Origin of the sequence: Paenibacillus agilis (assembly GCF_007786455.1) — a bacterium.
GTDB lineage: Bacteria > Bacillota > Bacilli > Paenibacillales > Paenibacillaceae > Paenibacillus_B > Paenibacillus_B agilis.
The window spans coordinates 1,887,804-1,945,474 of the sequence record NZ_VNJK01000001.1 but is presented as its reverse complement, the minus strand read 5'-3'; the positions used below and the strand labels follow the sequence as shown (position 1 = coordinate 1,945,474).

At 42.3% G+C, this 57,671-nt stretch carries 49 protein-coding genes and 1 riboswitch (1 of these 50 only partly in view); of the genes, 15 read left to right on the top strand and 34 right to left on the bottom strand.

Translation table 11 applies throughout. The features are described 5' to 3' along the window. Positions 1-9: 9 nt before the first annotated feature. Both FPZ44_RS08815 and FPZ44_RS08810 read right to left on the bottom strand, forming a co-directional pair. A complete protein-coding gene (locus FPZ44_RS08815; RefSeq protein WP_144989352.1) occupies positions 10-996 on the bottom strand; it encodes a CgeB family protein in 987 nt (328 codons plus the stop codon). A gap of 305 nt (positions 997-1,301) precedes the next feature. Then, positions 1,302-2,663, bottom strand: a complete 1,362-nt coding sequence (locus FPZ44_RS08810) for an MATE family efflux transporter (RefSeq protein ID WP_144989350.1) — start codon at positions 2,661-2,663, stop codon at positions 1,302-1,304. A 247-nt stretch (positions 2,664-2,910) separates the two neighbouring features. Between FPZ44_RS08810 and FPZ44_RS08805 the strand changes: the two genes are divergently transcribed. Both FPZ44_RS08805 and xerS read left to right on the top strand, forming a co-directional pair. Further along, complete coding sequence (locus tag FPZ44_RS08805; RefSeq protein WP_144989348.1) at positions 2,911-4,428, top strand: methyl-accepting chemotaxis protein; 1,518 nt, start codon at positions 2,911-2,913, stop codon at positions 4,426-4,428. Positions 4,429-4,724: 296 nt separating this feature from the next. Then, complete coding sequence (xerS, locus tag FPZ44_RS08800; RefSeq protein ID WP_144989346.1) at positions 4,725-5,795, top strand: tyrosine recombinase XerS; 1,071 nt, start codon at positions 4,725-4,727, stop codon at positions 5,793-5,795. 153 nt (positions 5,796-5,948) lie between these two features. On the opposite strand, the gene lpdD is transcribed toward xerS, so the two are convergent. The 4 genes from lpdD to FPZ44_RS08780 all read right to left on the bottom strand — a co-directional run bounded on the left by lpdD (position 5,949) and on the right by FPZ44_RS08780 (position 8,864). After that, on the bottom strand, positions 5,949-6,461 hold the full coding sequence (gene lpdD / locus FPZ44_RS08795) for a prenylated flavin chaperone LpdD (RefSeq protein ID WP_144989344.1): 513 nt from the start codon (positions 6,459-6,461) through the stop codon (positions 5,949-5,951). Between the two features lie 4 nt (positions 6,462-6,465). After that, positions 6,466-7,398, bottom strand: a complete 933-nt coding sequence (locus tag FPZ44_RS08790; protein WP_144989342.1) for a dihydroorotate dehydrogenase — start codon at positions 7,396-7,398, stop codon at positions 6,466-6,468. Beyond that, on the bottom strand, positions 7,379-8,083 hold the full coding sequence (locus FPZ44_RS08785; RefSeq protein ID WP_144989340.1) for a dihydroorotate dehydrogenase electron transfer subunit: 705 nt from the start codon (positions 8,081-8,083) through the stop codon (positions 7,379-7,381). Before FPZ44_RS08785 ends, FPZ44_RS08790 begins: the two co-directional genes overlap by 20 nt. Before the next feature lie 148 nt (positions 8,084-8,231). After that, positions 8,232-8,864 carry a DUF1796 family putative cysteine peptidase gene (locus FPZ44_RS08780; RefSeq protein ID WP_144989338.1) on the bottom strand — a complete coding sequence of 211 codons (633 nt, stop codon included), beginning with the start codon at positions 8,862-8,864 and terminating at the stop codon, positions 8,232-8,234. Positions 8,865-9,073: 209 nt separating this feature from the next. Between FPZ44_RS08780 and FPZ44_RS08775 the strand changes: the two genes are divergently transcribed. Continuing rightward, positions 9,074-10,099 carry a polysaccharide deacetylase family protein gene (locus FPZ44_RS08775; RefSeq protein ID WP_144989336.1) on the top strand — a complete coding sequence of 342 codons (1,026 nt, stop codon included), beginning with the start codon at positions 9,074-9,076 and terminating at the stop codon, positions 10,097-10,099. Between the two features lie 198 nt (positions 10,100-10,297). Beyond that, entirely contained in the window at positions 10,298-10,729 is a 432-nt protein-coding gene (locus FPZ44_RS08770) for a hypothetical protein (protein WP_144989334.1), read from the top strand. 142 nt (positions 10,730-10,871) lie between these two features. Here the strand turns inward: FPZ44_RS08770 and FPZ44_RS08765 are convergent, their stop codons facing one another. The 3 genes from FPZ44_RS08765 to FPZ44_RS08755 all read right to left on the bottom strand — a co-directional run bounded on the left by FPZ44_RS08765 (position 10,872) and on the right by FPZ44_RS08755 (position 14,808). Then, a complete protein-coding gene (locus FPZ44_RS08765; protein ID WP_261378258.1) occupies positions 10,872-11,618 on the bottom strand; it encodes a 3D domain-containing protein in 747 nt (248 codons plus the stop codon). Positions 11,619-12,002: 384 nt separating this feature from the next. Further along, complete coding sequence (locus FPZ44_RS08760; RefSeq protein WP_144989332.1) at positions 12,003-13,202, bottom strand: MFS transporter; 1,200 nt, start codon at positions 13,200-13,202, stop codon at positions 12,003-12,005. A 70-nt stretch (positions 13,203-13,272) separates the two neighbouring features. Continuing rightward, positions 13,273-14,808, bottom strand: a complete 1,536-nt coding sequence (locus FPZ44_RS08755) for an ABC-F family ATP-binding cassette domain-containing protein (protein ID WP_144989330.1) — start codon at positions 14,806-14,808, stop codon at positions 13,273-13,275. Positions 14,809-15,445: 637 nt separating this feature from the next. Next, positions 15,446-15,557, top strand: a riboswitch (TPP riboswitch). Positions 15,558-15,636: 79 nt separating this feature from the next. Between FPZ44_RS08755 and FPZ44_RS08750 the strand changes: the two genes are divergently transcribed. From FPZ44_RS08750 to FPZ44_RS08740, 3 genes are read left to right on the top strand one after another with little or no spacing between them, the layout of a single operon-like run. Then, positions 15,637-16,224, top strand: coding sequence for an ECF transporter S component (locus tag FPZ44_RS08750; RefSeq protein ID WP_144989328.1), 588 nt, complete (start codon positions 15,637-15,639; stop codon positions 16,222-16,224). A gap of 44 nt (positions 16,225-16,268) precedes the next feature. Beyond that, positions 16,269-17,879 (top strand): ABC transporter ATP-binding protein, encoded by a 1,611-nt coding sequence (locus FPZ44_RS08745; protein ID WP_144989326.1) that lies wholly within the window; start codon positions 16,269-16,271, stop codon positions 17,877-17,879. Then, positions 17,880-18,695 carry an energy-coupling factor transporter transmembrane component T family protein gene (locus FPZ44_RS08740; RefSeq protein ID WP_144989324.1) on the top strand — a complete coding sequence of 272 codons (816 nt, stop codon included), beginning with the start codon at positions 17,880-17,882 and terminating at the stop codon, positions 18,693-18,695. A gap of 183 nt (positions 18,696-18,878) precedes the next feature. Here FPZ44_RS08740 and FPZ44_RS08735 read toward each other — a convergent pair whose 3' ends face one another. From FPZ44_RS08735 to FPZ44_RS08725, 3 genes are all read right to left on the bottom strand, one after another. Then, positions 18,879-19,604, bottom strand: coding sequence for an amino acid ABC transporter ATP-binding protein (locus tag FPZ44_RS08735; protein WP_144989322.1), 726 nt, complete (start codon positions 19,602-19,604; stop codon positions 18,879-18,881). Next, positions 19,591-20,241 (bottom strand): amino acid ABC transporter permease, encoded by a 651-nt coding sequence (locus FPZ44_RS08730; RefSeq protein WP_144989320.1) that lies wholly within the window; start codon positions 20,239-20,241, stop codon positions 19,591-19,593. Before FPZ44_RS08730 ends, FPZ44_RS08735 begins: the two co-directional genes overlap by 14 nt. Before the next feature lie 81 nt (positions 20,242-20,322). Continuing rightward, positions 20,323-21,120, bottom strand: coding sequence for a transporter substrate-binding domain-containing protein (locus tag FPZ44_RS08725; protein ID WP_261378257.1), 798 nt, complete (start codon positions 21,118-21,120; stop codon positions 20,323-20,325). A 185-nt stretch (positions 21,121-21,305) separates the two neighbouring features. Between FPZ44_RS08725 and FPZ44_RS08720 the strand changes: the two genes are divergently transcribed. Beyond that, a complete protein-coding gene (locus tag FPZ44_RS08720) occupies positions 21,306-22,472 on the top strand; it encodes a M20 family metallopeptidase (RefSeq protein WP_144989318.1) in 1,167 nt (388 codons plus the stop codon). A gap of 133 nt (positions 22,473-22,605) precedes the next feature. Here the strand turns inward: FPZ44_RS08720 and FPZ44_RS08715 are convergent, their stop codons facing one another. The 8 genes from FPZ44_RS08715 to FPZ44_RS08680 all read right to left on the bottom strand — a co-directional run bounded on the left by FPZ44_RS08715 (position 22,606) and on the right by FPZ44_RS08680 (position 31,930). Beyond that, on the bottom strand, positions 22,606-24,459 hold the full coding sequence (locus FPZ44_RS08715; RefSeq protein WP_144989316.1) for an ATP-binding protein: 1,854 nt from the start codon (positions 24,457-24,459) through the stop codon (positions 22,606-22,608). A gap of 24 nt (positions 24,460-24,483) precedes the next feature. After that, positions 24,484-25,020 carry a response regulator gene (locus FPZ44_RS08710; protein ID WP_186785969.1) on the bottom strand — a complete coding sequence of 179 codons (537 nt, stop codon included), beginning with the start codon at positions 25,018-25,020 and terminating at the stop codon, positions 24,484-24,486. A 228-nt stretch (positions 25,021-25,248) separates the two neighbouring features. Next, positions 25,249-26,724, bottom strand: a complete 1,476-nt coding sequence (locus FPZ44_RS08705) for a sensor histidine kinase (RefSeq protein WP_144989312.1) — start codon at positions 26,722-26,724, stop codon at positions 25,249-25,251. Next, positions 26,700-27,401: a response regulator transcription factor gene (locus FPZ44_RS08700; RefSeq protein ID WP_028593692.1), complete on the bottom strand. Its 702-nt coding sequence runs from the start codon at positions 27,399-27,401 to the stop codon at positions 26,700-26,702. Before FPZ44_RS08700 ends, FPZ44_RS08705 begins: the two co-directional genes overlap by 25 nt. Positions 27,402-27,439: 38 nt before the next feature. Then, a complete protein-coding gene (locus FPZ44_RS08695) occupies positions 27,440-28,735 on the bottom strand; it encodes a hypothetical protein (RefSeq protein ID WP_261378255.1) in 1,296 nt (431 codons plus the stop codon). Between the two features lie 352 nt (positions 28,736-29,087). Continuing rightward, positions 29,088-29,702 carry a DUF3298 and DUF4163 domain-containing protein gene (locus FPZ44_RS08690; protein WP_144989310.1) on the bottom strand — a complete coding sequence of 205 codons (615 nt, stop codon included), beginning with the start codon at positions 29,700-29,702 and terminating at the stop codon, positions 29,088-29,090. A 149-nt stretch (positions 29,703-29,851) separates the two neighbouring features. Then, positions 29,852-30,583 carry a phosphonate ABC transporter ATP-binding protein gene (locus FPZ44_RS08685; protein ID WP_144989308.1) on the bottom strand — a complete coding sequence of 244 codons (732 nt, stop codon included), beginning with the start codon at positions 30,581-30,583 and terminating at the stop codon, positions 29,852-29,854. A gap of 162 nt (positions 30,584-30,745) precedes the next feature. Next, positions 30,746-31,930 (bottom strand): MFS transporter, encoded by a 1,185-nt coding sequence (locus FPZ44_RS08680; protein WP_144989307.1) that lies wholly within the window; start codon positions 31,928-31,930, stop codon positions 30,746-30,748. Between the two features lie 223 nt (positions 31,931-32,153). On the opposite strand from FPZ44_RS08680, the gene FPZ44_RS08675 reads away from it, so the two are divergent. Continuing rightward, positions 32,154-33,065 (top strand): ArsR/SmtB family transcription factor, encoded by a 912-nt coding sequence (locus FPZ44_RS08675; protein WP_144989305.1) that lies wholly within the window; start codon positions 32,154-32,156, stop codon positions 33,063-33,065. Positions 33,066-33,164: 99 nt separating this feature from the next. Beyond that, a complete protein-coding gene (locus FPZ44_RS08670) occupies positions 33,165-33,935 on the top strand; it encodes an HAD family hydrolase (RefSeq protein ID WP_144989303.1) in 771 nt (256 codons plus the stop codon). A 183-nt stretch (positions 33,936-34,118) separates the two neighbouring features. Here the strand turns inward: FPZ44_RS08670 and FPZ44_RS08665 are convergent, their stop codons facing one another. Together FPZ44_RS08665 and FPZ44_RS08660 are read right to left on the bottom strand one after the other, a co-directional pair. Next, the gene (locus tag FPZ44_RS08665; protein WP_144989301.1) at positions 34,119-36,314 is read right to left on the bottom strand and encodes a DNA topoisomerase III; all 2,196 of its coding nucleotides are present in this window, start codon (positions 36,312-36,314) and stop codon (positions 34,119-34,121) included. 137 nt (positions 36,315-36,451) lie between these two features. Further along, positions 36,452-39,850, bottom strand: coding sequence for a BclA C-terminal domain-containing protein (locus tag FPZ44_RS08660; RefSeq protein ID WP_335926107.1), 3,399 nt, complete (start codon positions 39,848-39,850; stop codon positions 36,452-36,454). Between the two features lie 261 nt (positions 39,851-40,111). Between FPZ44_RS08660 and FPZ44_RS08655 the strand changes: the two genes are divergently transcribed. The 3 genes from FPZ44_RS08655 to FPZ44_RS08645 are packed head-to-tail and all read left to right on the top strand — an operon-like array spanning position 40,112 to position 43,368. After that, entirely contained in the window at positions 40,112-41,710 is a 1,599-nt protein-coding gene (locus FPZ44_RS08655; RefSeq protein ID WP_144989299.1) for a glycosyltransferase family 2 protein, read from the top strand. 20 nt (positions 41,711-41,730) lie between these two features. Continuing rightward, the gene (locus FPZ44_RS08650; RefSeq protein ID WP_144989298.1) at positions 41,731-42,603 is read left to right on the top strand and encodes a glycosyltransferase family protein; all 873 of its coding nucleotides are present in this window, start codon (positions 41,731-41,733) and stop codon (positions 42,601-42,603) included. 30 nt (positions 42,604-42,633) lie between these two features. Further along, complete coding sequence (locus FPZ44_RS08645) at positions 42,634-43,368, top strand: class I SAM-dependent methyltransferase (protein WP_144989295.1); 735 nt, start codon at positions 42,634-42,636, stop codon at positions 43,366-43,368. 126 nt (positions 43,369-43,494) lie between these two features. On the opposite strand, the gene FPZ44_RS08640 is transcribed toward FPZ44_RS08645, so the two are convergent. The 7 genes from FPZ44_RS08640 to pdhA all read right to left on the bottom strand — a co-directional run bounded on the left by FPZ44_RS08640 (position 43,495) and on the right by pdhA (position 51,680). After that, positions 43,495-44,982, bottom strand: a complete 1,488-nt coding sequence (locus tag FPZ44_RS08640) for a glutamate synthase subunit beta (RefSeq protein WP_144989293.1) — start codon at positions 44,980-44,982, stop codon at positions 43,495-43,497. Between the two features lie 215 nt (positions 44,983-45,197). Beyond that, positions 45,198-45,683, bottom strand: a complete 486-nt coding sequence (locus tag FPZ44_RS08635; protein WP_144989291.1) for a dihydrofolate reductase — start codon at positions 45,681-45,683, stop codon at positions 45,198-45,200. 41 nt (positions 45,684-45,724) lie between these two features. Continuing rightward, a complete protein-coding gene (gene thyA / locus FPZ44_RS08630) occupies positions 45,725-46,519 on the bottom strand; it encodes a thymidylate synthase (RefSeq protein WP_144989289.1) in 795 nt (264 codons plus the stop codon). Between the two features lie 288 nt (positions 46,520-46,807). Next, the gene (gene lpdA / locus FPZ44_RS08625; protein WP_144989286.1) at positions 46,808-48,217 is read right to left on the bottom strand and encodes a dihydrolipoyl dehydrogenase; all 1,410 of its coding nucleotides are present in this window, start codon (positions 48,215-48,217) and stop codon (positions 46,808-46,810) included. A gap of 3 nt (positions 48,218-48,220) precedes the next feature. Continuing rightward, positions 48,221-49,507: a dihydrolipoamide acetyltransferase family protein gene (locus FPZ44_RS08620; protein ID WP_144989284.1), complete on the bottom strand. Its 1,287-nt coding sequence runs from the start codon at positions 49,505-49,507 to the stop codon at positions 48,221-48,223. Between the two features lie 39 nt (positions 49,508-49,546). Then, positions 49,547-50,524, bottom strand: a complete 978-nt coding sequence (locus tag FPZ44_RS08615; protein WP_144989282.1) for an alpha-ketoacid dehydrogenase subunit beta — start codon at positions 50,522-50,524, stop codon at positions 49,547-49,549. 88 nt (positions 50,525-50,612) lie between these two features. Continuing rightward, positions 50,613-51,680: a pyruvate dehydrogenase (acetyl-transferring) E1 component subunit alpha gene (gene pdhA / locus FPZ44_RS08610; protein ID WP_144991751.1), complete on the bottom strand. Its 1,068-nt coding sequence runs from the start codon at positions 51,678-51,680 to the stop codon at positions 50,613-50,615. A gap of 325 nt (positions 51,681-52,005) precedes the next feature. Between pdhA and FPZ44_RS08605 the strand changes: the two genes are divergently transcribed. Then, positions 52,006-52,740 (top strand): alpha/beta hydrolase, encoded by a 735-nt coding sequence (locus tag FPZ44_RS08605; RefSeq protein ID WP_144989280.1) that lies wholly within the window; start codon positions 52,006-52,008, stop codon positions 52,738-52,740. Between the two features lie 231 nt (positions 52,741-52,971). Here FPZ44_RS08605 and FPZ44_RS08600 read toward each other — a convergent pair whose 3' ends face one another. Further along, positions 52,972-53,445, bottom strand: coding sequence for a low molecular weight protein-tyrosine-phosphatase (locus FPZ44_RS08600; RefSeq protein WP_144989278.1), 474 nt, complete (start codon positions 53,443-53,445; stop codon positions 52,972-52,974). Between the two features lie 163 nt (positions 53,446-53,608). On the opposite strand from FPZ44_RS08600, the gene FPZ44_RS08595 reads away from it, so the two are divergent. Further along, positions 53,609-54,295: a thiamine diphosphokinase gene (locus FPZ44_RS08595; protein WP_144989276.1), complete on the top strand. Its 687-nt coding sequence runs from the start codon at positions 53,609-53,611 to the stop codon at positions 54,293-54,295. A 238-nt stretch (positions 54,296-54,533) separates the two neighbouring features. On the opposite strand, the gene FPZ44_RS08590 is transcribed toward FPZ44_RS08595, so the two are convergent. The 4 genes from FPZ44_RS08590 to FPZ44_RS08575 form a co-directional block, all read right to left on the bottom strand. Next, a complete protein-coding gene (locus FPZ44_RS08590) occupies positions 54,534-55,241 on the bottom strand; it encodes a polysaccharide deacetylase family protein (protein WP_144989274.1) in 708 nt (235 codons plus the stop codon). Between the two features lie 539 nt (positions 55,242-55,780). Further along, positions 55,781-56,440, bottom strand: a complete 660-nt coding sequence (gene thiE, locus FPZ44_RS08585; protein WP_261378254.1) for a thiamine phosphate synthase — start codon at positions 56,438-56,440, stop codon at positions 55,781-55,783. Beyond that, positions 56,419-57,399 carry a bifunctional hydroxymethylpyrimidine kinase/phosphomethylpyrimidine kinase gene (gene thiD, locus FPZ44_RS08580; protein ID WP_418789133.1) on the bottom strand — a complete coding sequence of 327 codons (981 nt, stop codon included), beginning with the start codon at positions 57,397-57,399 and terminating at the stop codon, positions 56,419-56,421. The genes thiE and thiD overlap by 22 nt, the downstream gene beginning before the upstream one ends. Beyond that, positions 57,396-57,671, bottom strand: partial view of a thiazole synthase gene (locus tag FPZ44_RS08575; protein ID WP_144989272.1) — the 3' portion only. Its footprint extends 498 nt past the window's final position; the window shows 276 of its 774 coding nt (coding positions 499-774); the start codon falls outside the window, past its right edge — the gene reads right to left on this strand; it ends in the stop codon at positions 57,396-57,398. The genes thiD and FPZ44_RS08575 overlap by 4 nt, the downstream gene beginning before the upstream one ends.

The following is a 57,671-nucleotide window of genomic DNA, read 5'->3' as shown; positions in this document are numbered from 1 at the left end:
TACAATAAGCTAGGTGATTGAACGAATAATACGATGCTTTTTTAGTATTTGAAGGATATAAGCAGCCCGATGCTTATAGGAGTGCTTCGCTACTGCTCGCAATGCATGTTGCTGCATTTCTTTTCGTTTCTTCGGATTTTTCAAATAATACTTCAACCATTTGAGCGTTTCTTGTTCGGATGATGTAACAATACAGTCCCTGCCAGGCTTGAATCTGCGTCTTATTTCAGGCGTATCAGCTGTAATCAAGCACGCACCCGAACCCATAATCTCATAAGTACGTTGTGTTAGACGATCTGGGGAGTTCTGTGGACATAGTACAATGTCAGCTGAACTATATACTTTATTTGCTTCTGTGTAGGACAAATAAGGATGGAGCCACTTGCGTGGAATTGGCCGCTTAAACATATCCCTTAATTGCCGCCAATCATTTCCGTATATATTCAGTACAAACCCATCTGATAAAGCAGGATTGATCATATGTTTAAGAGTATGGAACCTGAAGTCGTTCGGTTTGCTCGCATAATAAGGTGCATATCCATTGGCTACAAGCGCTAATTGTGTTTTATATTTGGGTTGAACAGCAGTTGGACGATGAACACTTCGGTGATAACCGAAATCTAAATGCGCGACTGGAATCTTTCTTCGTTTATATTTAGAAATAGACGCTCGATGAATGGTAAATACAAAGTGAGGCTTTACTCTTTGAATATAAGGTAGAGAGAAATGCCTCATAAATCCAGGATCTTCAGTCGCCCAATAAATATGAGGGACATTAGCAGCATTCAAATGTTTGGACAAAAACAGCTGTTTCTCTACCGTATCATTAGTCGGCGTCCAACCCATCGTTATGATGAGTTGCGGGCGGAATGAAGCGATCATTCGAGGTAGATTGTCATCGGACGTGCAAGTTGCTACTTGGTGTCCCAGATCACGAAATCCATTTGGTAGCCCATATTTCCACATCGGATGGTCTTCTACAAATAATATTCGCATGCAACTCCCCCTTCTTGCCTACATGTACATCATGATCACGTTGCTATGAGTATATGCCAGCGACTATCACTAGGTTATGGACATTTGCCATACTATAATCAGATCAATAATTCCACTCACCCGATCTATCAAATATTTGTTTGAAAATGAACGACCGTTTCTTGCCTGTTACGAGGTTCAGCCCACTCTAATTCATACTGCGGTAAAGGCCTTAACACAAAAAAGAAGACTCCTTCATGTTAAAGAACTAACACGAAAGAGCCTATCTATAATTTGTTTGTTTTGTAATAAGAAGAACTTGCAGTCTATATTGCCAATTCACCTTGTTTTGCTTTTCGTTCAATATGAGCCATTCGCAAGAACAATGCCACAGCCCCTATAGCCAAGCCCGCAATAAGGCCAACCCAATATCCATAAGCCTCAAGTGAGGTAGTCTGAGCGAGTACATATCCTACAGGCAGCCCCACTATCCAATATGAGCAGAACGCAATAATAAATACGGACTTAACATCCTTGTAACCGCGCAATATACCTTGCACAGGTGCTGCAACAGCATCAGATAACTGGAAGAAAATCGCATATACCATAAATACTTGTGTAAGTGCGATAACTTGCGGATCATTCGAGTATAGACGAGCCGTGTTTTCATTGAACAAGAATAAAAATATGGCACAAAATACAGATAGCGAAACCGCAGATAAAATGCCAATGCGAGCATACTGCTTAGCGTCCTGGATTCGTTTCGCCCCTACCTCGAATCCAATAACAATCGTCATAGACATTGCAATACTCAACGGCAACATATATAACAAGGAGGCAAAGCTCAATGCAGACTGATGAGAGGCAATCGTAACAGTGTCGTACTTACTCATCAATAGTGTGACTGCAGAGAAGACGCTAACTTCGAAGAAGATCGATAAGCCTATTGGCACTCCTATCGCCAGCACTTCTTTCCAATGGGCGAACGAAACAGCCTCGAATCGTCCAAGCATGCCTAGTGAACGCATCATTTCATTTCTCTTCATTAAAATAACAGCAATAATGAAAATAACAATATACGTGATAGCCGTCGCTAAACCAGCACCAACTCCGCCTAGTCTCGGCATTCCAAACTTACCGAAAATGAAGCAGTAGTTGAGAAATACGTTGATGGGAAATGACAATAACGTAATGAACATCGTAATCCGCGTCTGTCCCAAACCATCAATGCTTGCACGAAGCACTGTATATAAAAACAATGGAATAACACCAATACCGAGAGCGGACAAATATTCTCTGGCTACGCGTGCAACCTCTGGTTCAAGAGTCATCCAATTAAATATTGGGTCGAGTACAAATGCCCCGATTACAATAACAGCTACACCAACGATAATAGATAAGTAAGCGGCTTGAATAAGGCTTGATGCAATTTTATCTCGTCTGCCTGCCCCTACATGCTGTGCGATAATCGGAGTTACAGCTAAGAAAATGCCGCTCAGCCCCGTATACACGGGTACCCATATGCTCACGGCCATAGCAACTCCAGCCAAATGTTCTGTACTAAACTGGCCAGACATGATTGTGTCAAAGAAGCCCATTAACTGCATCGTAACTTGTGTAACTAATATTGGTAGTAATATGGCAAGCAATTGTTTAATCTTCTGCTTGCGCGAGTATGTCTGAATCATATGCTGCACCTTTCTCATTGTAATAAATCGATTTAAATACTGATTTAAATGCTCTACATAGTGTATATGTTTACACATGAAAAAGAAAGAAAATCATGAAAAAGCCTCTTATTTTAGATAGATGGACCTATTTATTTATACAGCTTTGTTACAAAAGCATTGCATTCTCTTGGAATTTGTAATATTATGTCCTACGGTTCGAATTCCAGCATTTTACTAAGATAATTACTGAGGGGCGGTACTTTACATGCTTTCACAAAAAAATCGACTCATGTTTCCGTTGAGTCTAATTGTTATACTATTAAGCATAACAATCCATCTGCTGCATCGTGTTTTTAATATTTTCCAACATCATGGTGTTTCTGATCATATGAATTACGATCTTACGATTGCTGATCGATATGCAATGCCTATGAATCTATTATTGATTATTCCGATTGTTGTTTTTGTGGTTGCTTATCTGCTATATCGTAAACAATCCTCCCATCCGTACATACCCATGCTGCATACGCTCGTGCTCTGTTTTTCCAGCATATCGATGGTGGCTGGCGGCGGTGGCGCAGTAGAATACCATTTTTCTATTTTTATGGTGTTAGCGATTGTGTCTTATTATGAAGAGGTTAAGCTCATGCTTACGATGACTCTCCTTTTTGCTACTCAGCATTTGCTTGGTTTCTTTTTCATACCTGAACTCGTGTTCGGAACATCTTCCTACTCCTTTATGATGCTGGTAATTCATGCGTTCTTTTTAATTGCCACCTCTGCAGCAACATCCATCCAGATCTTGTCCAAGAAGAAAATGACTTCTGAACTAGCGCAAGAAAATGCAAGACAGCAAGCAGAACTGGTTAAATTGTTAGACATCGTTAAACATATGGCGCATGAGCTTGACACAACCTCCACTACTGTCACAAACAAGTCTGAGTATCATATTCAATCGAACGCGGATATTTTGACTTCCTGTGACGAGGTAAGTACAGGGCTGCAAGCCCAGAGTGATTCCGTATCTACCGTTCACGATAATTTGATGCAGATCAATCATATGATTCAACATACAGCTTCCCTTTCTCATACGATGACTGAACATGCAGGAGCAACTGACCAATTAATAGGGAGTAATATGCAGCATATTCAATCACTGTATGACCAAGTGGTCTCCTCCTCCAAGACAATACAAGAAGCAGCAATGGCGATGACGACACTCAACAACTCGACACAACAAGTACAATCTATTATTTCGACGATTCAGGATATTGCCAATCGGACCAACTTGTTAGCACTCAATGCTTCGATCGAGGCTGCTCATGCAAAAGAATATGGAAAAGGTTTTTCGGTTGTCGCTTCTGAAATTCGTCAATTGGCAGAGCAAAGCGGTGAAGCTACATCACAAATTCAGAAAATTCTCATGAACATTCGTACGCAAAGTATACAATCTACTTCCCAGATGGAAGCTGGCCACTTAGCATCCACTCAGTCCGTGCAGCAAGCAGAGCAATCGATTTCGAGTTATGAACAGATGACACAATCTGTTCATCATTTAATTTCGCACCTGCATGAATTAAATCAATCTTTAACTCACATTGAACTTCGTTCCGGAGATATCTCAGCTGAAATGACAAGCATAGACGCAGTAACATCCAAGAGTGTGCAATCCATGGAACATTTACAGCAGCTATCCCATTCGCAATTAGCGGTTACTCATGAAGTAAAGAAGGAACTTATACGATTAAAAGAGCAATCTCGCTCCTTGCAAGCACAGTTTTAATCATTTAAAGGAATCAATACTCATGAATATATACTGAACAGCTTTATTATCCCTTTTACACCGTTTATTTCATCCATCTATGATCCTAAGGCTATCCACAAGTAAAGCACTACTTGCTGGGCAGCCTTTTCTTTTATCCCACACCAAAACAACGCATATAAGTATAAATGTATCGAGTAAGTCTACTTTATCGATGCTTTAGCTTTTGACGAAATGCACATATAATAATAGATACAAGCATATGGATAGGGATACTTGTTAACGATACAACCTTATTCAACTGAAGGAGCAACAGCATGTCTATTCAAAAAGGAAAAGACCGCGCACGATTGGATGAAAAACTCCCTACTATGCCGTGGTTCGTGCAACAATATATCGAGTTTAAGCTACCTGATCTATCTCCCTCTACTCTATTGGAGTACGTAAGGGACTATGAAATCTTTTTCAACTGGCTGATTGTTGAAGGGATAAGCCAAGCAGCCACCATGCACGAAGTTACCCTATTAGAACTCGAATCGCTTCGCATGGAGCATGTCACATCGTTCCGTATTTATCTCACTACGTATAAGGAACAGACGAACAGCAGAATTACAGTATCTAGAAAGCTTTCTTCACTCCGCTCCGTGTTCCATTATTTGAGCCAAATTGCGGAGGACGAGAATTTCTACCCGCTGCTGAAGCGCAACATTATGGCGAAAATTGAGATTAAGCGTGTAAACAAACCGAAGGATACAGCTGCCAAGCTGAAAGGAAAATTGCTCGAAGAAGAAGAGCTCGGAGAATTTATCGACTACGTACGTGAAGACTATGCAGCTGATGTGGCAGAAAATAAGCAGGCCTTATACTCACATGAGCTCAATGCTGTACGTGATGCTGCTATCGTAAGTTTAATCTTAAATTCTGGCCTCCGTGTTAGCGAAGTAGTGAATTTAAATGTTGAGGATATTGATTTAAACAATAGGCTTTTGTATGTATTCCGCAAAGGTAACAATGATGAAACGTTCAAGACGCCTGTCTACTTTCGCGAGCGAGCAAAAATGGATCTTGAGCAATACTTCACGCTGCGTTCTACTCGATATAATGCCCCTAAGCAAGAAAAGGGTTATTTCTTAGCAATCAAAAATGGGGAAAAAGCCGGTAAGCGAATGACTAAACGAGCGATGCAGCAAATGATACTGAAATATGCAAAGCTTTTTGGCAAACCAGCCTTAACGATTCATAAGCTGCGTCACTCCTTTGCTACCGATTATTATTTGCAAAATGATATTTACAAGACGAAGGAGCAGCTCGGCCACGCCTCTACCGAAACGACAGAAATCTATGCTCATCTAACAGACAAAACCATGTCTGAAGCCATTGATAAGTAAAGATAGGAATACAGCAAACTCCCCGACTTTCACTTTACATGTGAATGTCTGGGGAGTTTTCATTTCACTCTATATCTGACTTGAATCTTGAATCCACAGATTGAATTATCAATTCTTCACATAGCGAACTATACTATGTACTTGTACTCTCACTTATAGAGCTTGCGTCAGAGCTTTGCGGAAGATACACCATGCAGCATCAACAACCTGATCGATCTCATGTATTTGCAGCTGCTCATAATGAATGCCTGCAATTACTGTGACCGTAGTCCGCAACCTATTTGCTGCTTCCATCGCCATTGGCTCAGATAATATCGCTTCCTTATGGCCCGGCACAACATGCGTCATCGTACAAATGTGCGGGTATAAATGGGTAAGGTTAGCCCCTTTAACACCTTGACAACCAACTGTATCATTATCGTCACTCGCAATAGATATCGATATCTCATCTTGCGCAAGAAAAGTATTAGTTACGCTGCGATTATGAGCTTCCAAATCGGATACAAACATTGGCTCAGCATAATAAGCTGTAGACACAGCTCCAATATGATGGTGATGCATATGAGCCCCGCCTGACAACCGAATGATATAATCCCGACCGAGTGGTATAACCTCACATAAGATCGTATCTTCCCAACTCTGGTTTACCCTATCTTTATCATTCATACTCTTAAATAATCCCTCTAATTTCATCAAGTGATTGAATATTTTCAAGCTCCATATAGCTGTTGATTCCTGCCAATAATTCTTCTCCCGCACGGAGGTTCATAAAGTTGTACGTTCCAATTTGCACAACTGACGCCCCTGCCATAATGAATTCGATGACATCGGATGCAGATGCAATCCCTCCCATCCCCATGACGGGTACTTCTACTTGTTTTGCCACCTCATGCACCATTCGAAGTGCAATCGGCTTAATAGCAGGGCCAGATAGACCAGCATACATATTTTTAAATACACTTGTACGTTGATATATATCTATCTTCATCCCTGTGAATGTATTCACTAAAGAGATCGCTTCAGCCCCTTCTTCTTCGCACATCACCGCCATATGAACGATATTTTCTGCATTCGGTGATAATTTGACAGCCAGTGGCAACGATGTCATCTGACGTACTTCTCGAACCACTTCCCTTGCAACTTCCGTCTTAATGCCGAATGCGACTCCCCCTTCCTTTACGTTTGGGCATGAAATGTTCAATTCGATCATATCTACCGCTCGACGATTTTGCTTCCGCCTCTCTTCAGCATCTTGCGTTATTTTCATCGCGCCAAGCACGTATTCCTCTATATTGCTCCCACCAAGATTAGCAATCTTCACAGGCTCGATCGTCTCCCAAAATTTCATTTCCTCTCGCAGAAATGCGTCAATACCTGGATTCTCCAATCCTATACTATTTAGCATTCCTCCCGATGTCTCCATAAGCCGGGCGCCACCATTACCCTTGCGTGGATGCAGCGTCAAGCCTTTGCAAGAAATACCGCCTAATTTATTGATATCATACATCTTGGCATACTCCTTGCCAAAACCAAACGTGCCAGATGCCATAACAATTGGATTTTGGAAGCGTATCCCAGCAACTTCACAAGCTAAATTCTTCATGCCAGTTGACCTCCTCTGCTAAAAATACAGGACCATCTGTACATACTTTCTTATTCCCATGTTTACTTGGTGTGGAACATCCATAGCAGGCTCCTATACCACAGGCCATCCTTTTCTCGAAGGAGACATATACCTTTACATCAAGTCCTTTGGTCAAATCGGCAACTGCCTTCATCATTGCATAAGGGCCGCATGTATAGACATAATCGTAGCGGGTCCATTCAATATGATCGAGAACGTTACCGTTCACACAAATATGCAGTTCATTTGCAAAAGGCTTATAGGCCTCCGTCAAATAAGCCTGATCACGAAAGCCTAGAAAGATATCGGGTTTATTACGAAACTGCTTGGCTGTATATAGTAGCGGTGCAATTCCAATGCCTCCGCCAACTAATGCAACTCGCCCAGATTCATGCACGAAACCATTCCCAAAAGGGCCTTCAAGTTGAATGGAATCCCCTTCCCTCAATCTTGCGAACAGTCGCGTACCTTCGCCAACTACCTTGTACATAAATTCAATGTGCTCGTGTTCAACATTGCACACACTGATTGGCCGCGACAGTATCGGATGGTTCTCCCACGCTCGAAGCATAAAGAATTGTCCCATTTTTACTTGAAAATGTCCTTTCACTTTCATTACATATATTCCTTTGGCAATACATTCATTAGATAAGATTGTGTGCACGGCTATACTCCTTTGTAAGCATTCAACATCTTAACTATGTCATGCTTATAAAGGATCAACTGTGAAATGAATCACAGTTTGAATCACGGAACATCGAATGTTGACAAAGTGTTCAGAATATTAGCAACAACTGCTACATCACTCAGCCCTATTCATTCACGTAAACCGAGTTTAGAATTCTATCCCAAGTATCTTCCATATACCACACCGGATCACGGGGAACGAGTACAACACACAAGGATGGATGTTTATGATGACAATCCATAACATCAAAAACATCAGCTTGTCTTATATATAGAAATACATATGAACCTGCGACTTGTTTATCCAATATATCCAGTGTTTCTTTAATTGGATAATTCCCGCTTTCCTCGGTCCGGATAAATAATATTCGTTTGCCGGAAGACATATCTTGCAGCATTCGCTGAATACGTCGATTTAACTTGGTCATCACCTCAGGATACTGCTTTAAATCGGTAAGCGTATTTTGATAGATATCGAAATCATGGACAGAAGAAATCTGATATAACGTATCTTTTACGATATAATGCGCTTTTTGATAGCTTAGATCACCCGTAACTTTAATATGTTTAAGTGACATGAAGTCATTAAATTTCGCTTCCAGCAGGCGATTGACATCGGGTAAGGATCTCGAGGTCATCCAATCTATTGGCCCACTAGATGGGCGAAGATTACGCGACTGAAGTTTGAGAGCAGGCAAACATGATGATCCTAAACTATATATCGCATCATATCCGCCTTGTACTTGTGCGAGATTCATGACAACACTCTCCCCTATCGTTTTATATAGAATATGAAACTGAAAGAGTGTGAGTGTTGGCGTTTGCCGCTTACGTGCCGCCTTTCATAGACTGTCTCGAAACAATTGACAACAACTGGAGTTGTGAACGATAACCAACAAATGCATATCCCCATTTCTTACAGGACATAACAAGAGAACAGCACTGTTAAGGAAGGAGGATACATAATATGCACCGATTGCTATTCATCATTTTGCTCGGATTAACGTTATCCAGCTGTTCTAACTCACAAGAAACTCGTCATGATGTTGTATCAACTGCTCATGATTTAAAAACACGGGACATAGCTGTGCAGCAGTACAAGCCCGAACATCACAATTATTATGTTCCAACTCTTCCGCGTACAGAATCAAAACTTTCAAATAGTAAGGAAAGAAATGAGCCGGCACCCAAAACCAATACGGGAACAAAGAGCATTAAACAACCTGAAAAACAAGTTGCTTTAAATCAAACGGCACAACAAAAAAATCGTTCTACGCAACAGCGAGCACGACAACAAATTCAAATGAAACAACGTGCAAGCAAAAGATTAACAATCGCTCAACTGCACAATAAATATCCACAACTGTTTAAGCTAAGAGGGAGTTCCAAAGCTGGCAAAAAGGTTGCTCTCACTTTTGATGATGTGCCTGACCAGACCATTACTCCTGTGATACTGGATATTTTAAAACAAGAAAATATTAAAGCGACATTTTTCCTTGTCGGATACCGTGCCGAACGCAATCCTAATATCGTAAAGCGCATGGTGGATGAAGGTCATATTATCGGTAACCATACGTACAATCACCCGCTGCTAACTCGTCAAGATTTGCCCAAGTTTATTCGCCAACTAAGACAAACGGAAAACATTATCGATGACATAATCGGCTATAAGCCAAGGTATTTTCGTCCCCCTTTTGGAGAAATCACAGAAGAGCAACTCCAATGGGCAGGCAAACACGGTTACATGGTCGTAAATTGGGATGTAGATTCCAATGACTGGCGAGGAATACCCGCTGCAGTTATGGAGAACAATATTATGAACGAAGTGTCTCCAGGATCGATTGTACTTCAACATGCAGGCGGAGCAGGCAAAAAAGGCTATTTAGAAAATACGGTTAAAGCATTGCCTTCTATTATTAAGCGCCTTAAGGCGCAGCAGTACGATTTTGTAACCATTCCTGATTTACTAAATGGTGCGAAAAATAAAGACTAATTTATTAAAGGATCAATCATCTGTAAGAGGTTGGTCCTTTTTCCATTAAAATAAAGAATCAATTATCGTGTTAACATAATAAAAGTTATGTGATCTATATCTCTTATACTGCTATACTATCATCCATTTCTTATATCTCTTTCAGACGTCCATACCATTTTAGATAAGCCTCATATATTGATATTGGGGGTGATTTGAATGGCAAAATTTCTGGATAGTCAAATATCACAAAATGCAAGTTATGCGGGCTCCATTTCTATACCAGCAACAACAGCACCCGCGTTGTTTGGTACACTTGGATTAAATCTAACAGGTGCAGGTCCAAATGTTCGAGTTAATTTTAAAGCTACTGTATCCTTATCTAATCTTCTTGGTGTGCTTACTACAGCAACGATTGTGGTAGTTCGTATAAGCGGCGGTATTCCAGTAGTTGTATACACTGCAACAGCTTCAATTCCAGCAATCTTACTAACAACCTATAACTTCACCATATCAGGCATCGATAACAATGTTCCTGTTCCAGCTGCTCCTGGCTTTGTCACTTATCAAGCTTTTATTAGTGTTGCTGGCTTAAACATAATTGCTCGTACAGGTCCTGAAAGCTTCAGCGCACTTGCTTCTTCTGACTAATCGCTGCATAATTACATCCTAGTCATGGGCGAATTGTATAATTCGCCTTTTTCTACTTATACTATGTAAACGAAAAAAAGAAGCCGCAGTGTACACGACTTCTTTTTCAAACGAAATATGGTCATTGACTCTTAGCTTACAATTACTTCAACACGTATACTTGAACGTCTTGAACACCAAATTTACGAGCTTCCTTTTGACTTAGCGGCAAAAAGATATCTACTTTGTTCCCTTTAATTTTACCACCTGTATCTGTAGCTGTTGCTACTAGACCACCTTCTGGCAAATGCTTAAACTGGTAACCTGTAATAAATAGCTTCGTACCAAGTGGAATAACATCAGGGTCTACTGCTACAGTGCCCAGCTTAAGTGGATTGCCTAATGCATCGATTGGGCCCCAGCCATTTTCACTCGGATGATCCGTATATGATGTAGCTTTCATGTTATAAGAGCGTTTAAAAGTCATAGGTTTACCGTTAACACTAATAACGTTTTTCGGCGACTTGCTAACCTTTTCGTCTGAGCTTTTACGTTCTGCAGTAGAAACTTTTACAGGCTCTGCTGGTTTACGGTTAGTCTCTTTGTCATCAGACTTATTCTCATCTTTCTTCTCGTCTAACTTCGGTGCAGAAGCTTGCATTGGCTTGGCTGCAACTTTCAAACTTACTGCCATCAAGGCTGGAATACCTTGGTCCATATTACCCCATAGCTCTTGTTCATTTATCATAGGGTTCGCGGCTTCTTCAGCATTAATACTCACTGGAACGCTCTGAGCCTGCTCTTCTAGTTCGGTTGCGGTAGTAGACTCCGCATAAACAGGTAGTATTTGAATAATCAAGATAGCTACCAGTAGTACACCTGCAATTTGTAACGTCATTTTTTTATTCATAATATCCTCCTTGAAGCATGCGTCCATCACAATTTCCATGGACTAACATCAACGCGGTGATCATAACATAGATTTCTAGCATATGATCAGGTAGTTTTTGTAAAAATGCGCAAGTTCACGTGTGCCAACGACTTCAATCACTTGATCTATTGTTTGGAAAATGACATTTCTGACTTTTATTTTACATATATACCCTTTCTTTCGGCACCCTTTTTCTATTACCCATCTTCAAAAAAATGAAACAAAACAAGCCATAATAAGCGAATAATTGAGAGACTCTTCTCCTATCGACAAGCCATGCAACCATAAAAAATAGGTTAATGAAACGTCATTTTTACGTTCCACTAACCTATTTTTCTTTATATGCTTTGCAAGCAGTGTCTCTTATCCTACCAATCGCTTACTGAAAAACGTATAAATCCCACATAATAATACGCATATACCTGTACCTATCAACAAGCTTTCTACCTTAACGATATCAGCCAGCGGTCCGAATATGATCATGCCTAATGGCAGCGCACATGAACTAGCAATCTGTACGAAGCTAAATACACGGCCATGCATAGAAGGCTCGACTTTTTCCTGCAATAAGACCGTAATCGGTGTGTTAAAGCAAGGCATCGTTATTCCGATTAGTAGATTACATATTAAATATACGTAAAATAATGGAGCAACTCCAAGCCCGATCATCATCAATCCATAGAGAGCACACGCAACTGCCGTTGTATGCATTCGATTTCGAAAACCTCCCCATGTTGCAATCAACGTCCCACCTATAACTGCACCTATACCGAACGTCATTTCACTCGCCGTCAGTCTCCACATTTCAGCCCCAAAAGAGCGACTTACCATTAATGGTGTTAAAAATGCCGCCGGACTGGCGAGTATCATGATAACGATCAATAAAATAAGCAGTTGTTTAATAAACGCATGATTCTTCAAGTATACGAATCCTTCCACGATTCCTTGTAGATTCGATTTATTCTGGTTCTCCGTTTGCAAATACGCTGGGATTGATATCGTAAATAAAATGCTAATCCCGATAACAGCGGTTATCACATCGATCAACAATGTTGTTTCAAGCGTTGCCACAGATAAAATGGCTCCACTTGCTGCTGGAGACAGAACCATCATTAACGACGAAATCGTGCTGTGAATTCCGTTTACTTTCATTAGATGTTCTTTCGGAACAATCTGAGGAATTAACGCATTGATGGCCGGTGTTTGTATACCCGTCCCTGCTGAACGAATCAACAATACGATAAATAGCAGCCACACACTTTTATAACCTGTAAAAAATAAAATAGCCAATATTAATGTTGCAGCAGCAATAATTCCATCAGATAACATAATCATTTTTTTGCGGTTATAACGGTCCACCCAGACGCCTGCGAATAAAGATATGATGATCTGTGGAAGAAACCCGCAGACTGTCGCAATTGTCATCATGACCCCAGATGAGGTCGTAAGCGTGATATACCAAATAATCGCATACTGTACTAAAGAAGAACCAAACAATGAAATCGTTTGTGCAGTTAAAAATAATGAGATTTGAGACTTCCAGTTATGATTGGAGCTATGCATGTTATCATTTACACCTCTTATTTAATTTCATTTATCTATATCGTTTGAATGATTAGCATTTACGAGTTTACTACTTGCCTTGTTTTATATTGAAAATACGATCTGCCCATTCCGAGTAGAAGCTTACTTCGTGCGAAACAAGTATGATGCTTCCCTGGAACTGTATGAAAGCCGACTGCAACGCTTTTTTAGCTTCTGAGTCCAAATGATTGGTCGGTTCATCTAAAATCAAAAAATTACATGGTGACAGCATAAGTCGGCACAATTTCACTTTAGACTGTTCACCACCGCTTAACGTACGAATTTGTTGTGTAACATGTGCCTCTTTCATCCCTATTTGTGCTAAGTATTTACGGATTTCTTTCATATTCAGTTGAGGAAACCGCTCTGAAATAATTTGAATAGGTGTCATTGTTCCATCTTCCCATTTCAAATCTTGCTCATAATAACCAAGTTTAATCGGCTCGGAGAATCGAAAGTGGCCAGCGACGGCAGGAATTTCTTCGACCAATGTTTTAAGCAAGGTTGATTTGCCGATTCCATTAAACCCTGTAATAACAAGCTTTTGCCCACCCAACATAGAAAAATTGATCTTTGGCAACAACGAAGAATCATAGCCTACTTCAAGATTGCTAGTCGTGAGAACCTTCTGTGATGGTATCGGTAGTTCACGAAATTGAATGATGGGCTTATGCGTAAAAACAGGTGCAGCCATGCGATCCATTCTTTCAAGCTGCTTTCTGCGTCCTTGCGCGATTCTAGTGTTTACACCAGCAATATTTCTACGGATAAACTCTTCTGTCTTTTCGATTTTCTGTTGCTGTGCATGGTAGCGGCGAACATAATCCTGACGCAAATGCTCCTTCTGACGTAGAAAGTCAGAATATTTCCCGTAGTATTTTTTGATCGTACCAAACTCAATATCACATATACAGGTAGAGATTTTTTCTAAGAAATCATAGTCATGGGAAACCACACAGTACGCACCTTTAAATGATTTCAAATAATTTGCAAGCCATTCCACATGCTCTTTATCCAGAAAATTAGTAGGCTCATCTAACAAAAGCACGTCTGGCTGTTCCAGCAGCAGCTTCGCCAAAATTACCTTCGCCCGCTGCCCTCCACTTAGTTCCAACAGCACTCTATCTATTCCAATAGCATCAATACCTAGCCCAGAAGCAATTTTGCTAATATGACTATCTATCGCGTAAAAGTCACCTGCTTCAAGCTGTTCTTGATAATATGCTGCTTGAAGTAGTTGCTCTGCAGCACCCGTCAAGGCGCTCATTTGATATAAATCGTTCATCTTCTTTTCTATTTCAAATAAATGAGAAAATGCCGTTTTTAGATACGATTCAACTGTGTTCCTTCCATTCACTTCAGCATATTGATCCAAATGTCCAATCCGGATATTAGATTGCCATTTGATACTCCCTTCATCCGGAATCATTTCTCCCAGTAGTATTTTGATTAACGTGCTTTTTCCCGCTCCATTTTGCCCAACAATCCCTACATGTTCACCTTTGTATAAATCAAAAGAAGCATTGGCGTATAACGATTTATCCCCGAAATGATGAGATACGTTTTCCACTTTCAGCAAGCTCATATTGACTCCTCTTTTCCTAAATAAAATAAAAAAAGCAGAGAGCTGCGTCATTAGACGCTAACTCTCTGCTTCGTGATCAAGTTGTACCCAATGGGATACAACTGCTTCGAACCAATAAAGGTATTCACCTCATTGATATCGCCACAAACACAAAGAGCCATAGACAAAGCATTGTCCATGGCTCCTTAATCTAAGTAGACATCGGTAAATAGTCATAACTAAATAAGCATAGAAAACTACACTTTTTCAGCAAGACGATTCAACCGATGAATATAGGAAACTTCAAGCTCCCTGATTAAGCTCCGTACAACGCTTCATCGTATACGTTTGTGCGGAGCGAAGCTTCATCACGAGTTTAACATGTTTAATATAAAGCATTGTATACACCTTCCTTGTTTCATTAAAGCAAATTTTAGCATATGTTTCTAATTAGGGTCAAGTTACACTACACCCTTTTAGCGCGTTGATTGAATGTGCAAGCTATAACATGATTGCGTAGTTGCTCAATCAGAGTAAAGAAATTTATTTTTGTTTACATAATAATTTTTATGACTACTTACTTAACTGCAACTCAACTATAATACGAAAAACTATTGCCAACATAGCCCAATATAGGTTAAGTTATAGTCAATTGCATAAGAACCAATCCGGGAGCTTGAGTGAGTCAGGCTGAGATTGTAGCCGTAACTGCTACTGACCGTATATCTGAACTGGATAATGCCAGCGTAGAGAATTGACATCGAGAACTTTGTGTATTCAACCGTCTATACGTCTGCGTATTCAGGCGGTTTTTTTGTGCAAATTTATAGAAAAAGAGGGGTAAACATCATGCAGCAAACATCTAAAGGGTTAAAGTTCTCTGACGTGCTCATTACTGTCGTCATTGCACTCGTATTCGGAGTCCTTTTCAAAGTATGGGATACGGTCTACAGCGCCTCCAAGCTGCTTTTTCCTCAATCCGGTCAATTGACGTATGGATTATGGTTTATGGCAGGCCCATTCGCCTACTTGCTGCTTCGCAAGCCTGGTGTAGCATTCGTCGCAAGTTCAGCAGCCGCTATCATCTCGATGCTGCTTGGCTCCACATGGGCATTTGAAACGGTCGTTTATGGTGTCGTGCAAGGTTTAGCAGCAGAACTCGTATTTTTACTTGTTCGTTATCGCAAACACAGTCTTGTTGTAGCAGGTGTCGCAGGTATGATGTCTGCGGTCGGTTCCTTCTGTGTTGACCTGTACTTCGGTTATGCTGGCTATGAAACATGGGTACTCGTTTTGAAATATGGGTTGCGTTTCTTCAGTGCCTTTGTATTCTGTGGAGTATTCGCTTACTTGCTCATCCGCGCCCTTGAAGCAACAGGTGTAACGAAGTCCATTCGTCCACTATCGCAATCTGACTATGCGGCACTTAATAAGTAAACATTTCAACAAAGTATAGTTCAGTATTGATTGAGGTGTAATCCATGAACGTATCACAACTTAGTTCAGACCTATCTATTACCAATCTAAGATTGAAATTTGCAGGAGAGTCGTCCTTTATATTTAAGGACCTCTCCTTCGTTGTTCCTCAAGGACAGAAAATACTACTATTAGGGCCGAGCGGCTGCGGCAAATCTACGCTGCTGCAAGTATTGAGCGGGATTATACCCACTTCTATTGAGGTCCCTATGAAAGCTGACTCCATTCAGAAGCCTGACAGCTGGGGATTCGTTTTCCAAGATCCAGACACTCAATTTTGTATGCCCATGGTAGACGAAGAATTAGCGTTCGTGCTAGAGAATCTATCTGTTCCCCGTGAGCAGATGAAAGCGCGCATGACCAGCGTATTAGAGATGGTTGGTTTGCACCTCGACCTTGACGAGCTGCATGTTCCGATCCAAAGCTTCTCTCAAGGTATGAAACAGCGCTTGGCACTTGCGACGGTACTGCTGCTCAATCCTGAGGTGTTATTTCTCGATGAGCCTTCTGCCCTGCTCGATCCGGATGGAACCATGCAAATATGGGAGGCAATCAAATACGTCGCCAGCGAGAAGACCGTCATTATCGTCGAACATAAAATAGAGCACATCATCTCCTATGTAGACCGGGTTGTTCTGTTCAATGATAAAGGTGAAATCATTGCCGATGATACTCCAGATTTCGTGTTCTCAAATAATAAAGATGAGTTGCAACAATTCGGTATCTGGTATCCTGATGTGTGGCAAGACTATACACAATCAAATACATACCAGACAATTATGCATGAGAAACATTTGTACAACCAATCACCTTCTATTCCCGCAGTATCACGAAAACGACCACCATTGTTATGGCTGCATCAATTTGCCGGTTATCGTGAAAAACAGCGCAAGATTTATGTTCGAGAAGCTGCCGTACATACAGGTGAATGGATCGCAATCACTGGGGAAAATGGTGCTGGTAAAAGTACATTTCTCCTTTCCCTTATGCAGCTTCTGCGAACGGAAGGGACATACGTTATTGAAGGACAACCTATTGTGCAAGCGCAAAGCCGCCGTAAGAAACATACGCCGCCAAGTCAGTTGGCGTTTGTATTCCAAAATCCTGAAATGCAATTTGTAACGGATTCCGTCTATGACGAAATTGCATTTGCACTTCAATTAGAGAAGCGTCCTCAAGTCGAAATTGACCGGATTGTCAAAGGACTGCTGTCATCGTTTCATTTGCATGTAAGCGAAGACCGACATCCGTATCAGTTATCAATGGGTCAGAAGCGCCGCTTGAGCGTAGCGTCAGCTATCGTTCAGAATCAGCCTATTTTACTGCTGGATGAACCTACATTCGGCTTAGATGCAAAAAGCACATTTGCTATGCTGGAAAGACTAGAACAACTTCGGGTTAGCGGAGTATCTATATTAATGATTACTCATGATCCGCATATCGTTGAATATTTTTGCGACCATGTATGGGAGATTCGTGAGGGAGAACTATCGAGTATATCTAAAGTAAAGCGCCCGACTGCAGCGACCACATCTTTGTATGACGCTAATAAGGATGTCGATATGGCCGAAAGCCATATCATTCACAGCGAAGCCGCAACGAAGAGGAGCAAATAGATGGAACTGTTCACTCCTCAAAAAGAAACGTGGTTCTATCACGTCAATCCTGCATTCAAATTCTTTATTATATTTGCAGCGCTCTTGATCACCTTGTTCAATCGCCATTTTGCGTTTGCACTTCACTTGCTGCTCATCTACATCCTGTTACTAGTACTATGGAGTGGATACTCGTGGCGGAAATTATTGCTGTTGTTAGCACCTTTCGTTCTTATATTTATTTCTACTGCATCAACAATGATTTTGTTTGGTAAGGGCGAAGTGATTTGGTGGACATGGGGAATTATCAAAATTTCAGAAGAAAGCTTTTTTCGTGGACTTCTACTATCGATGAAAACGGTCAGCTTCGGCGTTATGGGCTTATTGTTTGTTTTAACAACAAAGCCGCTACTGTTCTTCTACGCCCTTATGCAGCAATTTCATCTGCCGGCAAAGTACGGATATAGCTTTATCGCCGCCATTCGTTTACTACCAACAGTATGGGAAGAATTCCATACTCGCACCAATGCCTTAACAATACGCGGTGTTCGATATAAAGCAGGCATTCAAGGCATTTACGAACGTATACGTCTGTATGCCGTACCGTTGCTTGCTCAAAGCATCCGCCGTGCGCAGCGTATTGCAGTTGCCATGGAAGCAAAGCAGTTTCATATCAGCTCGTCACGCACCTATTATTATGCGACATCCTATTCTCGTCGAGATGCCGTACTGTTAATTACTTTGGTCGTACTACTGATATTTGCATATGTAAGCGCACAATATATCCCTTTATTTGAATGGGAACCACCAGTACATCAGGCGGTAATTTTGCAATAAAATGAGCTAGCTTGCTTACATGCTTCTACTACTTGTTTCATTCCAATTAAACAGTATCAACTTAAAACACAATAAGGCCGTCCCCAGCAGTTTGACCTTCCCTAGTAAGGGACAGTTCACACGCTATAGGGACGGCCTATTTTTGTACGAATGATCATTTGTATCTATCATACACACTTCAACTTAGTTGATTACTTTCTTCAAAAATTCCTGCGTACGTGGATGCTTAGGAGCATGGAACACTTCATCAGGTGCCCCTTCCTCTACAATGTTGCCTCCATCCATAAATAAGATGCGATCTCCCACTTCTTTAGCGAAGCCCATTTCATGCGTTACGATAATCATTGTCATCCCTTCTCTAGCCAATGATTTCATGACTTCAAGCACTTCGCCAACCATCTCAGGATCAAGCGCAGAAGTCGGTTCGTCGAACAGCATCACATGTGGCTTCATTGCTAGAGCACGTGCGATTGCAATCCGCTGCTTCTGTCCACCTGACAGTTTGTTAGGGTGCACATGAGCTTTGTCTGACAATCCAACTTTTTGAAGCAAATCCATCGCAATTTGCTCCGCTTCACTTTTCGATTGCCCCTTCACCTTAATCGGTGCCAGCGTAATATTATCTAACACGCTCATATGAGGGAAAAGGTTGAACGATTGAAACACCATCCCCATCTTTTCACGTGTTTTATTCACGTCATGAGCCTTATCATTAATACATTGACCTTCGAAATAAATCTTGCCTTCGCTTGGTTCTTCGATCAAATTCATACAGCGTAGCAGCGTACTTTTCCCCGATCCGCTCGGTCCGATCACGACCACAACTTCACCTTGTTTGATTTCAGTATTAACACCTTGCAAAATATGCAGCTTTCCGAAGCGTTTATGCAGCTGTTCAATTTTTATCATTTGTGTTCAACTTCCTTTCCAACCTGCCAATTAACTTGGACATAGAGAATGTCATGATGAAGTAAACAATTGCTGCCCCTACTAAGGATGGGAATGGTTGATACGTTTTTGTACGAATAAGATCTGCATTATACATTAAGTCTGCAAGTCCGATAACCATGACAATCGATGTTTCTTTAATGATAACGATAAATTCATTACCGATAGCTGGTAATACCGAGCGTAGAGCTTGTGGAATAACAATATAACGCATCGTTTGTTTCTGAGTCATACCAAGTGAACGAGCCGCCTCAACCTGCCCTTTATCTACCCCTTGAATTCCAGCACGGAAGATTTCGGCCAAATAAGCAGCACTATTTAATCCAACTGCAATTACACCTGCCGTAAATTTATCCACTTGAATGGGTAGTGCAAAATAAATAATAAGCAATTGAACGAGCAGCGGCGTTCCCCGGAATATTTCAATATAAGCAGTTGCAAGCCATCTTACTGGCTTCACCTCTGATAAGCGCATAAATACGAGACCGAAGCCTAGAATAACACCAAATAGAATCGAACATATCGTAAGTAATAAGGTGACTCCAGCACCTTGTAAATACATCTCTTTATACTCCCACAACGTTTCAAAAACAGACATGATCCTCAGACGCCCCTTTCCTTTTCAACATAACAAAGGACGGCCTATCAGCCGCCCTCTCTATACCAACATTCAACTCGTTTACTGGGATTCGGACAATGCGTTCGCTTCCGTAATAAACTGATCGAGCTTGCCTTCGTCTTTTAAGCGCTTGATCGTCTTGTTGATGGCATCCTTCAGCTTATCACTGCCTTTCGGAATCGCTACCGAGTAGCCGTCACCGATTGGTTTAAGGGCAATAGAACTAACTGTAACCTTGTTGTTATTGCTCGCGTACGCTGCTGCAACAGGCTTCTCGACAAGCACAGCGTCTACACGATTAGTTTCCAAGGATAGAACAAGGTCATTTACTTTGGGCAGGCGGTCAGCCTGTGCATCAGGAATCTGCTTCAGCACCTCTTCAAACGTACTTCCGCTTTGCACGCCCACCTTCTTGCCTTTTAAGTCTTCAATTGCTTTATATTTGTCAGCATCCTCAGCACGTACGAGTACACCAACTTCCGCTTGATAGATAATATCTGAGAATAACATCGCCTTCTCACGTTCAGGAGAACGATCAATACCTGCAAGTGCCATATCGACGTTGCCTTTATTAATAGACTCTAGCACGACGTCAAATTTCATATCTTGAATTTCCAACTCTACTCCCAAATCCTTCGCAATCTCTTGCGCAACCATAATATCGTAGCCAACAATTTGGTCTTTACCATCGATATCTTTATGGAACTCAAATGGCGGGTAATCCGCACTCGTTGCCATTACAATCTTCTTATTTTCAAGAACCGTATCATATTTATCTTTCTTGGAGCCACAGCCCGCTAGCACCGTCATTACGAGCGTACATACCATTAATAGAAGCAATAGTTTTCTCTGTTTCATCTGTAATCCCCACTTTTGTCTGTAGTTGTGATGTCTATGTTTGTTATTATACACACGAATGCATACTTATACAATATCTTTTTTAAAATCTCTTTTTATACTAGATCGGAATAACATTCTCAATTCACTTTATTTATAATACAATGGTTAATATACTAATATTTATATTAGCAAAGGAGCTGCTTATGAACACAAAGTTACGAATTGCAGAAGCAATTGAACAGAACCAAGCAGAATTTATTGAAATATCAAGCTTTATCGCGGCTAATCCTGAGCTAGGACATGCGGAATTTTTAGCATCTGAACGACTTATTCAATGCTTGCAAAACCATGGTTTTACAATTCAATCACCTGTCTTAGAGCTGCCAACTGCTTTCATCGGTACATATGACACAGGTAAACCTGGACCGATTGTTGCATTTTTATGTGAATATGATGCATTACCACAATTAGGACATGCATGCGGACACCATTTAATATGCATGATGAGCATTGGTGCCGCAGTGGGACTCAAAGCTGTTATGAATGAAATCGGCGGCATTATTCGCGTATACGGGACACCTGCTGAAGAAACTGCGGGAGCCAAAGTGCCTATGACAAGAGCAGGTCTATTTGATGATTGTGACATTGCTATGATGGTACATCCATTCTACCAATACGAACAATCCGGTACTTCTCTTGCTATGGATGCGATTAAAGTTGAGTACTTTGGTGAAGCAGCACACGCAGCAGCCTCGCCTTATAAAGGTATAAATGCGCTTGATGCTGTTATCCAATTATTTAACGGTGTAAATGCAATGCGTCAGCAAGTTCGCAGTGACGCACGGATACACGGAGTCATTACAAATGGTGGACAGGCGCCTAACATCATTCCAGATTACGCAGCAGCTGAATTCTATGTTCGCTCTGCAGATCGTCCATATACAGATGAACTAAAACGCCGCTTCCAAGCAATTGCTGAAGGAGCTGCGCTGCAGACAGGATGTACAGTCAAGGTCCATGAAGATCCTTGTGCATATGATGAGCTTCGTACCAATGAAGTGCTGTCACAATTGTTTAACAACAACCTTATTCAATCAGGTATTCAACCAGACGAAATTAAGATAGGTAAAGACCATGGCTCACTGGATCTCGGCAATGTATCCACGCGAGTACCTACGATTCACCCGTATATACCTATTACAAACGAGGCCTATGATCTGCATACGATCCCGTTCCGTGATGCAGCACAACAGCCTTATGCGTATGAGCAAATGATTTTCGCTTCCAAAATGATGGCTTATACTGCATATGATGCTGTATCGGATACTGAACAATTAGCACGGATCAAAGCAACCTTTACAATAAAATAGTAGAAATGAATAAAAGGAGCTTATGCCACAGCCATTTAAAAATAGTGTGGATAAGCTCCCTTTTATATTTAATCGTCACATCTTATATTTTCTTAATCTTTTCATCTCTACTACTAATCGTATCGTCTTGTTCCTATTCCGAATGAAGCGCCATCTCAATCGGTAGGCTAATAGACACAATTGTACATCCAGGCTGCGAGTGAAATGTCATGATGCCCCCATGTCTTTGTACGATGCTATAACAAATGGCAAGCCCAAGTCCGGTCCCTGTTTCTTTTGTAGTAATGAATGGTGTACCCGCTTGCTGCAATACAGACGGGTCAAAACCGGCCCCTTCGTCTTCCACTTCCAAAATAACGCGGCTGCCATCATGCCTAGTACGAATACGCAGGATCTTATTTGCCTCCATCGCTTCCAGCCCATTTCGGATAATATTGTGCAGAAGCTGCCTTATTTCCTTTTCGTCCAACATTATATAGGGAACTGACTTCAAATTAAGTTCGATATGCTGACAATTCACGGTTGCTGTAGCCTGAACAAGAGGATAAATATGCTCAATAATATCATTAATAGACTTAGGTTGAAATTCCACAATTTTATGCTGTGCTAAGGTCAAATATTCCGTAATGATTGTATTTGCTCTAATAATTTCATCCATCATCGTATCAAAATATACATGCTCGTGCTCATGTTCTGGTTTATTGCGCAGCAATTGCAGAAATCCTCTCACTGTTGTTAACGGATTCCGTATTTCATGACTAATCGCAGCCGCCATCTCTCCTACAATTTTAAGAGCACTCATGCGCTTAATTTCTTGTTCAAGCGCAGCCTGCTGGCGCATCGTAACCAGCATGTCATTCATATTCTGTGTCAATTCTCCCCATTCATTATCCCCGCGAACACTAATCTGCCCACTTAAATCCCCAGCAGCTATTCGCTGTGACGCCTCCACTAAGGATCGAAGTGGACTTGTCACGAAACGCTTTATCCACCAATGAACAAATGCATAAATACTAATTAGCAAAGCAACCCAGATACAAAAAATAATAAAAAACACCCTCATCAGTGTCTGGTCTACTACTTTAGTTGGAAGAAGGACAATTGCTTGCCACTCAGCCTCTTTAATAGGAGTCGAAATCATATATTTCTGTTCGCCCTTATCATCTACAGTCGCTATATGAGAGGTTATTTGTTTTTCATTAATTGTAAGGAGAAATTCATGTTGAGATTGTGCTTCTGCTGCTTGTGCTTGTGTGTCATCCCAAATAAAGTCCGAGGCGTCCGTATCAAGCAACAATTGTCCTGTTTTGTTCAACAGGACTACCTTACTTTTTGGATGGATGCTGAGATGACTGGAAATATGGCTGAGGTCTTGGAAGCGCAGGTCGACACCTGCAACGCCAATGAGTTGATTGTCGTGATCATAAACAGGTGTACTAATCGAAATAACGGGAAAATGGGTAAAATGATCAAGGTAGGGTGACGTGATGTATGTACTGCCTTTTTTGACAGGACCATGATAATAGTCATATCGAGGGTCGTCGCGTAGCTTAGCTGATGACTCATCTATGAATTCTGGGATAGTTATACCTTGCAGTTTACCATCTAAGTTGTAACCATACCAAGACGTATACTTTCCTTGCTTCTCATAATTGGATTGATAGGAATACCAGTAACCTGCAACATATGGATTCGTTTGATTAGCAAACTTTTCTATTGTTTTGTTGCGCTCTTCCTTCGAGTCTTGCCTTGCATAAGAATGTTGAATCATTCGGGCATATGTTTCTAAAAACACTTTCTGCTGGCGAATGATCCCATCGACTTCAGAAGCTGCGATCATCGCTTTTTCCTTATAGTCTTGATGAACATAACTTTGGATCGTCGTACGTATCGCCTCTGAGGACAATATGAAGATGAAAGTAATCGCTATTGTAACCGTCAGAACGAGCCGCACGACCATTTGATCATGTATCGTCCGTCGTCTCATAACTATCCCCCGACATACTATTATTCACTCTCTCACAGATGAAATTCTAGATGTGACAAACTTGCTAACTTCCTCTAAATCAAATGGCTTCGTGAAGTAAGCAACAGCTCCAGCTTCCTTGGCTCTGCGTACGAGTTCCTTTTCTCGGTAGGCTGAAATGATGATAACCTCCGTCTTAGGTCGCAGAGCACGCAACTGATGCAACCAGTCTATTACATTCATATCAGGTATACGGACATCCATAATAACAATGGAACATCGATGCAGCTTAATGATGTCCATTGCACGACATCCCGTGCTCGCTTCATGCACTTCAACACTTTCCGATTGAAGCGCTTCCCTCAATAGCAATCTAATTGCAGGCTGATCGTCAATAATCAATATGGAGGCTGGCTTATCCGGCATAAGCTCTTCCTCCGACTCCATAAACATGGACGGCTCTGCTTGTTCTCGCAACAATTCAAGCTCTTGGCACTGAAGTCGCTTACGATAACCTTTACATATTGCATATACAAGGAAAGGAATAGTCGCCATAGTTGTAGCGAACCATAAAGTCTGCATTACTTGTTTCTCCTTCCCGATTATGTGGGTCAACATACTTATCTTTCGCCTTCATCTTCGACAATGATCGACGAACTACTTGCGGGCTTCCAACATAAACCGACACTCCTTTATTATAGTATGAAAGTTCAATTTCGCCTATTATTATTTAGGATCGAACAAAGCCGCTGGCAATCGCCAGCGGCTTACATTCAGCTAATTTATTAGTCGAGGAGCTCATATTTTCATCTAATCTTCTTCATCCGCAACTCGTGCAGGTGGCACGTAATCCAGCGGTAAATCTACGATAACTGTCGTACCTCTACCCTGTTCACTGATGATGCTCATTTCCCCACCGTGCACTTTTACAATCTCATCTGTAATCGCAAGACCTAGCCCTGTCCCACCATGCTCTGGATTAACTTGGTAAAATTTATCCATAACTTTAGTAAGATGTTCCTTACTTATTCCGATACCAGAGTCAATTATCCTCACTTCATAATGCGTATGTGTTCGTCTTAATCGAACTTCAATCCTAGAATTCTCCGGCGAAAACTTAATCGCATTATCTACCAGATTCAGGAACACCTGCTTAAGACGGTTAGCATCTCCATTTAGCTGCTCATCAGAATCACTATTTGTCACATCATCGTTTAAGGTTAAACTTATTTGCTTCTGCTCTGCTTTCATCCGAACCTGAAATAGCGTTTCTTGCAGAAGCTTATAAAGAGACAACGGCTGCCAGTTCAGTTGCAGACGGTTCTGCTGCAGCTTCGAGAAATCAAGCAATTCCTCTACGAGACCTATTAAACGATCCGTTTCTTTGGAAATAATGTTGAGCCCTAATTTCGTCTCTTCATCGACTTGATGCATATTACCTAGCAGCAGGGTCTCACTCCAACCCTTTATACCTGTAAGCGGCGTTCTGAGTTCATGAGAGATGGAAGATATGAAATCATTTTTAAGCTGATTGCTTTTAACGATCTCTTTCGCCATATAATTGAGTGTCCGGGCAAGATCACCCAACTCATACTTATACCCTTCCTTGGCCCTGACTTGGAATTTTCCTTTTGCCATCTGAGCAGAGACAATAGTGATCTCATTAATCGGCTTCACAATGGAATCTGCGAGACCAACACTAATAAGGAAAATAATAAGAAGCACTGCTATAGAAATGAGAATCGACAGCATGATGATGCTCATAATTTTACTATTGGCCGCTTCTAATGAAGTTGTCATTCGCAGGACATAAGAAACGTTTCCATTCGCTATCAATGGTGCAGAGACTGACATAACCGTCTCTCCCGTTTCAGGTACTTTGCCAATCCAGCGTTCAATCTTAGCATTAGCATTGTTAGCTGCTGCTAGAAAGTCTGATGTTTGCACTTTCTCTATAACAGGAAAGTTTGACGAAGTAATGAGTACTTTCCCTTCCTTGTCCAGAATTTGCACTTCTGCATTTTCAACATTGAAATAGCTGTGCAATTCCGGCAGCCAACGTTCACTATTGTCATCTGCTAAAATACTCGTATAGTTCTTATAGTACTTCATGCTATTCGTCGCATGACTCTCTAAATAATTAGAGATCGTATCGTAATAATAACTCCGTACAAACACGGAAAAAATAATTTGCAATATTAACATCGTTAAAAATACAACGATAAAATAGTGCAGTACGACCGAACGTCGTATACCTGGCTTTATGATAAAACGATTGCCTTCCATTTATATCCATGTCCCCAGACGGTTTCTATATATTTTGGTGAAGATGGCTCATCCTCAATCTTTTGACGCAAACGACGAATGTTAACGTCAACGATTTTTGGATCGCCCATATAATCTTTGCCCCACACATGATCCAACAAAATGTCTCGGCTAAGCGTCACATCTTCTTTCTCCATAAAATACTGGATTAAGGAGAATTCTGTAGGTGTCAAGTCAATAGCCACTTGATCCTTCGTGAAGCGCTTCGCGATGAGATCCAATGTGAAAGGCCCTGATTGATAGACCACTTTTTGCAACGACTGCTGATAAGAATGAACACGGCGCAGCAAAGACTGAATACGAGCTACGAGTTCAGTTGGGCTAAACGGCTTGCTCACATGATCATCCGCGCCAACAGATAACGCATATACTTTATCTTGCTCTTGTACTTTAGCTGTTAAGAAAATAATGCCGATTCGCTCATTATGTTCACGTACACGACGACATACTTCGAAACCATCCATACCAGGCACCATTACGTCTAACAGTGCAACGTCAATTCTCGGATCTGCCATTAGTTTTTCCAGTGCTTCAGGTCCATTCGAAGCTTCAACCACTTCGAAGCCATTTCGTTTTAGATTAATAACGATGAAACTGCGGATAGATTCTTCGTCTTCAAGAATAAGTATTTTTGTCAACCGATCCAGCTCCTCTTCCCATTTCTTAACACTACATCCTATTTATTCGCTTTTGCGTCTTTGTTCTCTTCTAATGGAAGCTTTGGCTTCAAGTCCAATACCTCTTTACTGTTAATGCCGATAACTTGATCGCCATATGCAGCAAGATACAACCACTTATCCTTATAACGTTCCCAAGATCTGACGCTAAAGAATCTAATTTCTGCCAACGTTTCATTCGTAAACTGGTCGATAAAAATAATATGATCGTCCACTTGCGACTTTGTGTCGATGGTTACTCGCCCATACCAGGATCTCGGAAGGGTGAATTGGAACCGTTCCTGGTGATCACGATATTGCTTCTCAACAAGTTGGAATCCATCAGTACCATCCCATTGAGAGTAATTTGTGAAATAAGGAATTTCGTATTTCTCGTATAATTCCCAACCACTAGGTTCTTCAAGTGAAGCAATCTCAATGATATTATCAGCATTAATATCTACACTGCGAATCACATTAGATTTGTAGGTTAGGTCTTCACTTAAAATATTTTTCAACTCACCGTTCTCGGTCAGTGTGACAACCTGGGTTAGACCTGTATTCGACTCCGTTGATGCATCCAGAACAATACCTCGTTTATACTTCGAAATAAAGCCTGACGTAACATAATTGAAGTTATTCGCTTGGCTGTCTAGCTGCAGTTCTCCTCGCTTAACGAACGTGTTATCTTTATAGCCAAACATACTTAACTCATATGGTGAGTCTTTTCTTTTGTTAACGATAAAGAGTTCATCTTTCTTGTCTCTGTTCAGATCATCGATAACAAATTGGGAGTATGGCTGCTCGAACAACGTCTTAAGCTTTGAATCGTCATAAGTATATACAACTAGCCCTTTCGTTAATTCAACATCGCCCGGACCGTATCCGACTACAATGTCAGTGCGATTGTCTTCATTAAAGTCGACTAACTCTACCCGATCCAAATTAGGTCCCGCACCAGGGAAATTAGTTAGCTTTTTCCATACAGAGCCGTCATATTTGAGAATCATGCCATGTATGCCTTCCGCTCCTTCTGGTTTATAGAACGCAATTGCCTCATGGATTCCGTCTCCATCAATATCTCCCGATCGTATGGCACTATTATCTTTTGAATTCATCGGACGTATGAGAACACCATTCTCCTTCTTGATTTCCTGATCAACAACGGAATTCAAATCCTCTTGCACTTCAGGGAGCTTAGGTTCCCTTAGCAGAGATATAGGATCAGCAACTACTTGACATCCAGATAACAATAGCGTGAACGCAACGAGCATAGTCGTGCTGCGACGGCGTGTACGCCTCTTATTCACTTTCATCCCTCAATTCTTTCCTACCATACATAAGTTGTGCTCATTATTCCAATATTCATGCCTTATCATGCTTATCCAGCTTTTCGTCTGGAGAAGGAACTATATTGCTTGAATGGATACGGCTCCATTGCTTCTATACCGATAATTAAATCATACCCTTTTTCATGCAAATAGGGAATCAATACAGACAATTGCCATACAGTGGCCTAAATCTATCATTCTCCATCTTCTCATTATAAAAAAAAAGAGTCACCCTTAGGTGACAAACCCATTACAATTTGTCTAAAGATGCCGTAATCTTACATTTTGTGGATGAAGCAACCAGCACCTCTATGATCCTCTGCATCCTCTTTTTGAACTAGTAATACAATCTATTAAGAGGGCTCTGTTCATCCGTTATCGGCTGCAAAGAATAAATCGATATCGGAAAATACACAAATCCATATACATATGCGGCTAATTGATATAAATCATAAAAAAGTACAATCGATTTATCTGTTAAATAGAATGGCTGATCTGGCGAAATTGCTGTAAAAGGTTCTAAGGTCGGTATCTCTCGCTCCTGAATCTGCCTAGCGACATCTTTACTTAGAAATGCCACATAGGGCGCATCTGGACGAAATAATTCCGCCAACGTATAAAGATGGCCGCTGTTCACATCAAAGGTCAATCCACGTTGATAAGTCATTCCATGTGCTGCACCTTTGGTATAACCATAAACCGTGAGTGTAAGACTGAGCAGTTCACGCTCATTTAGTTTTATTTCATATGAACCTTGAACCTCGGTCGTTTCATTTTCCTCATACCCAGTCAAACGAATCAAGTCTAGAACATTGCGGTAGATTACTTGATTTATTTGTGCTGCTGCAGCATGCCCATATTTTTTGTCGTCAACTTGTGGAAAAATGACTTTCAAACGAGGTTTATGAATATGATACGAACGTATTTCAACTGGTAAAGGATATAAGGTCATCGCTATTCCCCTTAACACATTGATGAATGATTGTGATCATTTCACTCATCCTATGACAAGGGGAGTACAGACGTGACATTAGCCTATTCAAAAACATCGCTCTTCATGAACAAAACTATTGATGAAATGAAGGATCTGAATCAAGTACATTATATGGATAGGCGCTGCTTTTCCGTTTGAAGTAATCTGCGTCCCTTCACATCTGCTTCTATCCGACCATTTGCAAGCCCTATAACGCGAGTCGCATATTTTTCGGCAAGTTCTACCTGGTGCAGGACAGCGATCACCGTCACTTGTTCTTTCAACGCCAATTCTCGAAGTGTATTCATCACCGTTTCTGCAGATTTCGGATCTAGTCCAAGTACTGGCTCATCGACTAGCAGCACCTGAGCACCGTGGACTAATGCGCGGGCGATTGCAACACGTTGGCGCTCTCCACCACTTAATTCGGATGTCAGCATATGAGCTTTTTCCAACAGCCCTAGACGTTCCAGTGTATCCATAGCACCCATATAGTCGTCATTGCGCACCATTCCTGTCACCATACGCCATAAAGGTGTTTGCTGAGTTCGGCCAATCAATACATTTTTCAGTGCTTTTCGATGTACATTCAACACAGGCGTTTGTTCTAAGTACGCACATTCACGTCGTACTTTTCGTTTTCCCGACCATCCTTGTGCGGTAATGTTATGGTCACCCATTCGGTATGTACCACTCGTCCACGTTTGCTGCATCGCAAGACATTTTAATAGCGTTGATTTACCGCTACCACTCGATCCTACAACACCAACAAATTCTCCCTTTTCTATTTCTATATCGATTTGTTGCAGAGCTGTTTCAGAAGGCGGGTATACTTTGCTTAAATTTTCTATTTTTAGCATGTGATATGCTCTCCTCTCCACTAACCGAACTATATGTATAGTCTAAAAAAGGTTGTCCCATTCGCGCAAGCAAATCTTTCACCTGCATTGAATAAAGACAACCTTAAAAAGTGTTACTGCACCGCATTTACACATTTATATGATATTACATATGCATGAAAATTACGAATCTGTCGCTGTACGTATCGTTCCTCGGAACTTAAAGCCCATTACAGAGAAAACAATAAAGAAGCAAGCAAGTATATAGAAAATACTTCCTATCGAAATATACTTGATGCCCATTCCCGCTAGGTACGGACCAAGTAAGCTACCAATACTAAAATGTAAGGATGCGAGCATATTGGCTGAAGGCAAATATGCTTTTGGAAGTATATCTGCAGCGTATGCGAGACCCAAGGAAAAGAAGGATCCTACGAATCCACCAGCAAGCATAAACAGGATGAGCAGCATCCATGTATTGTCGCCTGCCATTGGAATAAATATGAATACAAGACCGCCTATAATTCCACAAATCATTAGAACAGCTTTACGGTTCCAACGATCACTGAGGATGCCAAGCGGCAATTGCAAAATAAGGCCACCTAAACCGAAGAATGGAAGCAAGTAAGATATCGATGCCTCACCCATCCCTAGACGCATTGCATAAACAGGGAAACCGCTGTTCATAGAAGCTTCCATATAGCCAAACAACATCGCAGGCATTAGAGCAAACCAAGCCCATTGATAAGAACGGCGATAGCGCTGCGGCGGCTGTTCCATACCTGTAGATGCATCTGCTTTGCGATCAGGCAGCATCCACCAAGCAATAGCCATTACAATGACAAACAACACCGCTGTTACAATAAAAGGTGCAGCATCGTTTATTTTCAACAGATTGATTCCTAATGGTCCTAAACTGAACCCGACCCCATACGCCATACCGTATAAAGAAATGTTTCGTCCACGACGATCTGCTGGGCTAATTGACACTGCCCATAATTGAGTGGCATAGTGCAAAGCACTGTCACCCATTCCTACAATTAAACGAAGTACGATCCAAAAGCCCATGCTTGGAATAAGTGGAAATAGCAGCATTGCTATCGTTACCGCTATCATTCCACCTAGCAGCATACGCTTGAAGCCCACTTTAATCAGAATTCGCTCAACGAAGAACATCATACCAAATACGCCAACATAGAGCGCTGTAGCATTAAGTCCGTTTATATCAGACGGCACACCCATGCGCTCCAAGAAAATGGTAAGCAACGGTAATAACAAGCCCTGGCTAAGACCCGTTATCATAACAACCGCAATTAAAATGGCAAATTGCCATGCAGGAGACGTTGTTGTACGTCGTGCTGTAAGCATATTCTCCCTCCACAATATGTAGTTATTTATATATGTTTTGCACACAAAAAAACATGAACTCGTTTTACGAATTCACGTTGCTGGTGTCAACATTTCAATATTATAGTGGACAACTGCTGTAAACACAATTCATAATGAATAAGGAATAATGCCCAATGCAATTCTATAAGAGAATGTTCAACCGTATCTTCGTTGGACACTCACCATTAAGGAGGACCGTGTAATGGCCCTTCACATTCGAGTCGAATGTTCAGCCGTTTACGAGTTTATCGGAAGTTTCATGCTCTTCGTGCAACGCAAATGGATACATAATGTAGATGATGGCTTAGAATGGGTTCGAGATGTTGAGCAGCAGGTTCCTGATTCATTCCTTTTTAAAATCTCTGAACTACAGAATTATTCCATCCATGAGTTCGACATGTTATTTGCCGCTTCACTTGAGTTAGACCATGCACACCATGTATCTTTGTTTTTAGAACAATTGCAAACGGTGAGTGAGGAAGAATGGTTGAGCCTATTTGTTCACACTGGACTGCCATTTGATAAGGAACATGTGGTTAAATTAAAACAAGACTATATCCCACTTCTGCAAGAATGGTACGAGCACTATTTCCGCTGGTCCGTTCCTGAGTGGGAACCGATTCTCATTCAAGATGCGACTGAAAAAACACGCTTGTTTAATAAGATGTCTCCTGTAGATCTAATTGAGCTGGCGACTAATGGAGTCGTCTTCGAAAATAGCGATAACGTTCGTGAAGTTGTATTAGCTCCAATGTGGCACTACCGCCCTATTATCAATACATGTACGTTTACGAATACGACGCTGGTGTTGTATGCCACGGAATCCGAAGAAGAGGATGATGTTCCACCCAAGTCACTGAAGCGTATGATACATGCATTATCAAGTGATATTCGATTGAAAATGCTGCGTTATCTATCACATGAGTCTGTGACATTTTCAGAGCTTGTATCTTATATACAACTTGAAGAGAGTACGGTGCAGCAACATCTTGTCATTTTGCGTGCTGCTGGATATATTCGAACCTACTGGAATGGTAAGGTTGAAAGAATTTCTTTGCGTCAGGAAGGCATTGCTGATTTATCAGCATTTTTAGAAAATTATGTACAGTCTTGATCGATCGTCGTATTAGAAATAATGTTCGAATGTAATAGTAAGTCAACATTGAGCGATTAATTTCCAGATGACCGTCAAGCTCCATGGAGGTGAATCGCGATGAGCCAATCTATACAGCCAGACAAGCAAACGTTGTTGTTCGATCTGGATGATACGCTTATCCACTGTAATAAATATTTTGATATCGTTATTCATGAATATTTGAAATTAATGAGTCGTTGGTTTGATGATTATCGTGTGGAACAACAAGATATTTTAGCGATCCAATCGCGTTTTGACTTAGAAGGTGTCAGTGTAAACGGATTTGTTAGCACACATTTCCCGCAGTCTTTAGTAAAGTGCTATACTTTTTTGTGTGAGCAAACAGGACGTGTTTATTCACAAGCTGATTATGAAATATTGTGGAAGCTTGGGCTTAGCGTGTACGAAATGGAAGTAGAACCGTACCCAGGTATGCTGGATACATTAAATCGCTTGCGAGATGAAGGTTACAATATGTACCTGTATACAGGTGGCGAGACGTTGATTCAGCAGCGTAAAATCGATCAGATGAAGCTGTCCGTCTATTTCGATGATCGTATTTTTATACGCCAGCATAAAACAACGGATGCACTCTCCTCTATTCTCGATCAATTGAAGACGAATCCGCTGCAAACCTGGATGATTGGCAACTCCTTGCGTACGGATGTGATTCCCGCTCTTACTAACGGCATCAATGCTGTCTATTTGAAGCAAAACAATGAGTGGGCTTACAATCTTGTTGATGTAGACGTCGAGCCAAAAGGTGCATTTTACACGATTGATCGACTTACTGCTGTTCCAGATGTGATCCAGCAGTGGAATACAAAGCGCAATGATGATGTTATTTAATAGCATTAAATTTTTCGCGAAATGTGAATAACAATAAAAGTGCAAGTGCTATCAAAAATACCCCGAAACGGTAATGGAACTTTATCCTTTTACTGATTCAGGGTATTTTTCGTACGAAAACACTCCGAACCCAAGTACATTCAGAGTGTTTTCCGCTTATTTATAGGGTGTAATTCATTGAAGTCACTTAGTTGACGCTGGCTTCGCTGCCGTTTTGAATTGAAAGGCAATTTTTGAATCTGTCGCATTCCAAACTAATGCGGCTTCAAACACTTTATCGCCTTTTTTAAACCCTTTTAGCATCGCAGTCTCGCCCTTAGTTAGCAATCGTTTCACCGTTGCAGTCGAAATGGACTTACCTAAAATCTTTTTAGATATAGTAAATCGACAACTCGGGTAGCCTGTACACCCGTAGATAACTTTTTTATCTACCACAGGCTTCGTACATATTGGACAGGGTCCTAATTCATCCGATTGGGTATTTTCCTTTGATTGGGTTTGAGAAGCCTTTCCTTCCGGCTCTTCCTGTTCAAGTGGTTGTATGGTGAAAGACCAGCTCTTCTCATTTTCAATCGCATCTTGAATTAATTTATGAGTTAGCTTTTTGGCCTGCTCCATGAAAGACTGTGGTGAGGCTTGTCCTTTGCCGATTTCATGCAGCCGCTGCTCCCACTTCGCTGTCATCTCAGCTGAAGCCAGTACACTTTCGCCCAGTGCATCAATTAGCATGATTCCTTTTGGCTTAGCGTAGACCATGTTCTTCTTCACTTCAATATACTTTCTATCCTTCAACACAGATATAATACCTGCCCTTGTAGCTTCTGTACCCAGTCCCTCTGTCCGTTCTAATACTTTTTCCAGCTCAGAATTGTCCAGATGCTTACCTGCTGTTTTCATTAACGTGATTAATTGACCTTCTGTATAGCGCTTAGGAGGCTGCGTCTTCCCCTCTTTAACCAGAAGGCTTGCCACATGACCGATAGCTCCTTCCACAAGTTGTGGTGGAATCATTGCTTCTACATCATCGTCTTCCTGCCGGTACAGTACTTTACGCCAGCCTTCCTGCATAATTTGCTTTCCTTTTGTAACAAACGTCTCTTCTTGATCGACAGTTGTCGTAAGCTTGGTATAATTAATGATTGCTTTTTCATAATGAGCTGCAATTAAGCGCTTAGCTATCAATTCATATAGACACCGCTGTTCTTCTTTCAAACGCATAAGATTAGGTACTTGTTCAGTCGGAACAATGGCATAGTGATCACTTACTTTTGATGCATTGACAAACCGTTTATTTCCCAAAATTGATTCTTTCGGTAGCGGAAAATAAGATGACAACGATTCAAACCGCGACAACTTTTGTAAAATATCTGGAAACTGCTTAGCTTCTTCTTCGGTCACATAAGCAGAATCCGAACGAGGATATGATATGTAGCCTTCAAGATAAAGCTGCTGCAAAATATTTAGTGTTTGCTGCGGCGAATATTTGTAAATTTGGTTAGCTGCTGCCTGCAGAGCAGACAGATTAAATAATTGCGGCGGCTGAAACTCCTTACGTTCAGTATGAATACTTGTAATCCCTGCAGGTTTATTTTCACAGCGCAAGCGAGCCTGTTCTGCTTCTTCAGCGGAACCAAATCGTGTCTGCTCCCCTTTGAACCATATGCCTTCATAATCCAAGCCATCCATGTCGAATTGAGCTTTTAACTCCCAAAAAGGTTCAGATTTGAAATTTTGAATTTCCTTCTCTCTTGCCACAATTAAAGCCAAAGTCGGACTTTGAACACGCCCCGTCGAAAACACTTCCCGTACTCCACGGCGCTGGAACAACAAAGAATAGACCCTAGAACCGTTCATTCCTACGAGCCAATCTGCACATGAACGACTTACCGCTTCGTAATATAGATTTCTTGTTTTATCTTCTTCCAATAAGTTCGAGAAACCTTGAACAACGGATTTTGGTGTAAGGGAAGAAATCCATAGACGTTTCATAGGTTTCTTTACCCCGCTCAACTGAATAATGATTCGAACAATGTACTCCCCTTCGCGCCCAGCATCACTTGCGATAATAATTTCTTTTACATTAGGACGCCGTAACAAGTCTTTTAGCAATTGAAATTGCTTAGCTTTAGATGGAGTAACTTTGTGTTGAAATTTTGAAGGTAAAATCGGCAGTGTGTTTAAATTCCAGCGTTTAAAAGCAGGGTCATATGCTTCTGGAGGAACCAATTCACAAATATGACCTACTGCCCACCCAACATAAGCACCCTCCGGAAATTGCGAGCAAGGTGCAATTTCAATATATCCTTGCTGTTTCTTATGCTTAAATGGGGCCGCTAGCTTTGCCCCTTGATCTGGCTTTTCCGCAATAATTAGCTGCAAACGATGCAACTCCTTCTCAAAAAATAAAAAGGTCGAGATGCCTACTCGACCTAACTTATCATATAGAAATTATTTTATCACATGTCAAAATTGTACTCAATCCAACTTGAACCCTATCTACTTCTAAAGTAAAGTATTCAGCTAACTCTAATTATCGTTACGGATGCGCCTGGAGCTGTTGTTGCTAAAGTAGCTGTAGCTAGCACACCAAATAATTGCAAAGATAAGGTTGCTCCTGCAGGGACAGACGTAATAACATTGGCCGTAAATGCTCCAACCGCTACTGTCGGAGCATTTATCGTTGCGGGGACAGGCGTTCCATTAATGACGATTCTCGCGCTAGTGAGCAGGGACACCGATAAATTTATCGTATATGCAATATAGTAATTACCAGCCGGAGTTATTGTAAATACAGAGTTCGTTCCATCTATCGTTATGCCTGTGCCAATATCCTGTGCGTTTGGAAGTGGTACATTCGTACCTCCTAAAATAACGGCAACCAAAGAGCCAGATGTATTGGCAGCAAATGCAAAGTTATTTGTAACGCCAATGCCTGTTGCTCCGGTTGCTCCGGTAGCTCCTGTTCCTCCGGTTACTCCCCTTTCTCCAGTTGCCCCGGTTACTCCCGTTGCTCCTGTGGATCCAGTTGCCCCTGTTGCTCCTGTTCTTCCGGTCGCTCCTGTTGCTCCGGTTGCCCCCGTTCCTCCTGTTGCTCCGGTTGCTCCCGTTCCTCCTGTTGCTCCAGTCCCTCCTGTTGCTCCGGTTGCTCCGGTTACTCCCGTTCCTCCTGTTGCTCCAGTCCCTCCTGTTGCTCCGGTTGCTCCCGTTCCTCCTGTTGCTCCGGTTGCTCCCGTTCCTCCTGTTGCCCCTGTTGCTCCTGTTGCTCCGGTTGCTCCTGTTGCTCCGGTTGCTCCCGTTCCTCCTGTTGCTCCGGTTGCTCCCGTTCCTCCTGTTGCTCCGGTTGCTCCGGTTGCTCCGGTTGCTCCGGTTGCTCCCGTTCCTCCTGTTGCTCCGGTTGCTCCCGTTCCTCCTGTTGCCCCTGTTGCTCCTGTTGCTCCGGTTGCTCCGGTTGCTCCTGTTGCTCCGGTTGCTCCTGTTGCTCCTGTTGCTCCGGTTACTCCTGTTGCCCCCGTTCCTCCGGTTGCTCCAGTCCCTCCGGTTACTCCTGTTGCTCCTGTTGCTCCGGTTGCTCCGGTTGCTCCGGTTACTCCTGTTGCCCCTGTTCCTCCGGTTACTCCTGTTGCTCCGGTTACTCCTGTTGCCCCCGTTACTCCTGTTGCTCCAGTCCCTCCGGTTGCTCCGGTTGCTCCCGTTCCTCCTGTTGCTCCAGTCCCTCCGGTTGCTCCCGTTCCTCCTGTTGCTCCAGTCCCTCCTGTTGCTCCCGTTCCTCCTGTTACCCCTGTTGCTCCGGTTACTCCAGTCCCTCCGGTTACTCCTGTTACTCCCGTTCCTCCGGTTGCTCCTGTTGCTCCTGTTGCACCCGTTACTCCGGTTGCCCCGGTTACTCCTGTTGCTCCCGTTCCTCCTGTTGCTCCAGTCCCTCCGGTTGCTCCTGTTGCTCCTGTTGCTCCGGTTGCCCCGGTTACTCCTGTTTCTCCTGTTGCCCCGGTTGCTCCTGTTGCTCCGGTTACTCCTGTTGCTCCGGTTGCTCCCGTTACTCCGGTTGCCCCCGTTCCTCCTGTTGCTCCGGTTGCTCCGGTTGCTCCAGTCCCTCCGGTTGCTCCCGTTCCTCCTGTTGCTCCGGTTGCTCCGGTTGCTCCGGTTGCTCCGGTTGCTCCGGTTGCTCCGGTTGCTCCGGTTGCTCCGGTTGCTCCCGTTACTCCGGTTGCTCCAGTCCCTCCGGTTGCTCCCGTTCCTCCCGTTGCTCCGGTTGCTCCGGTTGCTCCCGTTCCTCCTGTTGCCCCTGTTCCTCCGGTTACTCCTGTTGCTCCGGTTACTCCTGTTGCCCCCGTTCCTCCTGTTGCTCCAGTCCCTCCGGTTGCTCCCGTTACTCCGGTTGCTCCAGTCCCTCCGGTTGATCCTGTTTCTCCGGTTACTCCTGTTACCCCTGTTGCTCCGGTTACTCCAGTCCCTCCGGTTACTCCTGTTACTCCCGTTACTCCTGTTGCTCCGGTTGCTCCGGTTGCTCCGGTTGCACCCGTTACTCCGGTTACTCCGGTTGCTCCAGTCCCTCCGGTTGCTCCCGTTCCTCCTGTTGCTCCGGTTGCTCCGGTTGCTCCTGTTTCTCCTGTTGCCCCTGTTGCTCCTGTTGCTCCGGTTACTCCTGTTGCTCCTGTTGCTCCTGTTGCTCCCGTTACTCCGGTTGCCCCGGTTACTCCGGTTGCTCCAGTCCCTCCAGTCCCTCCGGTTGCTCCCGTTCCTCCTGTTTCTCCGGTTGCTCCGGTTACTCCTGTTACTCCCGTTGCTCCTGTTTCTCCCGTAGCTCCGGTTGCCCCTGTTGCTCCCGTCGCCCCGGTTGATCCTGTTTCTCCGGTTGCTCCCGTTACTCCCGTGATCCCCAGCCCTGTTGCTCCAGTCGAACCAGTTGCTCCGGTTACTCCTGTTACTCCTGCACCTGCTCCCGTTGGACCAGTTATTCCCGTAACCCCTGTCGGTCCAGTCGCACCTGTTACTCCCGTGATCCCCAGCCCTGTTGCTCCGGTCGAACCAGTAACCCCAGTGACTCCAGTAGCACCTGTTGCTCCTGCACCTGTTCCAGTCGGACCGGTTATTCCCGTAGCTCCAGTCGCTCCTGTCGGACCAGTCGGGCCAGTTGCTCCGGTTACTCCTGTTACTCCTGCACCTGCTCCCGTTGGACCAGTTATTCCCGTAACCCCTGTCGGTCCAGTCGCACCTGTTACTCCCGTGATCCCCAGCCCTGTTGCTCCGGTCGAACCAGTAACCCCAGTGACTCCAGTAGCACCTGTTGCTCCTGCACCTGTTCCCGTCGGGCCGGTTATTCCCGTAGCTCCAGTCGCTCCTGTCGGACCAGTCGGGCCAGTTGGACCAGTTATGCTGCGATGCTTACATTTATGTTCAATCTTTATCAGTAAATGTCTCAAAGCATGAATAGCTGATTTTAACGCATGATAAAGCGCCTTATGGCATCCCTTCAGGTATATCGTTAACGCAATTAATATTTTAAAAAGTATCAATAAATGTTCAATTAATGCCTTACCTGAACAGTCGCCTTTAGTCATTAACAACTGTATATTCCTAACCGCTTTTCGTATATCTTCTTTAAAGACAGCGGGCACACTTAAATCCTCAACTAAACTTAACAGCCTATTCAGTAGGTGATTCAATTGCTCCAACAAGTGGTTATCGGGATTTAAAATATACTGCTGACTTAAACCAGTCAAATTCTGAAGCTGTTTAATAATAACAGCAGATTGTTGCGGTGTAAGTACGCCATGAAACGATCCTTTTTGTTTCTTTTTCCTTTTTCCTTTATCACTTTTCCTAAGTTTACTTAACAACTTCCTTTTAGCATACTCAAATTTTGTTGAGACTTTTGGAGATTTCCTTTTCGTCTTACTCCCTTTCTCATTAGCCATGTGAATCACCTCCTGATCAATACCATATGTAGACGTACCCAATATGGATTATAAGATTCAAGAGATACACAAATGCCTAATGTAAAAACTGAAACCCTTTAGATGCAAGCTACAAACATACTTAATCCATTAGCCAGTAGCTTTTACAGTATTAACTTCATAAGATGCTGCATAGGCAATATGTTTATAAATAAATCCTACTAGCGCACCCATCAGTCATAGTCGGTACTTTTATAATTCCAAATATGAAGTTAGGTGAACATGATGAATGAACAGCATAAACGGATTTTGATCGGAAGCCCCATACATCAAAAGCCTCGTATTTTGAAAGAGTTTCTCCACTCATTGCTTCAATTACATCATCCGCATATTGAAATTCATTACTTTTTTGTCGACGACAATATAGAACATGAATCTCGAGAAATTCTTCAGCAGTTCCAGTTAAAAACAAAACATACTCTTATCACACCTTCTAATGAACAATCGCATTATGAATGCAATAATACAACCCACTATTGGCATTCAGACTTGGTATGGAAAGTAGCTGCATTCAAAAACAGCATTTTAAAGCATGCAATTGAGCAAAAATTTGATTACGTGTTCCTTGTTGATTCTGATCTAGTTCTTCATCCCAATACAGTAGAACAACTTGTTGCTGTCGATAAGCCCATCGTTTCCGAAATATTTTGGACAAAATGGATACCCGAAACAGTAGAACAACCACAAGTATGGCTTTATGACGAATATACACAATGGGAACGACAACAAGATGAGTTTGATGTATCTGAAGAAGAGCAATTGCAGAGAATTGCACAATTTTTCAATAAAATGAAAATACCTGGTTTATATGAAGTAGGAGGACTGGGTGCCTGTACATTAATTCGTCGCGACGCGCTGCTGACTGGTGTATCTTTCACACGTATCCCGAATATTTCATATTGGGGTGAAGATCGTCATTTTTGCATCCGTGCTGCAGCATTAGGAATTCCTCTATATGTAGATACACATTATCCTGCCTTTCACCTATATAGAGAATCCGATCTTGAACAGTTCCTTACAAGCAAACCTCTAGAAAATGCAGCCGATATAAAATACGAAGACATTTCCCCAACGAAAAATAACAATCTTCCCACCTCATCCATTACTATCCGTGAACGTCCAAAACTTACATTGACTATGGTTATCCGAAATGAGGCATCTCGTTATCTCCAGCAAACACTAGTTGAACACCGAAAATACATTGATGAAGCTGTCATTATCGACGATGGGAGTACCGATAACTCTTCAGAAATTTGCAAGGAACTGTTAGCAAACATCCCACTTCGCCTCATTCGAAACGAACAATCCAAATTCAGTAATGAAATTCAACTGCGGCAGCAGCAATGGGCAGAAACGATCCAGACAAAGCCTGATTGGATTTTGAATTTGGATGCCGATGAGCAGTTTGAATCAAATTTCGGCGACCATATTAACGATATGCTCAAAGCCAATTCTATCGATTGCTATTGCTTCCGTTTATTCGATCTATGGAATGAGACACATTACCGTGAAGATCAATATTGGCACGCACATCTCTATTACCGTCCATTTTTAATTCGCTATCGTGAAGATTTTCAACCTGTATGGAAAGAAACACCGCAGCATTGCGGTAGATTCCCGATCAATGTGCTGGAACTTAAGCATCAGCTTTCCCCACTTCGTTTGAAACATTTTGGCTGGGCAAAACATGAACATCGAATAGAGAAGTACAACCGCTACATGGAATTGGATCCTGGTGCACGATATGGTTGGAAAGAACAATACGACTCTATCTTAGATCAGAACCCCCTACTCATCCCTTGGGACCAATCTCAATTTTAGAGAAATGGAGATTTACTACTATGTCAACAATCATTCATACACTTCCACTACTTATTCGTAGTTCACCATATGATCAACTTGACCGCAGCATGTTAAAGCAGTGTTTGCAAAGCTTAAGCTTCAGTGAACAGCCAGTTGTCGTCATATACAACCAAGGTAGTATGAGCAATGATGAATTGGCCCAGCTTTGTCAATCGATTGGGCTGCCTTTTCATCTGCTCGGCTCGGAAAATAATATTGGTATTGCACAAGCTCGTCAAAAGTGCTTTGAATTTATATGGGAGAACTACCCTCACACCGATTTCATATCAGAAATTCACGTTGACATGATTTTTCCACCTAATTGGTATCAACCTCTCATCGATTATTTAAAAGAATCCGAAGAACCTCTAATTTCTCCAGGAATACTGACTGCAGAAGGAGCCCTCCAACCACTTGGTACTCACACAGAAGTTCCTACTTCCTATGATCAAGTGTGTTCGCTGCTCAGTAGCTGCTCACAAACAGGCGTTATGAATGCCTTCGTTCATCCTGTTATCCATCGTGCAAGCATTCTTCGTGTAATTGGAGGATATGACACTCGTTTTCTTCGCGGTAAACAAGGCTATGAGGACGATAGTCTACTACTAGGGTATTTGTATTACATGGGTCTCCGGAGCAATTGGCGTCCAAAATGCTGCCTTGCTTCATGGGTGTATCATGCAACTTTAGCTCAGCGAATGAGTTTACCTAATAAACATTTGCATTTTGCACAGAATGAACAAGGCTTGATCGAACAATACGGAGCAAATGGTTTGCAACATCTCCAACGTATATATCCTGACTCGACCATATTTCAGCAACTGCTAGATACTTGGTTTACAGCGAGAGATAATACTCCCTCTACACGATGATCATTATAGACAGAAATAGGAGTTGTGACGATGAAACAAGAGCAAAAAGAAATATGGGATCGATTATGGTCACACGAAGTGTCCTATCAGTGGGATCCATTAAGCCAAAGCATTTTAGAATCCCTAACGAATTCAATGGGAACCGTATCTGGACGCTCCATGTTCGAGGCGGGATCAGGAACAGGAAAAATATCTCTCCGACTTTGCCAACTTGGAGCAGATGTGACTTTAGCAGATTATTCCCAAATTGCATTAGACAACAGTCGAGCTGCATTTGATCAGCATCTATGCAAAGCTGACTTCCTTTTAACCGACATTAGGAGTATACCAACTGAAAATAATCGCTATGACGTTGTTTGGAATGCAGGAGTACTTGAGCACTTCACTTACGAGGAAAAAGTACAAATACTAAAGGAAATGCGAAGGATTACGAAGCCTGATGGTATGGTCATTATATTCACACCAAATGCACAATGTCTTCCATATCGCGTAGGGAAATATTACGCAGAACAATCTGGAACATGGATGTATGGTGTAGAAGAACCTGTTTTGTCTCTACAAGATGAATTTCAAGACAGTAATATTACGTTGCTAAATGAGCATTCCATTGGTTTTATAAACAGTTTGGACTTCCTTGATTTTGTACCAAATGCAGGTGTCCTTAAGACGCAATTAAGAATATGGTACGAGCAATTGGATAACGTGGAACAAAGCTGGTTTCCAGGTTATCTACTTGCCAGTATTGGAAGGGTAACGAAAAAATAAACGATGTCATCTAACTTGACTTAAAAAAGCTGCGACTAGTTAAACTAGTACGCAGCTTTTTATATTTTACATTTATCAATTTATCCAGAAAATCTTATTGTCATAATGAAATAAGTGCAAACTCCATTAAGGCAGCATGGATGAACCCATCAAATATTTATCTACCTCACGCGCAGCCTCACGGCCTTCATTAATTGCCCATACAACCAAGCTTTGGCCACGACGCATATCACCAGCAGTAAATACTTTGTCTATATTTGTCTTGTAAACGCCATATTTTGCTTTTACATTCGACCAGCGATCTGTTTCCAAGCTTAGTTGATCAGGGATTGTCTGCTCTGCTCCATCGAATCCGATAGCAATTAATACGAGATCCGCCTTGAATTCACGTTCCGTTCCCGGTATTGGTTGATAAATTTTACGTCCTGTTTCATCAACAATACGCTCAATTTGAACCGTCTCAAGCGCAGTTACATGACCGTTCTCTTCCCCAATGAATTTTGTTGTCATGATGGAGAACTCACGCGGGTCACGTCCATATAGTGCCTTCGCTTCTTCTTGTGCATAATCGAGCGTGTATACGTTCGGGAATTGCGGCCAAGGATTATTTACTTCATCGCGCTCAAGTGGTGCTTTGGCATGTGTACCAAACTGAGTGACACTTGCGCAGCCGTGACGGAGTGCCGTTGCTACACAGTCTGTACCCGTATCGCCACCACCGATTACGATTACATGCTTATCCTTAGCATCAATGTATTGGCCGTCTTCTAAGTTGCTATCCAAGTAGCTCTTAATCGTTGTGTTCAGGTAATCCATTGCATAGTGAATACCTTTTAGCTCACTTCCATCAATCTTAAACTGACGTGGTCTTGTAGCTCCACCGCAAAGTACAACCGCATCATAATCATTTACAAGCTGTTCAGAAGAAATATCTTTGCCGATTTCCGTATTTGTAATGAACTGCACACCCTCAGCAGCCAGCAAGTCAACTCGACGCTGAACGACACCCTTATTCAGTTTCATTGTTGGAATACCATACGTGAGCAGTCCACCAATTCGATCTGCTCGCTCATAAACCGTTACGAGATGACCAGCTTTGTTCAACTGTGCCGCAGCTGCTAGACCAGCAGGCCCTGAGCCAACTACCGCTACCTTTTTACCTGTACGCTTCTCTGGTGGTTGTGGAGTAACCCAACCTTCGCTGAAACCTTTGTCGATAATCGATTGTTCAATCGTCTTAATCGTTACTGGCTTACCAATCAGCCCTACCGTACAGGATCCTTCACATGGCGCAGGACACACACTTCCCGTAAACTCAGGGAAATTATTTGTCTTATGCAAACGGTCAAGTGCTTCTCTCCATAGTCCACGGTAAATTAAATTGTTCCATTCAGGAATCAAGTTATTAACCGGGCAACCAGAAGTTCCTCCCGTGAGCTCTATTCCCGTATGACAGTAAGGTGTACCGCAATCCATACAACGAGCACCTTGTGTACGGAGCTCCTCTTCGGACATATGCTTATGGAATTCTTCCCAGTCTTTAATTCTCTCTAGTGGATCACGATCAGCAGGAATCTGTCGTGTATACTCCATAAATCCTGTAGGTGTTGACATGCTAGCTCCTCCATCCGTTCGTCTGCGTATCTATTTATTGAAATTTTATACATCAATATAATACGTAATCCCTAACACATGCAAGAAGGAAATACATTGTCCGACAAATAATTATGTAAAAGTTTAGCGTAAAAATGCAAAAAACCATATAGATAAAATATCGTATAGTTTGCACTGCTTTACACTAATAAAGGGGCATATGAAATAAGCCCCTTCTATTTGTTGCGCTCGTACACAGTGAAACGGTGAGGAACAGGATTTTTCTCGTCCATTGTTCCTTCTGTTTCCTCAACAAGCACCCACTCAGACTGATCATAGTTTGGGAAATAATCTGTACCTTCAAATTCAGCATCAATGAAGGTAATTAATAATCGATCCGCGTGCGGCATAAAGAGGTGGTAGATCTCTGCACCGCCCATGATCATTACGTCTTCCTTCTCAGCAAGTTTCAACACCGTTTCCAAGTCGGTAATTGTCTCAACACCTTCTGCCGTCCATTCTAGATTGCGTGTCAATACAAGATTGCGCCGCTTGGGAAGTGGGCGTCCTATAGAGTCATACGTTTTTCGCCCCATGACAACCGTTTTCCCGCTCGTTACACGACGAAAATACTGCATATCATTTGGCAAATGCCACGGTAAAGCATTATTTCGGCCAATTAGTTGGTTACGATCCATTGCCCAAATCATGTTAATACTCATTCCGGTGTAGTCCCCCTACTACTAGAAATTCATCACAAGTATTAAATTGCGACTGGAGCTTTAATTCCAGGATGATACTCATATCCTTCAAATTCGAAATCCTCATAGCAATAGTCAAAGATGGATTCTGGCTTACGCTTAATCACTAACTTTGGCAATACAAGCGGTTCTCGAGTCAATTGAGTCTGTACTTGCTCCATATGATTGGAATAAATATGCACATCGCCGCCAGACCAAATAAACTCACCTACTTCTAAGTCACACTGCTGCGCAATCATATGTGTTAACAAAGAATAACAAGCTATATTAAATGGAAGCCCTAAAAACGTATCCACAGAGCGCATGTTGAGCATGCAGCTAAGTTTTCCATCCGCTACATAAAACTGAAATGAGTAATGGCATGGAGGCAACTTCATATTATCTACTTCACCCACATTCCAAGCGGATACAAGTAAACGACGAGAATCTGGATTCCTCTTAATCTGTTCGATCACATTTGTAATCTGATCGATTACGCGTCCGTCTGCTGCTTCCCACTTACGCCATTGAGAACCGTATACAGGTCCAAGATCACCGTTCTCATCAGCCCACTCGTTCCAAATGCGAACCCCATTCTCCTGCAAATATTTTATGTTCGTATCACCGCTAAGGAACCAAAGCAGCTCATGAATGATGGATTTCAAATGAAGTCGTTTCGTCGTTACAAGTGGAAAACCTGCTTGTAGGTCAAAACGAAGTTGGCGCCCAAATACGGATACCGTACCTGTTCCTGTACGATCTTCTTTTTTCACACCGTTGTCTAATACTTCTTGTAGTAGGTCTAAATAATTTCTCATGCTGATAAATTCCTCCGTTCTTTCCCTAACTATCTTAACAGTGTACCACTGCAGGGCAAAAAAATCACCACTGCTTCGCCTTAGATTCAATACGAAAATTTTCTCAATCCTAATAAAGAATCCTATCATGAAATCTGTGTTATCCAATGGATGCTGAAACTCATACTCGTGCCAATCCATTATCACTAACAATAAAAAAAGTCCCTGTCGTCCAAAAGACAACAGGGAAAAACAAACCATATAGAACCGTAACAAATAAAACAGAATTAATTAGAGAATAAAGTTAACTTAGCTGTGGATCGGATGACCCAATACAACCTCAGCAGCTTCCATTACGATTTCACCCAATGTTGGATGAGCGTGAATAGTCAATGCCAAGTCTTCCAATGTAGCTGCCATTTCAACAGCCAAGCCCAATTCAGCGATCAAGTTAGACGCTTCAGGTCCCACGATTTGGGAACCTAGAACGATACCTGTCTCAGCATCAGCAACGATTTTCACGAAGCCATCAACGCTTCCGCCAAGGGACAACGCACGACCGTTAGCTGCATATGGGAACTTACCAGATTTAACGTTCAAGCCTTTGCCTTTTGCTTCGGACTCGGACAAGCCTACGCTTGCGCACTCTGGATCCGTGAAGCAAACAGCTGGCATAGCTTTATAATCAACAACGCTAGGCATACCTGCGATTGCTTCAGCAGCCACTTTACCTTCGTAAGAAGCTTTGTGAGCCAATGCAAGACCAGGAACGATATCACCGATAGCGAAGATATGAGGAACGCTTGTACGACCTTGGTGATCAACTTCGATAATACCGCGATCTGTCATTTTAACGCCGATCATATCAAGACCAAGTTCACCGTCAGTATTCGGACGACGACCAACTGTAACAAGCAAGTACTCTGCAGTTACTTCTTTCGTCTCTCCGCCAACTTTGAACTTAACTGTTACGTCTTTGTCTGTTTGCGCAGCACTTTCAGCTTGTGCACCAGCAAAGATTTCAACGCCTGTTTTCTTCATGTTTTTGGACACAATTGTAGTCATGTCTTTATCAAATCCAGGAAGAACCATGTCAGCGCCTTCGATGATTGTTACTTTTGTACCGAACTTGGAGTACATTTGGCCAAGCTCTGCACCGATGTATCCACCACCGATAACGATCATGCTCTTAGGAATCTCTGGCAATTCCAACGCTTCTGTGGAAGACAAGATGCGTCCGCCAAACGGGAATGCTTTCAATTCGATTGGGCGAGAACCTGTAGCGATAATACAGTTTTTGAACATGTAACGAGGTGCTTCTTGATCGTTGAACACGCGTGCTTCGTTTTCATTGATGAACATTGCTTCACCTTTGAATACTTGCACTTTGTTCTTTTTAAGAAGCGCACCAACGCCGCCTGTAAGCTTTTTAACTACGCCACCTTTGAATTGTTGAACTTTAGAGAAATCAACTTTAACGTTCTCTGCAGTAATACCAATTTCAGAAGCGTGTTGTGTTACTTCGTATTGATGAGCTGCGCTAATAAGAGCCTTGGAAGGAATACAACCACGGTTCAAGCACACGCCGCCAAGCTCAGACTTGTCGACGATCAATACGCTTTGTCCTAGTTGAGCAGCACGAATTGCTGCTACGTATCCACCAGGACCTGCCCCGATTACTAGTGTATCAATGTTTAAAGACGCGTCTCCTACTACCATTGCTTATACCTCCATGACCAGCAGTTCTGGGTTAGCCAACAACTGCTTGATATAGTTCATAAAGTTTTGAGCTGTAGCGCCATCGATTAGACGGTGGTCGAAGCTCAAGGACAATGCCATAACAGGTGCTGCAACAATCTCGCCGTTCTTCACAACTGGCTTCTCAGAAATACGTCCTGTACCCAAGATCGCAACTTCAGGGAAGTTGATGATCGGAGTGAAGAACATACCGCCTGCGGAACCGATGTTTGTGATTGTAATTGTGGAACCTCTCAACTCGTTAGGAGCAAGCTTGCCGTCACGACCGCGTGCTGCCAAGTCACGAATATCGTCAGAGATCATCCAGATGCTGCGACGATCTGCGTCCTTAATAACAGGAACGATCAATCCGTTGTCTGTATCTGCTGCGATACCGATGTTGTAGTACTTTTTGTACACGATTTCTTGTGCTTCTTCGTCGATCATTGCGTTCATAACAGGGAACTGACGAACCGCTGCTACCAATGCTTTCACGATGAATGGCAAGTAAGTAACTTTCTTGCCTTTTTGCTCCATAACCGGCTTCAAGCGGTTGCGGAATGCAACAAGTTCTGTAACGTCCACTTCGTCCATGATTGTAACGTGTGGTGCCGTGTAAGCAGATTTAACCATAGCGTTGGAAATCGCTTTACGGATACCTTTGAACGGAGTGCGCTCTTCTTCTTGGAAGCGTTCAGCTGCTGGTGCTGCTGCTTTGTCAGCTTTCGCTGCTGGTGCTGCAGTCGTTTCAGCTGTTTCTGCCTTAGGAGCTGCTGCTGGAGCGCCGCCTTTAGAGAATGCTTCTACGTCTTCACGAGTGATCTTACCGTTGTTACCTGTACCAGCAACTTCAGCGATGTTAATGCCAAGCTCACGAGCGAACTTACGAACGCTTGGAGTTGCCAATACTTCACGGTTAGGAGCTACTGGTGCTGGTGCCGCCGCTGCTTCTGCTTTAGGAGCTTCAGCTGCTGGTGCCGCTGCTTCTTCTTTAGCTTCTTCAGCTGGAGCAGCTTGCTCAGGAACGTCGCCTTCAGCATCGATAATAGCTACAACTTCGCCCATGTGCATTACTTGACCGTCTTTTGCAAGAACTTCAAGTACTGTTCCGTTCACGGGACAAGGAACTTCTACGATCGCCTTGTCATTTTGTACTTCCATGATAATGTCATCATCTGTTACTTTGTCGCCTGGCTTGATAAGCATTTTGATAATTTCGCCTTCATGCAATCCTTCACCAAGCTCTGGGAAACGATATTCAAACTTTGCCACAGGTAGGTACCTCCTTCACTCATATAACGGTTCTATCTATTAGAAATTCAATACTTTATTAACGTTAGCAATGATGCGCGCAGGAGACGGCAACCATTGGTCTTCAATTTGTGCAAACGGATAGATCGTATCAGGACCAGCAACGCGAAGCACTGGTGCTTCAAGGTGAAGAATTGCTTTCTCATTGATTTGAGCAATAACTTCTGCTGCAACACCGGATGTTTTTTGAGCTTCTTGAACAACGATTGCACGGTTTGTCTTCTTAACAGACTCAACGATTGTATCGATGTCAAGCGGCAACAACGTACGAAGGTCGATAACCTCAGCTTGTACGCCTTCTTTTTCAAGCTCAGCAGCAGCTTTCATAGCTGTGTGAACCATAAGTCCGTAAGCCAAGATTGTTACATCTTTACCTTCACGAACAACTTTAGCTTTACCGATCTCAACTGTGTACTCACCTTCAGGTACTTCATCACGGAATGCATGGTACAAGTTCAAGTGCTCCATGAAGAATACTGGATCGTTATCACGGATTGCAGAGATTAGCAAACCTTTAGCATCGTACGGGTTAGAAGGTACGATAACTTTGATACCTGGAGATTGAACAAGCAAACCTTCCAAGGAATCAGTGTGAAGCTCAGCCGCTTTAACACCGCCACCGAAAGGTGTACGGAATACGATTGGCGAGTTGTAACGTCCACCGGAACGGTAACGCATACGAGCTGCTTGAACAACCATTTGGTCAAGCGCTTCATAGATGAATCCAACGAATTGGATCTCAGCAACTGGACGGAAGCCAGTTACACCAAGACCTACTGCCATACCACCGATTGCAGATTCTGCAAGCGGCGTATCGAATACGCGCTCTTCACCAAATTCTTTTTGCAATCCTTCTGTCGCACGGAATACGCCGCCAACATGACCTACGTCTTCACCGAAAACAAGGACGTTAGGATCTCGTTTCAATTCAACGCGCATTGCGTCGCGAATCGCTTCTTTCATATTCATTTGTGCCATTGATTCGTATCCTCCTTACATCGTCGCAAAGTAATCTTTGCCTGTCCGCTCATCGAATTATTTCGAATTCATCTATAGTAATGAAATCTTATTGGAAGTCTGCTTTTTGCTCTTCAAGGTGCTGTGGCGTTACTTCGAACATTGTGTCGATTAGGCCAACAACAGTCATTTTCTCTGTTTGCTCTGCACGCTTGATTTCTTCGTTTACTTTCGCTTTTGCTTCTTCTTTTACGCGAGCTGTATCTTCTTCAGTCCAAAGACCTTTGCTCTCAAGGAATTTACCAAAGCGAACGAGTGGATCTTTAACAGACCATTCAGCTTCTTCGTCTTTAGTACGGTATTTAGAAGTATCATCCGCCATGGAGTGTGGACGGTAACGGTATGTCAACGCTTCGATCAATGTAGCGCCTTCACCGTTGCGGCCACGCTCAGCTGCGATTTGAACTGCTTTAATAACTGCCAATACGTCCATACCGTCGATTTGCATACCGTGGATACCAGCTGCAACCGATTTGTGAGCAATAGACTTAGCAGCCGTTTGCTTCGAGAATGGCGTTGTAATTGCATAACCGTTGTTTTGTACAAAGAAAATAACAGGTAGTTTGTAAGCACCTGCGAAGTTCAAACCTTCGTAGAAGTCACCTTCGGAAGAACCGCCGTCACCTGTGTAAGTAATTGCAACATTTTGTTGCTTTCTAAGTTTGAAGCCTTTAGCGATACCCATCGCGTGCAAAATTTGTGCACCGATAATGATCTGTGGCATCAATACGTTAACACCCTCTGGGATTTGTCCACCATGTTGGTGTCCGCGAGAGTACAAGAATGCTTGGTAAAGTGGCAAACCGTGCCATACGATTTGTGGCATATCACGGTATGCAGGTACTACGAAGTCTTCTTTGTTAAGTGGGTATACACTACCTACCATGGAAGCTTCTTGACCGGATACCGGTGCATAGAAACCAAGACGACCTTGACGACCAAGGTTGATCGCACGATCATCCCATGCACGAGTAAATACCATACGGTACATAATTTCTTTCAGTTGGTCATCGCTCAATTCCGGCATCATGTCCGGGTTCACGACTTGACCTTCTGGTGACAAGACAGATAGAGTTTGGACATCTTCCGTCTGAACTTCAAATGGGAACTTGCTCATCATATTCACCTCAATAAAAGTTTGAAGATTTTGTTTCTCTGTTATAGAATTATTATACACCTGTTCTACTCGATTGGTCAAAAGAAATAGCGGAAAAAGTGAATATTTTGTTCTCTTGTAGCTATAACAGTTTCTTTTAACTACTATAACAGGATAAAACAAATCAGTCTAGTTCCAGTGACATCTGACACATACATTCGTTATGTATTGTGTTCAACTTCTAGTTCCATTACGCTCGATACTTTCAAGAATAATGAGTCAAGATAGTTGATTCGTTCTTAGTGTTAACCAATTTCGATAAAATTTTGCATAGGTGGTGTTGCGAATGTCAGATTCCGCATACTTTAAACGTACGATTGTTAAGCATGATGTTTCTTCATCTATATTGCCTACTGGAACTCGCTCGTTGCGAGTCTATTTACCACCAGGTTTCAACGAGATTCTGAGCTACCCTGTCGTTTACTGTCAAGATGGAGAAGACTTCTTCAACTTTGGCCGCATCGCTACAATAGCTAACAAGCTAATACTTGACGGCGAGATCGAACCCATTATTATTGCAGGTGTGGATGTGGATAAAAAAGTCCGTACCGAAGAATATTCACCAGATGGAGCCTTGTTTGAAACGTATACAAGATCATTCACGGAAGAAATCGTTCCTTTTATAGAAGCGACGTACCCTGTACGCACAGATTGGAATGACATTGTTTTAGCAGGAGACTCATTAGGAGGCACAGTGTCCTTGCACCTTGCTCTTAAGCAGCCTGAAAAGTTTAAGCAGGTCATTTCATTATCAGGAGCATTCTACTCCGCATCCTATGACATTTTGGCTGCTCAACCGGATTTCAGCTGGCTGCGCATATTCATGATTGTTGGCTTGCAGGAGACTGCATATGAAACAGATCGCGGCGTGTTTGATTTCTTACAAATTAACCGCGACACCCATCAGCTGCTTTCCGAGCGTAGTGCTCGTGTTCATTATGAAGAACATGACGGACAGCATCTATGGGGTTTCTGGCAAAAACATATTCCAGACGCACTTAAGTATTATTTTGAAGTCTAACCTAATCTACGAAACAGAACTGTTGCATGATCAGCTGTCATAAAACAGCTGCTTAATACTGTTTCAGCTTATAAATCAGCACACAAAGAAAGAAGTGACATACAGAAAGTATGTCACTTCTTTTGTACTTTTTACTGCACTAGAAGGTAACTAGGTTAGTAGCAATATTCGCTAGTCAAACACCCCAACTCTTCTGGCCCTTGCATCGTATTTCTACCTACTTAAAATCTATTACAAAGAGTGCTCTGCTCGAATTCGCTGAAGCAACCGCTCACAGCCTGCTTCAACTAGACGATAGACCTCCTCAAAGTTACCTGTGTAATACGGATCGGGAACATCTGCAATTTGCTCTTCGGGCAGCATTGTCATAAATCTAAACACTGTCCCTGAAGCGTTAGCTGCCCCTTCCCAAGCAAGCACATTCTTCTCGTTACTTGTGTCCATGCAAACAATATACGTAAATTGGTTGAAATCTTCAGCTGCGATTTGTCGTGCTTTTTGTCCATGATAAGAAATTTTTCGCGTATCTAATAATTGACGTGTTCCCTCATGCGGTTGGTGACCAATATGCCAATCACCTGTACCAGCACTATCTATAGATATCACGTTAGACAATCCTGCCTCAGATACTTTCTGCCGCATAACAGCTTCCGCCATCGGGGAACGACAAATGTTGCCCAAACATACAAACAAAACAGATACCATAATCATATATCCTCCTTCTCATGCTACAATTGTAGCCCCATCATTTATTCATTTCAACAATAGATAACGCTTCGGCCAATGGCTTGGTCCGATTATCATTTTTCGATATACTAGATATATAAGATACATATCGAAATGTGAGCTTCAAAAAGGAGATGAGAAAATGTTACAACAACAGAAGCAGCTTTCTCGGAAAAATGGAAAACCTGAACATGAGATACACGCTGTAATCGTAGCTGGTGGCGAGCAACCCGCATGGATTATAGATGAAATTCAATCTGCAGATATTATTATAGGCGCAGATCGAGGCGCATTATTTCTTGTGCAGAACGGTATTAAGCCCACTCTTTCGTTAGGAGATTTTGATTCCGTTAATGAGCAAGAAGAACGGTTTATTGCAGACAATAGTGAAAGAATGATTGGATTTGACGAAATAGACAAAGATCATACGGATACAGAGCTAGCTTTGCAATATGCTATGCAATATGGCGCAACTACAATTACGATGTACGGCACGACAGGAACACGACTTGATCATACGCTAGCTGGAATTCATCTCCTTAGACAAACTTATGAAGCCGGCATCCCTATGAAAATTGTCGATAATCACAATTCAATCCAACTTACAGGAGATTATCTAAAAATATATAAAGACCGCTATACGTATATGTCGCTCATTCCTCTAAGCATGGATGTAACTGGCATATGTCTGGAAGGTTTTGCTTATCCTCTTTCAGATGCAACCTTAACAATTGGACAATCTTTAGGTGTGAGCAATCGATGGAAGGAAGAGTATGGAACGATTACGATCAAGAATGGACTGGTTCTCATTATTTGCAGTCGGGATTGATAGCAATATAACATTTTCTTAGATATGCACATGCAGTCAGCAACATCCTGCGATGTATGACAAGCAGCCACTTTCTTTTGCTCCATTGTTTAATCAATAATCTAGACATCAAAAAGCGCTCTGCTGTGGATCACCACAGCAGAGCGCTTTTCTGGGGAGTGTTGCCTCCCTACTATATACTTACTATCATTTAAGAACTTCGCAGAATCATATTTTCTTATTCATTAGTAATAAGCAATTAGATCTTGCCTGCATATTTTCGTTCCGATACTTCGATCAATTCACTTATAGTAATGAACTTATATCCTTTTTTTAATAGAATCGGAAAAAGTCGCTGTACGGCCTCTACGGTTTGTTCCCTTTCCCCGCCCCCATCATGAAGCAAGACAATAGAACCGTTCTTCATGTTATCCAACACTCTTTGTACGATGGCATCTGCCCCAGGATACTCCCAATCTCTTACATACATGTCTCTTGACCATAGTGCAAATCGATAACCCATTTGTTCAGCACGCTCTACTGTCTCCATACGAAATAGACCATAAGGAGGTCTTAAAATGTGACTCCGTGTTTTTGCATAAGTCGTAATGGCTGCCTCTGTTGTCATTATCTCTTTGTCCGACTCTTCAATAGTTAGCTTTGATAAGTCAGGGTGAAAATAGGTATGGTTACCGATTTGGTGACCTTCTTCCACAATACGCCTTGTAATGTTGGGAAACTCGTCTACAAATTCTCCAACTACAAAAAAGGTTGCTTTCGCATCATATTGCTTAAATAAGTCTAGTAGTAAGGGGGTATATTCTGTAGGACCATCATCAAATGTGAAACAAACGTATAGTTCGCTCTCATCAGGAAGTCTCACATCTCTTATAATTCGATGATCAAGATTGTCTACTAGTTCTGGATTCTCACAAATTTCTCGAAAGTCAATAACATCCTCTGCCATATACGTTCACCTTCTCATGTAGATTAGGATTACCTACGGTACATTATTTACTCCGTTATCGGTCTGCTTTTTAACTGTACAGGCTATTTCACGATAACAAATATTGAATACGTTACATTCGTTTCAGAAGAATATATAACATATGATTCACACATGATGGAATAAAAGATATAGAGCTTTCTACTGAAATTCAGTGCAATAAAGTTTAAAGTTATTCATAGGCTTTAGAGTTCTAAGCAGTCGGGATTTAATAATGAATGAGGTTAGTACGTTCTATGGAGCGATTTTCTGATGTATATCCATACTATCACACCCAAGGTTTGGAAGTCTCTTTTTTTGTTTGTATTTTAGGTGTTTTTAATAATTACAAAACCCACAAGATAATGGTACTGCCCACACTCTTCACTAAGAATATGAGATTGCGAAATCACGGACTCTGCAATAATCCGTAAGATAGCGCATAAAAAAACTAAGAAAAAAACTCCTACAGGTTGTAGGAGCTGGGAGACAAACTATATGATATGAATTCGTTATATTACTTAGGCCATCTCGTACCAAGAAGCTAGTTGCTTGTAAATCTGAACCGCTCCTTCTTCAGCACCTAGCTCACTAGATGCAATGGCATGAATGACTGCAACACCATCCGCTCCAGCCTTAACAACTGGTGTAACCCGTTCTGCATGTATTCCCCCAATACCTACGATTGGAACTTTAATTCCAGCTCGACGCATATCCATAATTAAAGAGGGTCCAATGACAGGATGAAGATCCTTTTTAGTCTGGGTGAAGAACATCGGTCCTACTCCGATATAGTCTGCGCCTTCATACTCCGCATCAAGAGCTTCTTCCACGTTATGAGTAGATTGACCAATAATCGTCCCCACAGGAAGAAGTTTGCGCGCCTTTGTCAACGACATGTCCTCTTGTCCCAAATGTACACCATCTGCTTCCAACTGTGCAGCAAGCTGAACATCGTCGTTTACAATAAACAGTATGTCATTCTGACGGCATAAATCTTTGAGTCGCATGCCTAATTCAATTCGTTCATTTTCCTTGAGAGTAGATTCACTAGTCTTTTCTCTCCATTGAAAAGAGGTAATTCCACCTTTAATTGCACTCATTAAAGTTTCTTCAATTCCTTGAGGACAATTCACCGAACCTGCTACAAACATGAGCTTCAGCTTTTTATGTAGTGACACAACGAACCATCCCTTCCGTTCAATGTACGTGCAGCCCAATGATTGACTGGTCCATGCCCTTTTCCGACCGCAATTGGATATTTAATTGCCATATGAATATACTGCTTTGCTTTTATAATTGAGTCAAGCACAGAATAACCTTTTGCTAAGTAAGCCGTTATCGCAGAAGATAACGTACACCCAGTTCCGTGAGTTCGAATCGTATCATGTCGCGGCCCTTCAATCCACCATCCTTCAGAACCATCATATAGCAAGTCTGTTGAATAGTCCTTATCTGGGCCATGTCCGCCTTTTACAAGGACATGCCCTGCTCCTAGCTCATGCAATCGCTTAGCCGCTTCGAATTGCTCTATGCGACTATGAATAGCAATTGAAGTAAGAGCGGCTGCCTCTGGAATATTAGGTGTTACAACTGTGGCAATCGGTAGCAAATGTGTCCTCAATTGTTCAACCGCGTTTTTTTCTAGAAGTGCCGTCCCACCTTTAGCGATCATAACAGGGTCTACTACAATATTAGGCCAACGATAAGTTACCAGTCGTTCAGAAACAATATTTATAGTTTGACCATCTGCAAGCATACCCGTCTTTACCGCATCTGGTCGAACATCATCTTCAAGCGCATCAAATTGGGCTGCAATATGTGCAGCCGGAATACGATGAACATCATGAACACCAAGTGTATTCTGGGCCGTAAGAGCTGTAATAACACTCATACCATAAGCTCCACACTCTTGAAATGTCTTAATATCAGCTTGGATACCAGCACCACCGCTGCTATCTGAGCCTGCAATGGTCGCGGCGCGAGCTGGCACCAATAATTCCGTAGCCGGATGGATACTATCACGTTCAAACGAATGGTTCTTAGCCCAATCCGATTGCAATTTATCAGCGCCATTCATTGGAGAAATATATATGTCACCGCTTAGTGAATAGATTTTAATCGACTGATCTGCACTCACGTCGGAATACCTTCTAATGGACTACTAGCCGAAGCATAGCGCTTCATTGGAATACGACCAGCTTCATAGCCTAGTCTGCCAGCCTCTACTGCCCACATCATAGCTTCAGCCATCTTTACAGGGTCTTTTGCCCCTGATACGGCTGTATTTAATAATACTGCATCCGCACCAAGCTCCATTGCCTTGGCAGCATCGCTTGGTGTCCCTATGCCAGCATCAACAATTACTGGCACAGTAGCTTGCTCAATAATGAAAGAAAGATGGTGTGGATT

Excerpts from the sequence above, each read along its gene's own strand:
- FPZ44_RS08590 (WP_144989274.1), bottom strand. The coding sequence starts at position 55,241 with ATGGCAGAGGATGTTATTGACTTTCGAGAAATTTGTGAGAATCCAGAA.
- lpdD (WP_144989344.1), bottom strand. The coding sequence starts at position 6,461 with ATGAATGATAAAGATAGGGTAAACCAGAGTTGGGAAGATACGATCTTA.
- FPZ44_RS08615 (WP_144989282.1), bottom strand. The coding sequence starts at position 50,524 with ATGGCACAAATGAATATGAAAGAAGCGATTCGCGACGCAATGCGCGTT.
- FPZ44_RS08725 (WP_261378257.1), bottom strand. The coding sequence starts at position 21,120 with ATGAAACAGAGAAAACTATTGCTTCTATTAATGGTATGTACGCTCGTA.
- FPZ44_RS08650 (WP_144989298.1), top strand. The coding sequence starts at position 41,731 with ATGTCAACAATCATTCATACACTTCCACTACTTATTCGTAGTTCACCA.
- FPZ44_RS08815 (WP_144989352.1), bottom strand. The coding sequence starts at position 996 with ATGCGAATATTATTTGTAGAAGACCATCCGATGTGGAAATATGGGCTA.
- FPZ44_RS08695 (WP_261378255.1), bottom strand. The coding sequence starts at position 28,735 with ATGAAAGTGAATAAGAGGCGTACACGCCGTCGCAGCACGACTATGCTC.
- FPZ44_RS08760 (WP_144989332.1), bottom strand. The coding sequence starts at position 13,202 with ATGCATAGCTCCAATCATAACTGGAAGTCTCAAATCTCATTATTTTTA.
- thyA (WP_144989289.1), bottom strand. The coding sequence starts at position 46,519 with ATGAGAAATTATTTAGACCTACTACAAGAAGTATTAGACAACGGTGTG.
- FPZ44_RS08730 (WP_144989320.1), bottom strand. The coding sequence starts at position 20,241 with ATGTCTGTTTTTGAAACGTTGTGGGAGTATAAAGAGATGTATTTACAA.
- FPZ44_RS08680 (WP_144989307.1), bottom strand. The coding sequence starts at position 31,930 with ATGCTTACAGCACGACGTACAACAACGTCTCCTGCATGGCAATTTGCC.
- FPZ44_RS08735 (WP_144989322.1), bottom strand. The coding sequence starts at position 19,604 with ATGATAAAAATTGAACAGCTGCATAAACGCTTCGGAAAGCTGCATATT.
- pdhA (WP_144991751.1), bottom strand. The coding sequence starts at position 51,680 with ATGAGCAAGTTCCCATTTGAAGTTCAGACGGAAGATGTCCAAACTCTA.
- xerS (WP_144989346.1), top strand. The coding sequence starts at position 4,725 with ATGTCTATTCAAAAAGGAAAAGACCGCGCACGATTGGATGAAAAACTC.
- lpdA (WP_144989286.1), bottom strand. The coding sequence starts at position 48,217 with ATGGTAGTAGGAGACGCGTCTTTAAACATTGATACACTAGTAATCGGG.
- FPZ44_RS08720 (WP_144989318.1), top strand. The coding sequence starts at position 21,306 with ATGAACACAAAGTTACGAATTGCAGAAGCAATTGAACAGAACCAAGCA.
- FPZ44_RS08670 (WP_144989303.1), top strand. The coding sequence starts at position 33,165 with ATGAGCCAATCTATACAGCCAGACAAGCAAACGTTGTTGTTCGATCTG.
- FPZ44_RS08765 (WP_261378258.1), bottom strand. The coding sequence starts at position 11,618 with ATGAATAAAAAAATGACGTTACAAATTGCAGGTGTACTACTGGTAGCT.
- FPZ44_RS08645 (WP_144989295.1), top strand. The coding sequence starts at position 42,634 with ATGAAACAAGAGCAAAAAGAAATATGGGATCGATTATGGTCACACGAA.
- FPZ44_RS08690 (WP_144989310.1), bottom strand. The coding sequence starts at position 29,702 with ATGACCTTATATCCTTTACCAGTTGAAATACGTTCGTATCATATTCAT.
- FPZ44_RS08595 (WP_144989276.1), top strand. The coding sequence starts at position 53,609 with ATGTTACAACAACAGAAGCAGCTTTCTCGGAAAAATGGAAAACCTGAA.
- FPZ44_RS08600 (WP_144989278.1), bottom strand. The coding sequence starts at position 53,445 with ATGGTATCTGTTTTGTTTGTATGTTTGGGCAACATTTGTCGTTCCCCG.
- FPZ44_RS08780 (WP_144989338.1), bottom strand. The coding sequence starts at position 8,864 with ATGAATCTCGCACAAGTACAAGGCGGATATGATGCGATATATAGTTTA.
- FPZ44_RS08805 (WP_144989348.1), top strand. The coding sequence starts at position 2,911 with ATGCTTTCACAAAAAAATCGACTCATGTTTCCGTTGAGTCTAATTGTT.
- FPZ44_RS08755 (WP_144989330.1), bottom strand. The coding sequence starts at position 14,808 with ATGAGCTTGCTGAAAGTGGAAAACGTATCTCATCATTTCGGGGATAAA.
- FPZ44_RS08790 (WP_144989342.1), bottom strand. The coding sequence starts at position 7,398 with ATGAAGAATTTAGCTTGTGAAGTTGCTGGGATACGCTTCCAAAATCCA.
- FPZ44_RS08770 (WP_144989334.1), top strand. The coding sequence starts at position 10,298 with ATGGCAAAATTTCTGGATAGTCAAATATCACAAAATGCAAGTTATGCG.
- FPZ44_RS08775 (WP_144989336.1), top strand. The coding sequence starts at position 9,074 with ATGCACCGATTGCTATTCATCATTTTGCTCGGATTAACGTTATCCAGC.
- FPZ44_RS08685 (WP_144989308.1), bottom strand. The coding sequence starts at position 30,583 with ATGCTAAAAATAGAAAATTTAAGCAAAGTATACCCGCCTTCTGAAACA.
- FPZ44_RS08715 (WP_144989316.1), bottom strand. The coding sequence starts at position 24,459 with ATGAGACGACGGACGATACATGATCAAATGGTCGTGCGGCTCGTTCTG.
- FPZ44_RS08675 (WP_144989305.1), top strand. The coding sequence starts at position 32,154 with ATGGCCCTTCACATTCGAGTCGAATGTTCAGCCGTTTACGAGTTTATC.
- FPZ44_RS08640 (WP_144989293.1), bottom strand. The coding sequence starts at position 44,982 with ATGTCAACACCTACAGGATTTATGGAGTATACACGACAGATTCCTGCT.
- FPZ44_RS08605 (WP_144989280.1), top strand. The coding sequence starts at position 52,006 with ATGTCAGATTCCGCATACTTTAAACGTACGATTGTTAAGCATGATGTT.
- FPZ44_RS08705 (WP_144989312.1), bottom strand. The coding sequence starts at position 26,724 with ATGGAAGGCAATCGTTTTATCATAAAGCCAGGTATACGACGTTCGGTC.
- FPZ44_RS08810 (WP_144989350.1), bottom strand. The coding sequence starts at position 2,663 with ATGATTCAGACATACTCGCGCAAGCAGAAGATTAAACAATTGCTTGCC.
- FPZ44_RS08655 (WP_144989299.1), top strand. The coding sequence starts at position 40,112 with ATGATGAATGAACAGCATAAACGGATTTTGATCGGAAGCCCCATACAT.
- FPZ44_RS08635 (WP_144989291.1), bottom strand. The coding sequence starts at position 45,683 with ATGAGTATTAACATGATTTGGGCAATGGATCGTAACCAACTAATTGGC.
- FPZ44_RS08740 (WP_144989324.1), top strand. The coding sequence starts at position 17,880 with ATGGAACTGTTCACTCCTCAAAAAGAAACGTGGTTCTATCACGTCAAT.
- FPZ44_RS08750 (WP_144989328.1), top strand. The coding sequence starts at position 15,637 with ATGCAGCAAACATCTAAAGGGTTAAAGTTCTCTGACGTGCTCATTACT.
- FPZ44_RS08710 (WP_186785969.1), bottom strand. The coding sequence starts at position 25,020 with ATGCAGACTTTATGGTTCGCTACAACTATGGCGACTATTCCTTTCCTT.
- FPZ44_RS08745 (WP_144989326.1), top strand. The coding sequence starts at position 16,269 with ATGAACGTATCACAACTTAGTTCAGACCTATCTATTACCAATCTAAGA.
- FPZ44_RS08660 (WP_335926107.1), bottom strand. The coding sequence starts at position 39,850 with ATGGCTAATGAGAAAGGGAGTAAGACGAAAAGGAAATCTCCAAAAGTC.